Origin of the sequence: Paenibacillus alkaliterrae, from assembly GCF_021532375.1 — a bacterium.
Classification (GTDB): domain Bacteria; phylum Bacillota; class Bacilli; order Paenibacillales; family Paenibacillaceae; genus Pristimantibacillus; species Pristimantibacillus alkaliterrae.
Genome location: NZ_JAKGAP010000039.1, coordinates 1 through 47071 on the forward strand (window position 1 = coordinate 1; position 47071 = coordinate 47071).

The window sequence follows — 47071 nt, forward strand, 5'->3', positions numbered from 1 at the left end:
CGATTCTTCATCTTCCATATAGTCAACGACATTTAATAAAGCGCCCAAGGTCACGCACATGTAATCGGTGCTCAAAAACTCTTCAAAGCCGTATTCCTCTACATCCAGCAGCCACTGTTGAATTCTGTCTTTCGCCGCTTCTCTAACCTCCAGGCCGTTTCGGTCCGACCTTGGAAATCGTTTATCCGGATATTTGTTGCCCGCCATGTATGCGCAAATGTAGAACATGAGCGCGTGATTCTCGCTCCAGAAGCACATGCCGTCCGAACCGTTCTCCGTCATCCAGTACCGGTAGTTCAGAATCGTTTGTTCTGCCTTATCGGCTAAGGCGGCAGGAAGGGAATAAGATTCCATCAGCCGGAGCAGCCCTGCCAGGAAAAAGTCAGAGCAGTCTTCCCTTCTCCCGATCTGATCAAGCGCCCGGTTAATATAAGCCTCATCGTTTATGCCTTTTTCCCCCAAATGCCAGCGCGCCAGCACATAGAACAAGCCAAAGCGCAGCGGCTGAAACGTTGGTTCCGCACCTATGGCGGCAAGCTCATTGAACATAGCCCTTCTAATGTCATCTGTCGATGCTGATTTGCGGTACACGGGCTTTTTGTTATGGAGCAATTCGATTTTGCGGATCAATTTTTTATGATGAATCTCTCCGTAAACGACAGCCACGTCCGCTTCGTTTTTGACATCCGCATAGCTCTTCCCGCTAACGTCGACGCATTCCGTGTCATTGCCCGCGTCATCATAAGTCAGATAGACATTGCAGGGAGCATCATCCGGAAACAATATACGGTTCCCTTTTATCACAATGCCGGAAAGCCAGCGGTCCAGCGCAAGGAACGGCTTCGCGTTTTCAGCGTCAGGGAGTGCCGACGCTATTTTGTCCCTATGCTCCAATAGTTGAATGCCAAATATATTTCTAGTGTCCCGGACGGCCAAGTTCTGCATACGGATCAGCAAATCGTTGCAGCCCTTCTTGAGGGCCAGCTTTATTTCCTTCTTCTTAATCGGCTTGTACACCGGCTCGGTGACAGAACAGATTTTCCGGTCACCCAGCCAGACATCCGCAGCCGTATACGTCCATAGAATCGCCCGGACATCCATGTCTTCTTGGGCGACCAGGCCGGTTGCTGCCAGCAGCTCTACCTTTTGCGGTGTCACCGAGAACTGGCTGACATTCACATAGCCGCTGCCGGGATAGTAATACTCCCATGGGAGACCCAACTCGCTCTGGTCACCGATCCTTATATCATCGGATGGCGCCGGTTTATCCCTCTCAGCAACGATGGATCTTAAATACTGTTCATAGCGTATCTGATTTTTGTCAGTTTTGTCCGCTATAAAATCGGTAAACAGCGGTCCCGATATCAAGTAATGCTTAATAAATCCGCTCATTTCCTCCATGGCTTTCACCTCCGTTATTTTCAATCAGGCATATGGAAACAGGATATATCTCCAGTCCGGCCCATGCTCAGGACGGGACGGCCACGCTCATCGATGCCGACGCTCCACTCCGCCGGCCGCAGCTCACTGCTGCCGCGGCACGGCCTCAGCACTGTAATAAACCAAGCATCTTCCTCCGATGTCAACAGACCCTGAATCACTTTAAGAGGCTGCATCATCATCGGATGGACCGATTCCCAGCTGTCCTCCACGTCCAGCTCCAACGATTCAGGACCAAAAACTAGCATTTCGCACCCCAGCGGCGAAGTACCGCCTGCAAACCGCTGCCTTTCGCGTAAAACTTGGCAGCATGCTCCTCTGCCTGCTTCTCCACCTTCCATTCCAACAGCCTGCTGTGCAGCCGATGCTGGTAGGTATGTTCTCCCGTCCCCGTCAGGCGGTCATAGATAACCCATTCTCCGCTCTCCAGATACCAAGCGGCACGCCTATGCATAATGCCGCGTCCCGCGTACCCGTCATGCTCCGCGCAAATCATCTGTCTTTCGGGCTGCCAAGCAACCAAAGCAACCTGGGCCTCCGGCTTTCCCCACCGCTGCGTCCGCAAATAAGGCGTTTGATCCTGACCGTCTACAAGAATAGTGTTATGCGCAGAAGTGCTTTTGAAATAACGGCGCCAAGGGTTCTCCATATACGTGTAAGTCACCGGATCCACAAACAAAGCTTCGCCGTATGCGCACCATTCAAAGGAAAGCGCATCCGCATGTCCATGAGGCCCGCCAATTGATCGGTGTGCCCATCTCGATCTTGGTATTTTTCCAAATGAAGCTGCTATCCTCGCACCAACGGTTTGCCTCCGCAATCGCTTCCGACGCCTTCTCCGGAAAAAGCCTTTTGAAGCTCTCACCCCACTCGCTTCGTTGCTCGGCACTAAAGAACAAATGATCCATTGAATTCACTCCTCTCAGTTAAGAACAACATCCATATTCACATTCATGAACCGGACGTGTCGGCAGCTTCAAAATAAACAGAGGCTGCCTTACAGGCAGCCTCTCCTTCAACTATACAGCTATTCACCGAGGGAACCCTGAAGGCTCTTGGCGCTGAATGACGGATTTGCCTGAATATTCGTTAGTCCTTCTGCACGAGCCGCTGCGAGCGCCTTTCCGTATCTGGCGTTCAAATCATCAATAGCGGCGTCCAGCTCCTGGTTACCAGTCAATATATATTCGACAAAAACATCGCCGTACTTCTTTCCTTCCAGCTTCGTGTCAGTGATCGACAGAGGAGTTGCCGGATAGATCCCGTCATATTTCGTAGGGAGAAATCCGTCTATTCCTGCCAGCTCAGGCTTGCCTGCCGCCTCGTTGACGTAAGGCAGAACGGATAGTCCAAGCCCCTTCTCCTGGTAGTCCGAACGAAGCTCTGCGTCGTACAAGAATTCCAAAAACTTTACGGCTGCCTCCTGCTTGTCCGATTTGGCGCTGATTCCCACATAACCTCCTGCATTGACCCATGTCACGCCGTTCATTTGTCCGTCCTTCGTAGGTACGAACGTCGATGCCCATTGAATGTCAGTCGGGAATTGCGAGGTGTACACAGCCGGCTCGCTGGAATGGTTCACGTACATCCCGATTTTCCCTTGCGCAAATTGCGCGCGCAGCGGATCGATGTCCAGCGATTCAGCCCCGGGAATCATGCTGCCGTCCGCTTTGATTTGACGGAGCGCCTCCGCAATGTCGCGATACATGCCAAAGTCGAATTCTCCGGTTTGAAAATTATAGCCCTCATGGCTGGTTTCCGAGCCGAGCGAGCCCGATGCAAAAGCCGGACGGGTAAAGCCCGAGCTATTCTTGAAATTGCTTGCAAAACCGTAAACGCCTTCAGCCTTTCCTTGTTCTGTTATTTTCTTGGCGTATTCGACCATCTCATCAAGCGTCTTCGGAGGCTCGGTGTAGCCTGCCTTCCCCATCAAATCCACATTATAGAGCAGCCGCCAAAACTGTCCGTTATTCGGAAGCGTATAGACATGACCGTCCTTTGTATAAATATCTTCAACCAGCAAACCGTCAAACTTCGCCAGGAACTCTTCGCTTAGCAGCGTGTCAAGCTGGGCATAGTAGCCTTTATTCACATAAGTCTGAAAATCGCCGCTCCGGAAAATGTCCGGAGCCTGGTTGCTAGCGAACGCAACCTCCACCGCTTGATTGTAATTATCCGCCATAACCTTCATTTCCACTTCGATATGATCCTGGTTCGTTGCATTAAAGGCATCCACCTGCTGCTGCATATAATCCATATCATGCCGATCCACTGTCCAATAGGCAATTTTCGTTTTAGCTGTCCCGCTTTCGCCCTCCGCCTTGCCTTGCTCCTCATTCGACCCGTTACCCGCCGAGCATGCCGCCAACATTAAAGCTAAGACCAGCAAGCAACACACCGAAAGCGTTTTCTTCGTTATGATTCTATTCTTCATTAGTCATACCTCCCCTTTGTTTGGCAAGCTGTGTACCTCCGGCGTATTCCTTCCGGTTCACCTTGCTGACCTCATTGTAGCACCTAAGGATGCACCGCCAAGAAGGACAAAAACACGATCCTGGGAGGGGAAAATCACTCTGATTCGCCTCCGGGAGCCGCTCCTTCATACTTGCTGCGGAATTCCGACGGCGTAAGCCCTGTATGCTTCTTAAACAGCTCGCTGAAATATGGTCTGTCCCGGTAGCCGAGCTCGAAGGTGATGTCCTGTACCTGCATGCCTTCCAATAACAGCTCCTTCGCCTTCTCCATTCGCGCTGACGTAACGTACTGCATGAACGTCATTCCCGTTTCCTTCTTGAACAAATTAGAGAAATAGCTTGGGCTCAAATGAACGACTTTCGCGCATTCCTGCACCGTGAGGTCGTTGCCCAGCCGTCCGCTCACATAATTCAGTGCCTGGTGTATCAATTGGCCAACATCGTTCTTCTGGCGCTTGTGCAGCCAGTCGCTGCCGGTTAGCCCGAGCTCCTTCACATCCCTTATCAGTTCAGAAGTGGACAGATAGCGCCCCTTCTTCATCGCGCTCAAACGCTCATCCAGCCACATACGCTGCCCCGGTTCGGCTTTCTCGGCAATGACGCGGTACATGGAGAAAGCCAGCCCGTAGAAAAGATTCGCCATAACATCGGGGTCGGGCAGTGCCGGATAGCTAAGGCATTCCTCGGAGATGCTTTCAAGCAGCCGCTCCGTCCCCTCCCTATTGCCCGACCGGAGGCAGTACAGCAGCTCCGTCTCCTTGTCCGGGGAATAATGAGGTGTAATATGGCCCTGCCGCTCTATATCGCTATAGAAAATAATACAGCCGCCTCCGGAATAAAACTGGTAGCTGAGCGCCGTCTTGGCTTGCTCATAAGAAAGCGCGATCCTCGCAATCCCCTCCACCCTGCTGCCCACGCCAATCGAAATATCCCGCTTTGCATACTGATTGACATTGTGCCTACAGGCTTCTGCCAGAGCAAGCACGTCAACTCCTTCATCCGGATTCAGCACAATGACGAACTGTCCCAAATGCTCGCGGAACACAATTCCCTTCGCCTGCTTCTTAATGGTTTCCTCCATTATATTTTGAACGGCAAACCGGCTTAGCTCCACTTCGCGTACGGGTAAATACGAACGCTCATGCATTAACTCGTCAATTTGCACGGACATGGCAACAAATCCGCTGGTTCCCATATCGATCCCGAGAAAACCCCATTTGTCATAAGCCCGCTCAGGCTGCTCGTCATGGCGGATCAGAAGGCGGAAGTACTCCTGGCGCAAATATGGAAGACTCTCCCTCAGCTTCCTCTCAAGCACCATCCGGTTCAGCCGGTCCAGCCTTTGCGACTCAATATGGGCTTTGGCCCGCAGCACCACTTCTACAATTTGCTGCTTCGTGAACGGTTTTAGCAAATAATCGAAAGCGTCCAGCCTCACGGATTCCTGAGCATATGCAAAATCGGAATATCCGCTGAAGAAAATAACCTTGGGCGCATGCTCCCCGCTCTCCTTCAGCTCGCGGACCATATCGATTCCGCTGCTCATCGGCATGCGAATATCGGTGAGCACGATATCGGGATTTTTTTCGCGGATCAGACTGAGACCCTCCTGGCCGTTTGTGGCAGTGCCCGCGATTTCTATTCCGTGCTCCTCCCAAGGGATCATCTTCAGAATACCGTCTATCACCGTTTTCACATCATCTACGATGCACATCTTAATCCCGTTCATTCGTTCATCACCTCTTGTATAGGAATGTTCAGCTTAACGGCCGTTTGCACGCCAGGCTCGCTTTCCAGCTTCATAGAAGCTTTGTTACCGTAATAGAGCGAGAGTCTGGCACGCACATTGGAAAGAGCATAGCTCGTACGCTCCGTCTCCGGCCCGTTCAGCATCATTTGGAGGCGGTTTGCATCCATCCCGATGCCGTTATCAGTCACGGTCAGCGTCAGTAATCCGTCTGCCGAGTCAGCCTTTATCCTGATCTGCCCCCGGTGAGGCAGCTCCTGAAAGCCATGCAAAATCGAATTTTCCACGAGCGGCTGCAGCAGAAGTTTGAGCACCGGTATATTCATCAGCTTCTCATCAACCGCGGTTATTTCATATTGAAACAAATCGGGGTAGCACATCGACTGTAAATTTAAATATTGCGCAACATGCTCGAGCTCCTGCCGGAGCGTTGTAATCTCTCTGCCATTGTTAAGCCCCAGCCGGAACAGCTGCGAAAGCGAGACAATCATCCCGCTGACGGCTTGATGCTCTTCCATTTCGCTTTTCCAATAAATCGTATTTAACGTGTTGTACAGAAAATGGGGATCGATCTGCGCCTGCAGCGCTTTGATCTCCGATTTTCGTTTCTCCTGCTCGGACGCTTTGACCTCTTCTATTAATTCACCGATCTGCTGAAGCATCCGGTTGAACTTGTGGCCGACTTGACTGATCTCGTCTTCAAACGCGCTCTCGAACCGTACGTCAAGATGGTTACGCTCAACCTTTAACATGAGGTTGCGCAGATTGAACAGCGGCTTAAGAAGGAGCTCCGACAGCATACTGGACATGACCAATGCCAGCACGACGCAGACGCCCATAATCGTTAGAATCGTCCAGCGCATATGCTGGACGGGGGCCAGCAGCTTAGACTTGGATTGATAGCCGATGAGCACCCAGTCGGAATTCATGCCGAGCGTCGCATAGTTGACCAAATAGGGGTTGCCGCTTTCCGATACGTATTCAAAGTGGCCCCTGTCGCTGCTGCCGATCTTTTCGTACAGTTGCGTACCACTCCCCGGCATGGCGGGCACAGAGGAGAATACCGCCCGGTTGCTTCGGTCAACGACGAGCTGCCTGAGGCTGCCCTCCTGCAAATGAGCCTGTATCAGCTCTTGCAAGTGATCTTCCCGGATATTAACGATGACATAAACATCCGGCAGCGTCATATCGAATAAAGGCTTAATGATCAAAGATATAACCGGATTTCCCCTGTTGAACAGTTCCTCATCATGCCCCCGCACCCACAGCGTGCTCCACCGATTCTGCGTATCCATAATCAAAGCATTTAACGAAGTTTCAACGAAATCGACCGTGCTTCGTCTGCTCTCTGTTGGATAAAAATCGCCAATGGGCGTATGCACCAATACCGAGTCGATCGACTGATCGGCAAGCATCATTTGAGCAAAAGGTGTTTGCAGCTGCGAGAGCCTCTTATAGTAATCCTGGCCGTTAAGTGCCTGTACATCCCGCATCGTGCTCTGAAACGGCTCTCCCATCATGAGCGTGGAGATCGATACGACGATATTGCGCAAGCGCTCATCGAACACCTGCGCCGTTTTGCTCAACGTATCCTGACTCGTCTTGGTTGCCTGTGTTTCCATTTCACGAGAAAAAAACACGGAAACATAAGTTCCCGTGACTGAAATACAAACGACGGTCAGTAGAACGAATGAGACCCAAAGCCGTTTTTTTAGCGACATCTTTCTCAATAAACGTTTCATGTTGTCCATCGCCTCAATATATGAAATTATCAGCCCTTGACGGAGCCGACCGTTACCTGCATGAAAGAGCGGTTTGCGAAAAGATATACAATAAGAAGAGGTAATATAGAGATACATGCGCCGGCAAGCATCAGTTGATTTTCCACAGCCGCCCCCGCCCCGTATCTCAGGTTAGCCAAGCCTACAGGGAGCGTTTGCAAATCCGGCCTCGACAGCGAGAAAACAAGCGGCAGGATGTATTCGTTCCATGCGTTTCGGAAGGTGAACAGCGCTACGACAGCGAGCGCAGGCCTGAGAAGAGGTAAAATGATCCTCCAGAAGGTGGAATAGAAATTGCAGCCGTCAATGAGCGCAGCTTCATCCAAATCCTTCGGAATGCCTCGGAAAAAGCCGATGACCATGAAGAACGCGGTAGCATGAGCGCTAATGATAATGATTATGACACCCCATAATGATTTCTGCAAACCGATCGACACCATCAGATCGAATTGCGGCCGCAGCACGACGGCTCCGATGGATATGAACAGTGTAAACGACTGGAGAAAAATGAACAGCTTCTTTCCCTTAAAGGCAACGCGGTCAACAGCATAAGCCGCCATAGAAGATACGAGCAATGTGCCGACCGTTGCGAACACGGCTACATAGAGGCTGTTAAACGTAAAGCCGGAAAAATCAGCTTGATTCCATGCTTGCACATAATTCTGGAATTGCCACTTTAAAGGGAGAAGCGTCGCTCCCGTCGTCAACTCCAGATTCGTCTTGAAAGAGCCCAGCAGCGCAATTATGATCGGAAACAGCATCAACGCCGCCGTGACCAACAGCAGAAGCCATACCGGCGTTCTGATCAGCATTTTACGAATAGTCATGTTTCTTCCCCCTTAATAAACGTTGTTCAGCTTTTTCGACAGCCAGAAATAAAGCCAGGTGACCAAACCGACGATGATGGCAGTCGTGAAGCCGACTGCGCTGCCGTACCCGATGTTCTGAACGGATGTACCCGTCGTTGTCAGCGGAAAAAAGAGCTTATACAGGTACAAGTACATGACTTCCGTTTTGCCGAAAGGGCCGCCTTCCGTCAATACCATAATGCTCTCATAGCCTTTAAGAGAGGTCGTGATGGCCAGCATGATGATCATCTGCAGCACAGGCCCCAGCATCGGAATCGTAATATACCACAGGCGCTGGGCTGGGTTCACACCGTCCAGCGAAGCCGCTTCATAGACGTCTTCCGGGATACTCTGGAGCCCGGCAATGAAGAGCAGCATATAGTTGCCTATGGCTCCCCAAACAGCGATTATTACAATAGTCAGCATCGCATAAGCTGCTCCGAGCCAGTCGATGGGTCCGGATACGATATTCAGCTTTAACAGATATTGATTGATAATGCCGTTGTAAGAGTTAAACACAATATAAAATACGATGGACATGACCGATGCGCTGAAGATCGTCGGAAGAAAAAATATCGCCCTGAAGGCATGCCGCCCGCGCAGCTTGCGGTTCAGTATAACAGCCAAAATAAGTGATAATGGCAGCGTAATGATTAGCTTTCCGCCCGCATACACGAAGGTGTTCACAACGGACTGCCAGAACTCGGTATCCCGGGCGACCCTGGCAAAATTGTCGAGCCCGATAAATTTCGGAGTACCGTAGCCCTGATAATCGTAGAACATATATCGAAGGGCCCATATTACCGGATATATGCCGAGAGCCATTGTCAGAAAAAAACTGGGGAAGCTGAACAAAAAAGCTCCGATTCGATTTTTATGCATGCTTTCATCTCCTCCCGTCTTGTAGCTTCATTGTATAGGATGCCGCTAGGCATCCGGGATGGGGCAATCAATGAAGCTGGGGGGACGAAACCACTATTGTCCTCTTATTGCTCTCCCAATTAGGTTTCTTGAAAAACGAAAAAACCGACTTTTAGCCATTCCTACAGTTTCCGCAATCGGTCGTCGGCCTGTTATTAGACCTCTGGATGATGGAATTATGGCGATTCCGTTACCTCCAGAAGATCGTGATGAAGCCCACAAGGAAATGCGTGAATTTATACGTCGCAATAAAGAAAAAGAAAAACTATCAAAATAAACGTTTTGACCGAATATATAAAAAAGCCCGCAGATTAATTGCGGGCTTTTTTATTAACCTCTGCTGTCATCACATAAAAATGTGTATCGAGAACGACATTAACGAACTCCTCTTCTCTCATGAAGTCCTTCCACTCACGAAGCTCTGATATAGGCTCATTGAGGTTCTCAATGCCCAGGTTTACACCTTTAATTTGTTTCATTTGTGTTCTCCAATTCATTCGTATTTCGTGTCAACCTTCGTGAGTCTCACCGCCATGTACGGTTTCCCCGGAAGCTGGACCCGGAAAGAACCCTCATAAGTACCCGGGAGCTTCTCGGTCGTCATGCTCCACGTATCGATCACTTCGGCCTGGTACCGGATTCCCGGCTTGCGGTTGAAATTCCGGAAACGAGGCTGGTTGAAGCCGAAATAATACAGATAGTATTCATCCTTGATTCCCGCGCACGGCACGTCCCAGTCCGAAGGCAGCGGATTGAGCACGCCTCCTGGGCTTTCTTCCGTAATTCTGCGAAGAAAAGCAATCCGCTGCGGACTCGTTCCCCTTAATTTGCCGCCCTTGGACCACCATAAAATGTCTTCCTCATTGAGATAGGTTTCGCCATGACCGACGTATCCCCCCCGAACCGCGCCTTCCCAGAAACGGCGGGTCATCTCTTCCCCGCTGATGTTGCCCCAGCCTTGATCAATATCCCCCTCGTACGCGCACTCGTCGATCACGATGGGCTTTTTCCATTGCTCGCGCCATTCGTTCGTTGCCTCTGAGGTTTTGTAGACGTCAATGCGCTGGATGCTGCAATGCGTGACCCACGGCTTGCTATAATCGAAAAAGCTTAGACAATTATGGTTCGAAATGAGGTGGCCGGCCGGGTCGTTTTCTGTGACGATGTTCGCAAACCGCTCCCAGTCATCCTCGTCCTTGGACCACATGAGATCATACTCATTGGCCAGCGACCACCACACGTTGCGGTATGCGGAAAGCCGTGCCGTGATATAGCGAAGATAACGGTCGTCCGCCGCCGGGGGCATTTCCGAATAACCCCAGCGGTCGTAAGGATGAAACAGGATGAGGTCCGCCTCGATGCCCAGCTTGCCCAAATCGGCGATCCGGTTCTCGAGGTGCCGGAAGAATGCCGGACTCAGCCGGTTGTAATCCCAGCCACCCGCTAAGGATCCTTCGAAGGGATAATAGACCGGTTCGTTCTCGTTGAACAGGTACGATTTCGGAAACACGCACATCCTCATCTTGTTGAACGGGGACGCTTTCAACGTTTCGAGCGTCTGTTCCTCCAGCTCGTCCCCTTGGTGAATCCAGGCGTAACAGGTTGTCCCTACGGGAATGTAAGATGTTCCGTCTGCGTAGGCAAAATGGTAAGTATCCTTCACGCGCAGAGGACCGCGGTTGCCGGGGGAGGGCTCGACGCTCCGGAAGACGCCTTCAATCCCGTCGAGCGACCGCGCATTGCTGAATGTCCTAAACGTCCAGTCCCCCTGGATATCCGGCATGAACCGAATGCGGTAAATCCCGTCGCCATCGTAGAACCCTCCCATGCGAACGGTCTTGTCTCCGGAACAGAACTCGGCATGAAGGGAAACCTCCGTGAAGGGATTGCCGTGGCTCGGACCTCGAAGCTCGATTTCGTAAACGCCCCATTGTTCGGCCTGTGCAGGCGCCTGAACGAAAGCGGAAGCGGATGGGACACCGGCAGCTTCGTAATCGGCGGACGGAATCCATTCCGGTTCCGGCGTTCCGTTTGACCGATCGTACGGTACATCAGCCAATTCGGACAGCGTTTCCGCAATCCAATCCGGCTGTGACAGCTCTTCTTGATTGAAACGGTAGTATTGCTCCAGGGACAGGCTCTTGAAGAGGGAAGCGATATGCGGCGCTGCCGTGTGCAATGCCGGTATCCGGCGCACGATAATTTCACGGGACATTTCGTTTTTGTATATCGTGCCGATGCGGGTCTTTTCGGTAAAGGTCATGTTCATTTATCTCCCTACTGTATTGGTTTTTGCCTTCCTCTGATTAATTGGTCTCTATACTGTTGCTCTGATCTCATTCTAAAGAAATGTCCTGCAGAATACCCACCAATAAAACGACTTTCCGCTTTCGATAATCTGACTTCCGCCCGCATTTCGGAATGTCGTCAAAACACAAACGCAATGTCGTCATATTGAAAGCTTGGAAGAACGTTCTGTTTTATAATGGTAGCAGTTTTGGATATCCGAAAAGGGGTGCCTGCTCATGCGCAAATCAGCTACAGTAACCGTTCACGCGGACCAGATCCGTTTTCCCGTAAGCCCGACCTTATATGGGCTATTTTTCGAAGAAATCAGCCATGCCGGAGACGGCGGAATCTATGCGGAGCTGATCCGAAACCGGTCTTTCGAAGATACGTTGGTTCCGGACAGATGCCATGTCGAAGATTGCATGCTTCATTCTCCGGCCGGCTGGGTTTCGCCTTTTGACCATAGCGACCCCATTCCCGGCTGGATTATGCAGATGACAGAGGGATGCGAAGCTGAAATCAAACTCGACGACGCGTTTCCGCTAAACGAAACGAATCCGCTTTCCCTGAAGGTTGAGGCGGCGTCCGTCCCGCACGGCAGAGTGTCCGTCTGCAATACCGGGTTTTGGGGTATTCCCGTCCGATCCGGGGAGACGTACAACCTTTCGTTCTATGCGAAGAAAACCGACGGATTCCAGGGAGAACTAGAGATCACCCTGGAAGACCGGTCGGGAAACCTTTATGCCTCCAGTTCGGTTACCTTAACCTCCAGTGAATGGCGGAAGTATGAATTGACGCTGGTAAGCGACCGGGATGAGTCCGAGGCGATGCTCGCGTTCTCTTCCCGGTCAGCGGGAACGTTCTGGTTGGAGCTCGTTTCCTTGTTCCCCCGGGCCACGTTCCTTCACAGAAAGAACGGGCTGCGTCCCGATTTGGTCGGCATGCTTCAGCAGCTAAAACCTTCCTTCCTGCGGTTCCCCGGAGGCTGTTTCGTGGAAGGGTTCTCCGTCGAAACCGCATACAGGTGGAAGAAAACGATAGGAGACATTTCCGAAAGGACCTCCCATTGGACGCTGTGGCATTACCGCACGACGAACGGCCTCGGTTATCACGAATATCTTCAAATGGCCGAAGATATGGGACTCTACATGATGTTTGTGGTGAATTGCGGGCTGACATGCCAGGGCAGGCCCGGTGAACTGATCCCGATGGAGGAGCTGGGCGAATGGGTGCAGGATATGCTCGACGCCATCGAATACGCGAACGGGCCGGTCACCGGCTATTGGGGCTCCTTACGTGCCAAGAATGGGCATCCCGAACCTTTCGGACTGAAATACCTGGAAATCGGAAACGAAAATTTCGGACCCGAATATAACCGAAGATACCAGGTTTTCTATGAAGCTGTAAAAGAGAAATATCCGGAAATCGTGACCATTTGGAACACGCATTGGGAAGTAGGAACGGAGACGAAGGATCTGCCGGTTGAGATCGTGGATGAGCACTTCTACGCGGATAACGATTTTTATCAGCAATATCATGACATGTATGACCATTATGACCGAAACGGACCGAAGATTTATGTCGGGGAATATGCGATGATCGCGGGCAACAAGAGCGGTACTCTGCTCGGGGCTCTCAGCGAAGCGGCTTTTATGACCGGCATGGAAAGAAATCAGGATTTGGTCACCATGTCGTCGTATGCCCCGCTATTCGCGAATATTCATCATACCGTCTGGGATCCCAGCCTGATCTATTTCGACGGAACGAAAGTGTACGGTACGCCTTCCTTTCACATTCAGAAAATGTTCGGCGAGCATCGCGGAGAGCTCGTAGTAGACAGCCATGTCACATCCGAAAGCCGTTCGGCCGACCTGTACGGAGGCTTGGGCGCCATGGAGAAGGAGCTTGACAGGATCCGGGACCTCGTTGTAAAGCGCGGCGGCGAAACCCTGCTTCGCCTCGATCACTTAACCGGCAGTCCGCAGCAATGCCGGGAGTTCCATGGCACACTGTGGATCGGCGACCCTTCCTGGCGCCAGTATGACGTTTCCGCCAAAGTGATACTAGGTTCGGAAGGGATACGGCTTCGCTTGTTAGACCGACATCAGCCATGGGACAAGCAGAACTATCTCCTTTGGGAATTGGATCCGGATGGAGAAAGCCGTCTAGTCCGCATCGTCGGCTGGTCCCGCGTCAAATTGGCGCCCAACCGAAAAACCGCCGTTCACCCCTCGGATTGGCAGCACATGCAGGTGACTATCGTCGAGGACGCCGTACAGTGTTTCCTGAACGGCGAGCTCATTCACGAGTACCGGCCGGCGCCGATTCCGTTTCTGACATCCGTTTCGACTTTGGACCGCACAGCAGGCGAACTAATTATCAAGCTGGTCAATCCTTCCCCTTATCTATTGGAGACGGAGATCCATATTCACGGCGCGGGAAACGTTCCGGTGCAAGGCAGACAAACGATACTGACCTCCAGGAATCCGGAGGACGCGAATACGATCGACCGGCCAGAATCGGTGTCGCCCAAGGTTTCGGATTTCAGATGCGATGACGGCGTTTATCCGATTCCGCCTTACGCCGCCGCAATCCTCCGTATCAAAATATAAGACCCCGGAGAAAATAATTTTTTACAAAAAACACCCCGCGATCAGAGGATCGCGGGGTGTTTACCCTTAGCCGTTCAACTTCTGCAAGTGACATGAGAGCATCTTCATATGAATTAACTGCTTTTGAACATCTCCCGGATGCCTGCCGCGATTTCCTTCATGCAGTCCTCCGCCTGCGGATACAGTCCGAGTTTATCCATGAAGCCATGATCCATACCATTGTAACGGATCATTTGCGCTGGGACGCCCGACCGGACCAGCTTGCGGCCGTACGCCTCACCCTCCAGGCGAAGATAGTCGTATTCGGCTTCGACGATCAGAGCTGGCGGCAGGCCGCTTAGATCGGCGGCAAGCAGCGGCGACACATACGGATCGGAAACCTCGGCATTTCCCTGCAAATACAACGTATCCAGCTTAGCCCCGCCCAAAGCTTGCACGATGCCGCGGATCAGCTCGTGATGGTGGTTGATCTCGTATTCGTCAATCCTCCACTTGAAATCGTCGGTCTCCACGCCGGCCATGTTGACCGTCGGATAGATCAGCGCCTGGTACTTGATCATACCGGCAGCCAAGTCGCGGTCCATGATCGCGCAAACGGCTGCCAGATTTCCTCCGGCGCTGTCTCCCGCAACCGAGATCCGCTCCCGGTCAACCTGAATCTCTTCCGCGTTCTCGTAGACCCACTTCACCGCGTCAAAGCAATCGTGAAGTCCCGCCGGGAAAGGATGCTCAGGAGCCAGCCGGTAATCGACGTTAACGACTACCGCGCCCGCCTGTTCGGCGAGATATTTGCATGGGTTCTCCACGGCATGAATCGTGCCGCCGATAAATCCGCCGCCATGAAAGAAAACGACGACCGGTTTCGGACCGCCGATATCCGGGGTATAAATGCGTACTGTGATGTCTCCGCCGCGACCCGGAATCTGCTTCTCGCTCATTCCCACATTCGTCGTCGTGATGTCCAAATTTGGCCAGCCCATCATCGCCCTCACCTGTTCAATCGGGAAGGCGCCGACGTCGCCGTCCTTCGCCTCCAGCTTCGGGAACGAAGCGAACTTCTTCATCTGCTCCAGCGTCACTTCCAGCACCCGGGGATCGAGATCCCCGGCGACATCGGAATCCGGTACTTTTTTTACCTCAATCATAAGCGACATCATCATCCATCCTCCCCGTTTTGAAAGAATCCCTTCCCCGAAACAGCGTTTCGAAGAAGGGAGCCTGCACTTGCTTATCCTTATATCCGGTTATTGCACGTTGTTTTCTATCGCCCACTGATCCAGCTGCTTCTGCTTCTCGGCAATGATCTTGTCGAGGCCGGCAGCCTTCAGCTTGCTGATGAATTCATCCAGCTTGGCGGGATCGATCGTCCCCGACTCCAGACCAGCCTTGTACTGGTTGTTTACGTTGGCTACCGCGGCGACTTCGGTCTTCACAGGGGAAGAATCGAACGAGAAGCCGAGCGCTTTGGAGAAGTTTGCCGACTTGTTGAACGCCTTCGTCTGCTCCCAAAGATCGGGCGCCGTGCCTTCCCATACTTTAGCCAGCGCGTTGTTGCCGACTTGCCATTGGTTGAAGACGTAGTTGCTTGCGACTTCCGGAGCTTTGATCTGTCCATTGCCGGCATCTACGTAATGCTTGCCTTCGATGCCGTTGGCGATCAGGTTGGCGATATCCTTGTCGGTATAGAGCAGGTTCAGCAGCTGTGCTGCGCGATCCGGATCCTGTGTATTTTTCGGGATCGACATCATGAATGCCGTGCCGGAGTCGGAAGTGGAAATCGGATTCGTGAGACGGGCAGCTACCATTTCATAATTGTTAAGCGTTTTCTCCTGGGCTTCGAAGCCCGGTTTCATGTTGGACAGGTAGCTGAAGCCTTTGCCCGCTTTCACCAGGCTGTTATTGCCTTCCTGCGTCGTTGCGGCATCCGGCATGATATAGCCGGCTTGGTACCATTTGCGGGCGAGCTGCAGAGCGTCCTTATACATTTGCTGTTCGTAGAGGTTCACGACTTTCAGATCCTGATTGTCCATCACCAGGATACCTGGCGTATCGCCCAACGAATCAATGTAACCGCGCACGATTTCACTAGCAATCGTCAAAGCTTGGGAACGCTGAACAAGCGGATACATCCCCGGCTCGTTCTCTTTGATCTTCTGGAAGATCGGATCGAGATCCGCAAACGTCTTGACATTATCGAACGTCAGGCTGTGCTTGTCCATCAGGTCTTTTCTGGCCACGATGCCCCAGTCGGTCGCCGTATCGCGTACACTCGGCACGCCGTAGCTCTTGCCGCCGACTTTCGTTGCGTTGAAGATAGCCAGTTCCATCGTGTCTTTAATGGCCGGACCGTGTTCCTCCACAAGCTCGTCGATCGGCAGCAGCTGTCCTTTGGCTACCTGCGAGCTGAAGTTGAAGAAAGAAGAAGTGACAAGCAGGTCTACCGGCTCATTGCCTGCGAGCAGCAGGTTGACTTGCTGTACCCACGCGCCGATGTCGATCGGCATCAACTTAACCGTTGCGTTAATTTTTTCTTTGGTGATTTTGCTGATTTCTTCCTGAACGAGAGCGACTTCATTCATATTCCCGATTCCGATGAACGCTACTGTCAACTCCATTTCTTTCTCGTTGGCAGCGGAATTGGCTGCTGCGCCGTCATTGCCAGCCGGCTCCGAAGTACCGGCATTATTGCCCGAATTGTTCGATGTTGAGCAAGCGGAAACGAGCAGTGTCATGATCAGCAGTACGGAGAGCAGAAGCGTTAAGGCTTTCGACTTTCTTGGCATGTATTTTCCCCCTAGATTATGTTGGCACTGCACGGCAATCTATACCAACCGGGCGCGAAGGTCCGGGACTGGCTTATCCTGGCATTAACCCTTGACCGCTCCGATAGTGAGGCCTTTGACGAAATATTTCTGGAAGAACGGATAAATCAGGATCAGCGGCAGAATCCCGATGACGGCCATGGCCATCCGGACGGAGTTCATCGGCGGGTTGGCCGACATCTGCTGGCCGCCTAGATTGTTCTGCTGGAGGAACTGGATGTTAACCAGCATCCGGTTGAGCAGGTTCTGGATACTGAACAGATTCGGCTCCGTGATATAGATCAATCCGTTGAACCAATCGTTCCAGTAGTTGATCGTCAGCATGAGGCCGATCGTCGCCAGAATCGGCAGCGACAGCGGCAGTACCATACTGTAGAAAATCTTAAACTCCGAAGCTCCGTCGATATAAGCCGACTCGATAATCTGAACCGGAATCGAATTGGCGAAAAAAGTCCGGATCAGCAGGATGAAGAAGCCGTTGGTGAGCAGCCCGGGAATAATCAGGGCCATCAGCGTGTTCTTCATGTGGAAAACTTCGGTATAAATCAGGTATGTCGGCACCAGGCCTCCGTTAAACAGAAGCGTGAAGAACACCAGAAAACTTAGCATGCTGTTAAGCGGCAAGTCCCGCCGGGATAACGGATACGCGAGCAGGGCGCTGATCAGCAGGCCGACGAAGGTGCCGACGATCGTGATCAGGATGGTGATCCCGTAGGAGTTAAACATCGCCGCCTTCTGGATCCAGAGGTACGAATAAGCTTCCAGGCTGAACTCGCTCGGCCAGAACGAATATCCGTTGCTGATGATCGCGCTTTCCTCCGTGATCGAGGACATGATGAGAAGCACGAATGGAAACAGGCACAGGGCGACAAGAATGATGAATATGGCATGGACGACGGGCTGGTACATATCGTTGGTTTTCATAGTCGTTTCCCCTCTTTTCGGCTTAGAACAAGGCGTTTTCCTTGTTGCGTCGGCTGACAATGTAGTTGGACAGCAGGACCAGGATAAATCCGACCAATGATTGGTACAGACCGGCGGCGGAAGACATTCCGATATCGCCGAGCGTCATCAGGCCCCGGTAAACGTAAGTGTCGATAACGTCCGTAACCGGCTGAAGCGGACCGGAGTTGAGCGGCACCTGGTAAAACAAGCCGAAATCGGAGTAGAAAATCCGGCCGATCGCCAGCAGCGTCATAATCGTGATGGTAGGCGCGATGAGCGGTACCGTAATGGCGCGGATCTGCTGCCATTTGGTCGCGCCATCGATCGTGGCCGCTTCGTAATACTCGTGGTCGATGCCGATGATCGCGGCCAGGAAGATGACGCACAGGTAACCGGTATACTTCCAAATGTGAACGATAGTCAGGATGTAAGGCCAGTATTTCGGTTCGAAGTACCAGGAGATCGGCTCCATTCCGAACATCGGAAGCAAATTCAGGTTCAGGTATCCGCTCTCTGTACTCAGCATCGAAAGTACCAGATAGCCGACGATAACCATGGAAATCAGGAACGGTAGAAGAATGACGCTTTGATAGAAACGGGCCGCGAGCTTGGCTCTCACTTCATTGAGCAGAATCGCGACCGCGATTGCCATGACTGTATTGAGGATAATGAACGATCCGTTATACAGGATGGTGTTTCGGGTGATGATGTATGCATCCGCCGTCTTGAACAGATACTCGAAGTTTTTCAACCCTACCCAATCGCTGGCGAGTATTCCCTTGGCATAGTTGATGTCCTTGAAGGCGATGACGACGCCGAACATCGGCAGGTAATTGTTAATAATGAGGTAGGCGATCCCTGGGATCATCATCAAAAACAACGCCCGGTAACGCTTGAGCTTCTTGAAAAACGGAGTCCATCCTGTTTGTGCCATCTGCTGTCCCCTTCTTTCTTGCCTGTCTTTATATTCTCATTCTAAGGGACAGCAGAACGTGCCGCTTACCAATAAAACGACTTCCCGCTTTCGAAATTCCGACCTTATCCGGGACCATAAAGTATAAAAGCCGATTCCGCTTACCGGAATCGGCTTTAGGCCTAATTTTGCTGCGTCCGTTTGCGATAGTCCACCGGGTTCGCTCCGGTTGCTTTCTTGAAGATCGTCGAGAAGTACGACAAATTCGAGTAGCCGGAAGCGACCGCTATGTCGCTGACCGATTGCCCGGTATTGGCGAGCAGCTCCTTCGCGTATTCGATCCTGCTTTGCTGAAGGAAGTCCGAAAGCGACATTCCCGTCTCCTTCTTGAATATTCGCGTCAGGTAGTCAGGATTGAGGAATACATGGCTGGCGATGTGTTCCCGGGATAAGTCCTGCTCGCCGATCTGGTCCGCAATAAAACGTTTGACCTTGTCCACGACAGATAAATTTTCTTCTATGGCGTGGATGTGGTTCATCGTGACTTCGATCACGTACTTTACCCAATCCTGCAGGGACGCCAGCGAGCGAAGCACGGATTCCGGCTTGTCCGTCAGCAGGTTTTGGGCGAACACCTGATTGACCTGCAGGCCTTTGGACTGCAGGACGAAAAATATCATTTGAAGGAAGTCCTGGTAGAAGTCGTGCAGAGCCTGCGCATCGACGGAGCCGTCGAACGAATTCCATGCCTCCAAATATTTTGAAACCTGTTCCGCCAGCTTGTCCTTTGCACCCTGCTTCATCCATTCCGCCCATGCGGCGAGAGGAGCCGGTTCCAGCCGGCACACTTTTTTCTTAGTCTCACCGAGGATGAACGTCCGGTTAATCTGGGTCACGTTATTCTCGTCGAGCTGTTGAAGGGAGCGCAGCATGCTGGCCAATTCGTAAAGCGGCACCCGATCGCCGACGTAACAGCTGATATCACAATACAAATACTGATTGCAATTGCGGATGAACGCATCGCAATGCGCGCGTATTTCCCCCTCGTCCCCCAGCTTTTCGAAAGGAACGACAGTTAGCAAGGAACCGTCAGCTACCGGAATAACCGCCGCACCGGGTGTCTCTTCCATGCTTTCCTCCAGCACGTTTCGAAGGGCATATTCCATGATTCTCTGGTCCCGCTCGGACAGCTCTTTGTGCCAGCGCTGGACGCGGGTGTAAACGGGCAGGAACCGGATGTTTTCGGAATACGCGAGCCCTGCTTTCCGCAAGTGCCCGCAGAGCGCTTCCGGATTTGAAGGGATTTTCCGCTGAATCAGGTCCTGCCAGAAACGCTCCGCTACGACCGGCTGATGCGATTCCCAAAGCTGTCTATAATGATGATGGGTTTCCTCGAAGGAACGCAGCTCCCTTTCTTTGGCCATCTTGCCGAGCGCCCTGCCGATCACCGATTCGAGCTCCGAATAATCGACGGGCTTCAGCAAGTATTCGAAGCTGTCGAGTTGAATGGCTTGCTTCGCGAACTGAAAATCCGAATGGCATGTCAGGAAGATCGTCTCGGTTTCGGGATAATGCTCCTTGACCCAAGCTGCCAATTCCAAACCCGACCCTTGAGGCATTTCGATATCGCAAACCATTACATGCACGGAATGGGCTTGGAAGATTTCCTGTGCCTGCTTCAGACTGTGCGCCGTGTACACGGACCCGACATTCAGGCGCTCCCAATGAACGCCCGCCTGCAGTCCTCTCACCGCGTGAACTTCATCGTCCACAAGCAGCGCATGATACATGATTCATCACCTCACGGTTCTTTCTTATTTATGGGAATGGAAATCCGCACAACGGCTCCCGATTCGTTTTCGTTATAGAAGTCAATATCCGCCCGGTCTTCATACAGCAAGCGAAGCCTGCGCCTTGCGTTCCAAATCCCGATCTGTTCCCCGTTCTCGTTGACCGGTTCCCCTTCGAGCAAAAGCCGCTGAAGCACCTCCTCCGGAAATCCGGGACCCGTGTCCTTAATATGAATGACGAGACGCGAATCTCCCCCGGTCTCCTCTTTGCCGACTTCGACCGATATCCGGATCGGCTCATCCATGTTGACCGCGTATTTGATCGTGTTTTCCACCATAGTCTGAACGATCAAAGGCGGAACCTCCGTATCCAGCAGATGGTCAGGCCGCTCGACATAGTATTGGAAGCTATCGGGAAATCGAAGCTGCTGGATCCTCAAATAGTTTGCCGTGTGGGCGAGTTCGTCCCTGAGCGCCACAAAATAGGAATTGCTGCGAAACATGAACCGGAAGTAGGACACCAGACATTTGGTCATTTCCTGGATCAGGACGTAATCCCTCACCGTCGCCAGATTATAAATGATATTGAGCGAATTCAAAAAAAAGTGCGGATTGATCTGAAGCTGCAAATGGCGGAGCTCCGCTCGTTGATTATTTAATTTTTCCTCATACACGTTTATTTTAAGCTCGTGAATCTCGGTGATCATACGGTTGAACGTTTCGTTTACAATCTCGAACTCGGTCGAGGTCGGCGCCTGCTCCAGCCTGGAATCCCAGTTGCCGTCCCGAAGCTTCCGCATGGCAACGACAATCCGCTTAACCGGATTCAGGAATACGCTTCTCATCATAAAGACGAAGAGAACCAGAAACAGAAGGGCAATCATCGAGATGAAGGAAGAGATCCGCTGCAGATAGGGAAGCTTCTGAAGGATCGTGCTGTCGGGCACAGCCACCACCAGATTAAATTTGCCCTGCGTGGAAGGCTCGCCCATTACAAGATACTGATCCTTGCCCTCCCCTGTGATGGCATAGGAATCTTCGGGGAATTCCAAGTCGATTTCCTTGTCCTGAATCAGGTCCGTGTGGCTGATCGGCTCGTTGTTGTCCGTCGTAATGAGCGCAACGCCGGATTCGCCCAGATCGATCAGATTAAGCGGCACCATCAGCTTATCGCTGCTCATCCACGCCCCCATATACACATTGCCGGACTTCAATAGATGGAACAGGTAGTAATCGCTCTCGCCCTCCCAGAGATGCCAGCGTGCGTAATCGATTGTCCGGGCGTTAAGTTCAATCATTTCCAATATTTCGTTCCGCGCCGCCTCGCGCGATTCATAAGTATCCATGGAGGATTGCATCACCAGGTCGCGGTTGGGCTCGGAATAGACGAAAAAAGCGTCCAGAATCGGGTAGTACCCGAGATCTTCCCGCATCATATTATACAGGCTGATTTTGGCAATGTTATAGCGATCCTCGTCCGCTTCTTTGGGAAATTCGAGATCAAGCACGTTCAAATCGCTCTCCAGCGTATTGGCCAGGTACTTATCCACTTCTTCGAGATTGCGGTCGATCTGGTCCTTGTACAGACTCAACATATTTTTGTTGGATTGCGCCACCTGATTTCGGACTACGTCGACGGAATAAAAATTATTGACGATAAGAATGGTAACCAGTGGGACGAAAATGACGAGAACGGCGGCAAAAAATTTGAAGCGCAGGGAATTGACTACCGGTTTTATTCTGAGCATTGCCGCCGTTCCTCCTTCATATACGCTTGACTTTTCTTTGTATTATATATCTTCTCATTCATTTGCGATATACGCCAAAAGAAGGGCGGCGTTCCCGCCGCCCTTCCGCTGCTTTACCGTCTATTCCCGTATTTCTCCGTGCGGGCATCCGTGATCACGCCGCTCCAATTGAGGCCGTAAGCAAAGTCGTAGGCACGACCGGCCGAATCTACGTAGACCTCCATGTCATGAGGCACATCTTCGAACTGCTCTTCCACCGTTTTCATATGCGCCGGCATTTGGAAAGGAAGCAGCGCCTGCGGTTCGAACGCTCCCGAGAGGATATCCAGAACCGCCTGGTCCTGCACGCCGAAATGGGCGACGATAGCATCGGCTTCCCGTTCGAATTCCGCGATGACCGCGGGATTGGACAGCAGAATGGAGACGATCACCGGTTTCCCGCCCATACGCTTCTTGGTGTCAATCACGGCTTCGAGGTCGCCGGCATTCGAGACGGTGACGGTTTTCCCCTTATAGGAGCGGTTCAACACATCCCGGGAATCCCCGGCCAGGCTGGTTTCACGCGCATGCTCGGCGGTGTATGGCCCGTATTGGAGGCTGATCGGCACATAGCCGCTGCTCCCTGTCTCCGCGTCCGCCTTGCTGTAGCCCTTCGTCGACCGCGGGCTTTCGATGCATAATAGAGCGAAATCCGCTTCCTCCGGCCGATCTGTAACCTCGAAATATTTTCGAACCAAGTCCAGGTTTACAGGATATTCCTCCGAAGCCGGGATTGGCATTCCCATCCAATCCGTGTCCGCGGGGAGGCTCCGCTTCGGAATATATACGGTTTTCTTCTTCGGAAGAGGCAGCACGCCTTCGTTTTTCAATAGAACGATGGACCGGAGCTGGGCTTGGTAGCCCGCTTCCATGAAGGCGGGGCAGCCTACGATGGCGGCCGTTTCGACGACCTGCAGATAAGGATTCTCAAACAAGCCCAGCCGGAACATATTTTTCAGCAGACGGACCGCCGATTGTTCGAAACGCCGGCGCATGAACGGTTCCCCATGCTCCCGGACGCCAATGTTGTATGCCTCGATGACAGGTCCCGCTTCGTTGTTGCCGCCGAATTGATCGACGCCCGCCATCAGCAGCTTATAGTGGCGTTCGGCTACCGTATAGCCTTCTTCCACGCCCCAGCAGCGTCCTCCCGGAAACAGACGGGTTATATCTTCGCCTTCGTCGGCCGTAATGCCCCAGTCGGTGCAAACGACGCCGTCGTAGCCGTATTTCTCTCTGAGCAAATCGTTGATGAGATAAGCATTGTAGGCGTTGCCGACGTCCTCGCCGTTTTTGGAATCCATCCCCACGGAAATCGTGTAGTAAGGCATCACAGCCGATGCCTGCCCGGTTTTGCCGGAAAGACGGAACGCCCCTTCGGTGAAAGGAATGAGATGCTCGTCGAAGTTGCCGCCGGGATAGACCGCATATTTGCCGTAGCCGAAATGCGCGTCCCGCCCCCCTTCGCCCGAGCCGCCGCCCGGCCAATGTTTTACCATCGCGTTGACGCTGCCGTATCCCCAGCCGTCCGAGATTTCCGCTTCCCCTTCCGACGTTTGGAAGCCGTCCACATAGGCCCTGGCCATATCGGCAGCAAGCTGCGGATCTTCGCCGAACGTCATGCCGAAACGGAACCATCTCGGATCGGTCGCGATATCGACTTGGGGCGACAGCGCGGTGGCAAGTCCAAGCGCGCGGTACTCTTTCGACGCGATATCGCCGAATTGGCGGGTGACCTCCGGATCGAACGTGGCAGCAAGTCCCATGCTCTCCGGCCACATGGAAATCGTTCCACCGGCGCCTGCGTTGAATTCTTTGGACGTATCCGAACCGTGCCGGGGATCCGAGCTGTTATTGGCCGGAATGCCGAGGCCGATGCTTTCGGCGTACGCTTGCACGTTATTGTTCCAGACCGCGGCCGTCTCCGGGCTCTGTACCCGGGTCAACAGAATGTGCCGAATGTGATCGTCTTTGATAAAAGCGAGCTGCTGGTCGGACAGGTCCCCCGGCTCCGCCCCGCTTTCCGCGAACGCCTTGCCGCCGCCGTAAGTTGCCGGAAACCAGCCCATATTGCCCGGTATCGCCTGATGGCTGCTGTAAAGCATGAGGCCGGCAATCTGTTCGATCGTCATTTTGGAAGCCAGATCCTTCGCACGGACTTCAGCCGGCAGCCTCCAATCCTCGTATGGATCCAGTTTTCCGTCCTTGTTGAGGTCCTTGAAGGCCAGCCCGTCCTGCTGCAATATACGGACTCCCGACGATTCGGAATAGCCCAGAACAGGACCTCCCGCATTGCGCACATATCGGATCGCCGTGTTTTTCTTTGCTTCTTGCATCGTTATTCCGCCTTTACTCGCGAATTTGGGAAAGCTCCCGGCTGATGGCCTCGTATTGCTCTTGAGAAATGACACTGCCCATGGGGCTATTGGCCGCCGCTCCAAGAGGCAGGCCCGCAAAGTGTTTCAAATTATCGGCAAATCCCGGCGCATGACGATCCAGTATTTGTTTGGCCGTTTCCCATTGAACGACTTCGCTAAGTCGCATCTCGGGAGAATAAGTCCGGTAAGAAGACTCCGTCCTGGGGATTGTGAACACGTAACGGCCTGATCCGGTTTCCACCCGGACCCCTTCCGCCTCCTGCGTGATGGACAAGATTCCTTCGTCCTTCACGCTTGCTTTCACCTCGTCCGCATGCGCTCCGCGCAGCAGGATCGACGCGGCTGCGCCAGCCGGAACGACGGCCTCGACTTCGATTTGTCCGTCAACGAACGTCCATCCGGCTTCCACAGTACCGTACATCGATTCATACGATGCCCGGGCATGGCTCAGCCGCCCGCCCGTGAAGTCGGGCTCGATCCGGACTTTCTTGTAGCCGGGCTGTTCCGCATCCGGCGAAAGACCGGCAATTTTACGATACATCCATTCCCCCACCGCCCCATAGGCGTAATGGTTGAAGGAATTCATGTCGTCGCTCCAGAACGAGCCGTCCGGCTTGATCCCGTCCCAGTGCTCCCAAATCGTGGTCGCGCCCTTGGAAACGGAATAGAGCCAGGAAGGATACGTTTTCTGAAGAAGAAGCTTAACCGCTGTTTCATGGTATCCATTGTCCGACAGCGCGAAGCAAAGATATGGCGTTCCTACGAAACCCGTGGTCAGGTGGTAGTCGTTTTCCAAGATCATGTCATTCAGGTCCCGCGCAATTCTTGCACGGTCCTTGGGTTCGGCTAAATCGAACACGAGAGCCAGCACATGCGCGGTCTGCGTTCGGGCAGCGACCCTCCCGTTCGGCGTGATGAATTCGTCGCGGTACGCCGCAGCGATCCGCTCCGCCAGCATCCCGTAATAAGCGGCGTCCTCCGCAAGGCCAAGCACACCCGCGGCATCCCGTACGATTCTTGTGGAAAGCGCGAAATAGGCCGCCGTTACCATATGGTTCGGAGTGGCGCCCATATAGCTGCCTTCCTTGGCGTCCAAAGCCAGCCAATCTCCGAAATGGAAGCCCGTGTTCCAAATATGCTCGGTGTCGCCTTGGGAGCGGATGAAATCCACCCAACCCTTCATGCTGTCGTATTGCTCGGCGAGAATTCGCTTGTCAGCAAGGCTCATATACAAGGCCCACGGAATCACCGTCGCAGCGTCGCCCCACGCAGCGGACGAATACCCCTGAATGATATTCGGCACGACGAATGGAATCTGGCCGTCCGCCAGCTGGTCCGCTTTCAGATCGCGCAGCCACTTGGTGAAGAACGGACCGCCGTTGTAATTGAACAAAGCCGTCCCGGCGAATACTTGCGCGTCCCCCGTCCAGCCGAGGCGTTCGTCGCGCTGCGGGCAGTCCGTCGGAACGTCGAGAAAGTTGCCCCGCTGGCCCCATACGATGTTCCGCTGCAGTTGATTGACCATTTCATCTGAGCATTCGAACGCTCCCGTCCGTTCCATATCGGAATGAATCACTTCGCCGGTAAAGGCTTCGGGGGACAATCCTCTCTCCTGATCCGGGTAGCCTTCCACCTTGACATACCGGAATCCCTGGAATGTAAAATGAGGCGCGTAGGTTTCGGTGCCTAAGCCTTTGGCGATGTACGTGACCAACTGTTTGGCCGTGCGGATATTGCCCATGTAGAAGTTGCCGTCCTTGTCCAGCACTTCGGCATGGGTCAGCTTGATTACCGTGCCCTCCGGCGCTGTAACGGTAACGCGGATGCGGCCCACCATATTCTGACCCATATCCAGCAGGGTATCGCCAGACGGCGTGACGATCACAGCCTGCGGTTTCAGCGTTTGCGTCACACGGATCGGAACGCTCTCTTGCGCGACCAAATGGGTGAGCGGCAGTTCCAGCCGCTCGGCAATGCCCCACGAAGAGTCGTCGAAACCCGGCTCGCTCCACCCGGTTTGCTCCATACGGGCGTCATACGTTTCTCCGTCATAAATCTCGGAGAACCGAATCGCTCCCGTCGAGGCTCTCCAGGTTGGATCGGATCCGATCACCTCTTCGGTACCGTCTTTATAGCTAATATGCAGCTGTACAAGAACGGAACGGCGGTCTCCGTAATGGTTGGCCTTATTTTCCCAGCCCAGCCGCCCTTTATACCAGCCGCCCGCCACCATAACGCCGATGGCATTGCCGCCTTCCCGAATCTGCGCCGTCACATCGTAGGTCTGGTAGGCTTGGCGGAGCCGATAGCTGGTCCAACCAGGCGCAAGCACGGCGTCTCCGACCTTTTCTCCGTTAAGGTAAAGCTCATACACCCCCGCAGCGGTTGCATAAATGCGCGCCGAAGCGATTTCTGCGCTCTTCAGCGAGAAGGGCTTGCGAAGCAGGAATGCCGGCTCCGCTTGTGGGTCGATTGATTCGGGCGACGGCGAAATCCACTGCGCCTCCCATTCCTGCGCGCCGAAGAAAGCCGTTTCCCACCACGCCGGCTCGCTCCATTCGGACTCGCGTCCGAAATTGTCCCATGCCTTCACCCGGTACAGGTACCGGGTGCGCGAGGAGAGCGCTGGCCCAACGTACGGAACCAGAACGTTTTCGTCCGACTCCCGGCGCCCAGAATCCCACAGCGGCTCATCAAAACTTCCGTTCTCTCCGGCGGTCTGCATACGATAGGCCTTTTGCACGGTCCCCTGACGGTCGGATTCAAGACGCCAGCTGGTGCGCGGGTGAGCTACATCGGTCCCGAGCAGGTGCCGTTGGTATTCCGCGGTTAGATGAGTTGCCTTCAGTTCTGCCATTTCAGTATTCTCCCTTTCTTTCTCCGTGATGAGTCTGATAGCCTAATTTTATTTTACCGAATTCCATCCTCCGTCCGCTTGCGGTATAACGACTTTATGTTTATGGTTTTCCGACCAAAAAGGCCGCCTTCCTAGTCGAAAGTACGGATTTCCGCCTTATCGGTCGGAAATCTGTTTTTCTACCCTTTATATAGCTCACTCAAGACAATAAATTAAGCCGGGTACATTTCGCCCCGGTCTTTTTTGTGCCGCGAGACCGTCAGAATCGTTGCATGACACCCATGCCTAGAATGGAAATATATAAACTGTAAAGTCGACTGTATCCGGATCTTTAATAACTTGTACTTCACGAATAACTTTTCGAAGGATTTCTTGACGTTGTTCGAAGATCAGTTCGATGGATTAAGCCAAAAATAGTAATCCGCCGCTTCCTTTAAAATGTTCGCCGACATTTCCGCACCTTTATATCGTTCTATCGCCGTCGGGAGATCGTACCGCCGTTGATTTAGCTTCGTTTCGGCTTCCTTGAATTGTTTTAACAGACTTTCACCGGCTAGAAGATACGTACCTCTGGGCATGTCTGCAGCAAAAAAAAGAGACCGCCTCAGCGGTCTCTTGTCAATTTTTATACCGTACATATCCATTTCAGACTGCGTAGCTACTTCTTATATTTTACTGACAACTTCCTTATTTTGAAGCAGAGCTACCAGATAGGCCAAAGTCAATCCTTGTCCCCATCCTTGTACTCTCTTCTTGGATATCACCTTGTAATCATCAGCGGAATACATCACAGCCGTACCTGCAGATACATTACGGACCGAACCGTCTTCATCAATGTTAGCCAAGATGCCTTCATAAGCTTTGGCCATATAGTTTTGATGCAGCGGGTGTCCATTGATTACCAGCGAAGCGGCAATGCCGGCGGAGGCTGACGTTTCCTCATAGGAGGTTTCATCGTTCAATACCGTGCGCCACAGCCCCTTCGGTGATTGCAGCCTGACGAGAGCGCTTAATTGATCGCCGAGAGCCCCTCCGATCTGCATCCACATAGGCATAAAGGGATTCAGCATTTTATAAGCTTGTGCCATCGTATAAGCGGCCCATGCATTGGCTCTGCCCCAGTAAATTGCGGACAGATGATCTTCTCTGACATTATCCCAAGCGTGATAGAACAAATTCGTCTTCGTGTCCTGCAGATATTCTTCATGCCAGTAAAATTGATTAAGGGCATCGTCAATGTATTCCTTTTTGTCCAATTTAAATCCGAGCCTCAGCAAGAAATAGGCGGCCATGAACAACGTATCCGCCCATGCCTGCTCCGGAAAGTCATTCTTGGAGGATACCGTATGCTGGAACACACCTTCCCCGAATCGGATGGCATCCTTTCGCAGATATTCGGCTTTTAACAGAGCCAGGTCAAGGTACTTGGAGTCGCCCGTAGCTTCATGCAGGGTCAGCATCGTATGCCCCATGGCACAAGCATTGACCATCATAGGCGGCAACCCGAGCTCCAGATACTCGTCCACCCATTTGACCAGAAAATCGATGTACTCTTGATTCCCCGTTACTTCCCAGGCTTTGCAAATCCCGTAATAAGCTACGCCGCAAGACCAGTTCCAAGTGAAATCCATGTTCATCGTTCTGCGGACTACCCGGTCTATAAGCTCTTTTACTTCGTTTTCGTCGCATTCAAATTTTCGCATATTTATTCCTCCGTATACGCTGCACGATGAAACTTATAATCTTCATCATGGCATGAAATGACAAACACATTTTTCATCACTAAGCCTTGTACATTGTAAGCCTTAAGTCCATAATGATTTTTCTATTACTTGTGTTCTAAGATTAACATGAAAATAGGAATGATTTCCCCGCATTTATGCACAAATATACCTCAAACGCCGCATATATTGATATACTAGGTGTATGAAGTCAATTAGCTGTGAAAGGAGCCCTCCATGACTGTTCAATCACTTCCAGACATGCTGCGCTTTGGCTCGATTAACGAAACGCTGTGGATCGAATTCGACCGGAGAATCGGCCATCATTCGATGAATAACACCCACTACCATAAATCGTATGAAATTTATTATCTGTTTCGCGGGGAAAGGAAATTTTTTATCCGAGACTCCGTCTACCACGTCCATCCTGGTGACATGGTACTCGTCGACTCCAACGCCGTTCACAAAACGTCCGAGCTAAGCGAACCCAATCATGAACGGGTCGTCCTGCATTTTGCTCAATCTTACTTTGCGGAATTGTCACCGGAGGATACGGATCTGCTGCTGACCCCCTTCGCTGATGTCCATCCGCTGATCAGACTGAACCTTAAGGAACGGATGTACGTGGAAGAGCTTCTTGGCTCTCTGCTGAGCGAACTAAGCGAATGCCCCCCAGGCTATCAATTGCACATCCGGAACATGATGATTGAATTGCTTCTATTCACAGCTCGCCGCACGTTGAAACGCAAGGCTCTGCCGGATATTGAGCTTACATCGGTCCAGCGGAAGGTAACGGATATCATCCGCCACATTAATCTGCACTACAGGGAACCTCTTCATCTAGACATCCTTGCCAAGCAATTTTTTATTAGCAAGGGCCACCTGTGCCGCGTCTTCAAAGAAGTCACCGGCTTCGGCTTTGCCCAGTACATCAACATCACACGGGTCAAAGAGGCCGAACACCTCTTGCGAGAAACGGACTGGAGTGTCACTCAGGTGTCAGAGCATTGCGGATTTGAGAACTTTTCCCACTTTGGCAAAGTGTTCAAAAATCTTTCAGGCCTGTCCCCCCGTGCCTATCGGAAGCTTGAGTATTCCAGAAAATGAGATCAGTTAATCGAAAGTTATTTCGAGTCCATTCTTAGTTGAAGCTTCCTTGAGAACGAAAAGAAAAATGGTTGAGCAGGAAATCCCCCCTGTTCAACCCATAAAATACATCCAATTGGACTGCGCTTTTAGAATTTAGTTTAACATCTTACATATTTGCGTTTGAAACCAATTTGCCCTTTATCTACTGCCTTTTGAATATTTTTGGAAGCGAGTAGAAATTTGCTTTTTGTCTTGTCCTGTTTGACTCCTACCGGGCCTACTGCCTTTGCGGTCTCGACCGCCTTATCATGGAAAGGCAAATATGATACACCCACTGCGTAAAGATAATTATTCATCGCATATTTTGTTCGTTCGGGAGAATCGTGAATCGTATTTTTTACAATTTCAAGCATATTGGCAAGTTTGCTTTCGAAAAATTCACCGTCCGGTCGATTACCTAAAAGCCAGCAGTAACAGCTCCAGCCCGCTGACATTCTCAGCTCCTCGCCGCTTGCGATCCATCTATCGGCAACTGCTTGTGCAATATCTGTTTCTGCCAAGGTTACTGCAACCACATAGTCGGACAGCATATAAAAATAAGCAGCATCCATCCAACGCTCAAAATCCGCTTCAGTCATTGCTTTCGGGTCTGCAATTACGCCGGCAAAGTACATGGCGTCGTAATTCCCCGTGGTATAAAGTTGCTCAGCCAATGGTTGATTTTTTTTAATTTTCTTCGCGATGGGCTTCATTACGCCTGTAGCCACACCAAAAAGCGGTTCGTTCGCGCCATTGGATATGTATATTTTCTTGGTTCGTTCCTTGCCGAGAGCTTCAAGCTCCTGCATAACCATTTCGAAATTCATTGTTTAACACTTCCTTATTTTTGAAGGATTTTATCAATTTTATCAAAACCACATACTGGACAGCGATAGTATTCTGCATTTGCCCCTTTAGACATGTCTCGTTGCCCCCAATTGCTTGCCCACAGCAATCCGCGATTTTGCCCCAGGCCGATGCCGAAGACATCCATCATCGATTTGTGAACCGGCGCGGGACGGCCCGTCCATATCGGCCAACACGATTTTCCCCAGTCGAAACGCCTGCATCCCACCTTCATTGCACGTCATCTGATCCGCCTTGCCGGTTCTCGGATCGACGATTCTCGTACAATCCCAATGCTGTATACGCCCGGCACCCCTTGGACGCAATATCATCCGCCTCGGTGCCGAGGATATCAATCAACGTAATTTCGTTGCCTTCCTTGTCCGTGCTAATCGGATCATGTAAAGAAACGTCTTTCCGCGTCTTCTTCAAAGACCACAGATGCATAATCCTGATAAATAAAAATGAACCAACCATTGTGATGGAACTCCAGTCCTGCTCTCTCTTTTTTTATGACGTCGATGTCGGCATTTATTCTGGTAATAAGCAGAAACATAGTTGCCGCAATCAATAAAACATGTCTTCTGCAGGAATATCATGTCCTCCATTTTTAACCCGTGCAGCAACGCGATCAATATTCAATCGGTAATCTCCCAGCCCTACATAAAACATGATCACTTCAAAACCATTATCTTTCGCCTCGCACATTTGACGAATAACATTACCGCCTGCAAGGGTTGTCTCTACTAAAAAACCTCGTTCTGGATCAACATTTGCACTAACACCGAGTCGATCGATAATTAGATTACGAATTGTGCTCTTTCCGCTGCCATTGTTCCCTGCGAATACAAACATTTGGTGGGAGAAGGAGAACGTCAACCTGCCAAGAATTGAGTTGAGTGCAAACTCCCGTAGTTCGAGAGACGCGCAGCACAGATAGATCGGCAGATAAGTCATCGCATTCAAGATGAATACCTAGCTTGACGCATTGCGCACCAAATGCTGGTCACGGATTCGTCAGCTTCGTTAGGTTCATTCCGTAAACCAGGACTTTCAATTAAGCTGAGTATCTTCAGTAACAAATTCCGAAGCTTCCTGCTTGCGCGCTTGAGAACGGACAGCTGGGCCGAAGGAGAAGGCTGCAAAACAGGCCGCTAACGCAACCGAGGCAGCGCCGATCCAACTGATCGCCGTTAACGACGAACTTCCCACGATAATTCCCCCAATGCTTGCGCCTGCTGCAAATCCAAGTTGTACGAAGGTATTGTTCAGACTAAGCATGATACCGGACGCTTCAGGAGCAATCGATATCAGATTGAAGTTCAGGGTTGGCCCGGCTGTCCATGCGGCAATAGCCCAGATCATCAGCAACGGGATAGTCACGATTACCGATCCTGGGATTATAGATATCAGCACAAGAGCAATGGCCTGGACAGCCATACCACAGACGAGCGTACGTGCAGCGCCTATATGATCCGCAAGGAAGCCGCCAAGCTTGGAGCCAATCAAACTCGCGACACCCAGGCCGAAGAGTATAACGCTGATTTGCTGTTCAATCGTCGGCATTAAAGAAGTCAATAATGGGGTGATATAGGTATTGATCACCGAATAGCTGATAAACATTAAAAACGTCACGCCGAGTGCTATAACAATCTTTGGCTTCTTCAACAGGGCAAGCTGCCTGCCGAGAGAAATGAGCGCTTCGCCTTGGGTGGCCGGAATCGCCCTTGCAACTGCAAAGAATGCAATCAGGCTTAAGAGTCCGATCCCCCAGAAGATCACCTTCCAATCATATGCGGCTGTAATCAGGCGGGCTATGGGGATGCCGATGACGAGGGCGGCACTGAATCCCATCGCGAGGTTGGACAATGCACTGGCCTTGCGTCCTTCAGGAGCCAACTTCTCGACAATTGAAAAAGCGCAAACACCGTAGACGCCGAAGCCGATTCCTAGCGCTATACGGGAAGCTATCATGAAGCCGAAGCCCGGAAGGGCTACCGTAGATATGGTGGAAAGTATTATAACAGCAAGAGATAGCAGCAGCAACTTGCGCCGATCCATCTTCGCGGTCGCCATCATGATTATGGGCGTGCCAATGGCGCTGGCGAGTGCGAAAGAGGTCATAAGCTGTCCCGCTGCCGATACCGATACGCCGACCGAAGCAGCAACCTTATCCAGAATGCCCACGAAGACGAATTGCAACGTACCGAGCAAAAAGCTGATAAATACAAACAAGTAAATTTTCAAGGTGTTATTTTTTGTGCGATCCATTATATTCCACCGACTCCTTTTGGTTGATCGAAAATACACATTGATGTAATAGTACACATATGTGTATATTATAGATAAAATAACTATTCCACAATTATCAAATGGAGAGGATACGTGCAGTAAGTAACAAAAAGAATAACATTGAGCATTATTTAATGAAATGGAGTGTCTCGCTTGACAAAAGTAGATCGAAGAATACTTAAATCTCAAGAAGCGATAAAAAAGGCTTTAGTTGAACTCATGGCTGAAAAAGATTTTGATTACATTACGATCCAAGATATTTCGGACAGAGCAAACGTCAGCCGAAGAACGATCTATCTGCATTACACGGATAAATTTGACTTATTGGATAAGCTAATTGAAGACCATATCAATGAACTCCGAGAAATCTGCAACCCGAAACCGGTCGATTCTCTGAAGGGAAATATCAGTTGGTTCGAATACTTTGAAAAGAACTATTCATTCTTTTCGGCGATGCTGGAGAGTAAGGGAGCTCCGTTCTTTCGCAACAGATTCCTTGAATTTGTTATTGAAGATATCCGGAATGGATGGGAGATGACAGAAGCAAGGAAACGCGGAATAAACGAAGATCTTATCCTGCAATTTTTCGCACCGGCTTACGTAGGAATCGTAGAATGGTGGTTTACTAGTGGAATGCCATATCCGCCTCAAGTCATGGAAAAACAAGTGGGGATTTTATTAGACATTAACCTGTCATAGTATTAATAAAAACAAGGAGCAAATCGCCGCTGCGAATGCTCCTGCCCCTCCTCATCAACGGTGCGCATGATTCAAAAGCATGTTTACTTTGAAATAGGGTTAGACATAGATACCCTTTGGCTGACGGCATCCACCTTCTCTCTTTTCTGTGCGGTAGCCAGCACAACACCTCCGACAATAAGCAGAGACCCGATCAATTGTACGGCGGTTACAGGCGTTCCAAGCAGCGCAAAGCCGAGAACCATAGCCACGAAAGGCTGCAGATTCAAAAAAATCGAAGCCTTCCCGGCTCCCACCTGTTTTAATTGCTGATTCCAAATTAACAAGCATATACCATGCATCAGAATCGCTGTTACAAAGAGCATCATCCACGCCCAAAGATGCGGGCTTACTTGATTTAAAGGCTCCTTTATGAGCGCTACCGGGATTACCATTCCCGAGCCGATAACGGTAGAATAAACGGTGCTATAAAAGGGTCAACCCGCTCCGTCAGTTTACGCATCATGATGATGAAGACGGCAAATGTAATCATTGCCAGCAGAATGTAGATGACTCAAATTGAGAACTGCAGCCCGTCAGATTTCCCGACTACAAAAAAAATGCCCACAATCGCAAGCGCCGATCCGATAACCATACGTCTTGTGATGTATTCCTTTAGAAACACCGCAGCGAGAAAAGATACCGTAATCGGAGCAAGGGACAGGATCAGCGACGCTGTTGTAGCATTCACGGTTTTTAGTCCTGTAAAGAAAGCAGACTGGTTAAGCAGCGTACCTACGAAACCAAGCAGAATGAGAAGAAGGTAATCCCGGCGGCTTAGAGCTGTCAGCTTTTTGGCCCCCCATGCATAACCGATCAAAAATATGGAGGTTGCGGATAGCCGAAATGCGGAAAGAAGCAGTGGCGGAAATTCCTGCACAAGCATCGAACCGAATACGAAGTTGCTCCCCAAACAAGTGACGCAAAAAAGCAGTAATAGATATGATCGAATCATAAGCCATCTCGTTTCTTTCGGAGTAGATTTAGCAGTAGTGATCTTTAACTGTTGTGTCTAAAGTCAGATGCACACAACCAGAATTTTTCACCGGGCGCAAGAACATGTAATCGATTTGCCCATGCACTAATTCTTGGTGCAAGTTCCATTGGGTCCCCATTAAGAGCTTCAATGTCAGTGTCATAAGTACCATAGTGATATGGAATTAGATTCGAATGTGAAAGCGTATTGGCGAGGGTGATGGCGTTTTCTGGACCTAGATGGTACTCGTTTCTCGATACGTCGAGTAACAGCAGGTCGACTCCTGTCATCTGCAGATGTTCAGGTAGCAGTCGTGTATCACCCGTGCACCATATTGTACCATCCAAAGTTTTAATAATAAAACCACAGCAATCTTTTGGTCCCCATGGATCTCCGTATTTATCCGGGTTCTCTTGTTGCCACGGATGATCAGCTGGAGTAGTTGTGATTTCAATTTCTCCTATTTGAAAAGTTTCACCTATACCTAAGGTTTTGGTTTGTCCCAACGGAACTCCTAGAGTCTCTAAACTTTTCACAACTGGAAGGGTTCCACCGAACAACGTACCCTTATGCACTAAAGCAGAGGGAGTATCAGTGAAATAACAGGATCTATCATAATAAGGGTTCCGCGCGAATTGATTAGAAACCCAGCACCAGATAGCCAGCAGATAAACGTTTTAGATGACTTGGTGAATGCTTCTAATTGAAGTGGTTGCGTAGCAGGTGCCACAGCATTTGATTTAGATTCAGATAGATTCAATGATTTCATCTCCTCAATGCTTCTAGGGTCAGATGACTAAACGATCGATATTTGCCTTCGCATCACCTTATTTTGGAGGTTCGTCCTAAATATCAGTCCGAGTGGTTATGCATCCTCGTACGCGAGGGAAGTTGACAGGTCACGGTAAGCATTGATCTGCTGCTGAAGGTTGGCGATCTTCTGCTCGGCGAGGCCGATTGCGTCGGCGCCGGCGATAAAGCGGCGCGGTGGTTGCTCCTCGCTCGCAATCGTGATCAGCGCCTGTGCGAGTTTGGCCGGGTCTCCGGACTGCTGGCCGCTCTGGGCATTCCACCACGCCAATTGCTCTGCTCTGCGCTCGGCGTAGTCCTCGATGGACGGTTCAGCGTAGGTCGATGACTCTTTCGTGAGGAGCTCGGTGCGGAAAAACCCCGGTTTGACGATAGTGGTGTTGATGCCGAACGGCGCGCCCTCGTGCTGCAGCGACTCCATCCAGCCCTCGAGGCCGAACTTCGACGTGACGTAGGCGTTACTAAACTCGAACCCGACAAGGCCAGCGCCCGAAGAGATCGAGATTATATGTCCCGAGCGCTGCTTGCGCATCACGCGTAACACGGCACGGGTGACGTTCATCGGGCCGATGAGGTTGGTGGCAAGTTGACGCTCGATCTGCTCCGGGGTCAGCTCCTCGAAGTAGCCGAGATAACAGTTGGCAGCCCGGCACCAGTGATAAACCACACTTTCTTGTCAGACATATTTTTTCCTCCTATGTTGTTACGCTTTGCTTTATAATTAGCGGGTTTATTATTCTATGCCTTTATAAAGTATTCTTTATTTCCTTTCTGAAAACACTTCTTTTGCAACCATAATGGCAGACATCGATTTCGGCCATCCGGCGTAAAAAGCAAGATGGATAATTACTTCTTTGAGCTCTTCTTCCGAAATCCCGTTTGTTTTCGCTTTGTTCAAATGAAATCTCAGTTGTTCTGTATTTCCGCCGGTGATCAGGCTGGCTACGGTAATCAGGCTGCGGTCACGCGGAGACAGTTCCTTGCGTTCCCAAACGTCCCCAAACAAAACGTCGTCGGTAAGTTGCACGAGTTTCGGTGCGAAATCTCCTATTATTTTTTGTGCGCCTGTAAGTTCTTTTTCATTTGACATTTTTTCACCTTCCCTCTCGTATCACATTAACTAAAACCAACTATCCGGTGAGGTACATACGGTTCTTCCAGGAACGCAATTTCTTCCGATGTTAACTTAATCGATAGCGCTCCTGCAGCATCTTCGAGTTGAGACACTTTTGTAGCGCCGATAATAGGAGCGGTTACCGGTTCTTTCTGCAGCAGCCAGGCAAGTGCGATATGAATACGGGGAACGCCATGTTTTTCTGCGATTGCCGCAACCCGCTCCACGACGATTCGATCCGTATCTGCAGTCGCATCGTACTTCGATTTTTGAATCTGATCGGTTTCGGATCGATGCGTTGTTTCCGTCCAATCACGAATCAATCTTCCGGACGCAAGCGGACTATATGGAATCACGCCGATTTTTTCTTCCTTGCAAAGCGGCAGCATCTCCCTCTCCTCTTCACGATAGATGAGGTTTAAATGATTCTGCATGGATACAAACCGGGTCCATCCATTTCTCTCCGCTGCATATAGTGCCTTTTGGAACTGCCATGCATACATGGCCGAAGCGCCAATGTACCTTGCCTTCCCGGCCTTCACTACATCATGCAAGGCTTCCATCGTTTCTTCAATGGGGGTATTGTAATCCCAGCGGTGAATTTGATAAAGATCGACATAATCGGTTCCCAATCTCTTGAGGCTCTTGTCAATTTCACTCATGATTGCCTTTCGAGAAAGTCCGGCGCCATTTGAACCTTCGTGCATACGGCCATGAACCTTTGTCGCGATAACAATTTCATCACGATTGGCATATTCCTTTAAAACTCGTCCTACAATCTCCTCGCTAGTTCCGTTTGCATACACATTCGCCGTATCAAAGAAATTGATACCGAGCTCAAGGGCTTTTTTAATAATAGGACGACTATGCTCTTCATCGAGCACCCATTGATGAAACGACCGCTCTGCTACACCAAAGCTCATACAACCAAGACAAAGCCGGGATACATCCAATCCTGTATTTCCAAGTTTAACAAATTGCATAAGATCGTCCCTCTCTTTCCAATTACTCTTATCGTGACGCAACGTCGGCTTGCTTCGCAGTGAATAGTTCACTGCTGCTCAATAAGCGCTTCACAAATCCAATATAAACCAACATAGACAGCATAACTGAGATAGCGCTGACAGTGAACAGTATTTGATAGCTCGTGTACTGGGAGATCCAACCCAGTATAATCGCCCCTAACCCGATACCGAGGTCGGTAGCCGTCGAAAAAGAAGCATTGGCAACCCCTTTTCGGTCCGGGTGGGCAAGACGGATGATGGCCGATTGCAGCACCGGCTGCGCGGAACCAAAACCAATCCCGTACAGCACCGCCGCAGCAAGTACGCCTAACAGACCCGTCGAGAAGCCGAGAACAATTAGAGCCAACATCGTAATGACAAAAGCCGGTATGATGACAAGCGTCTCTCCGTAACGGTCCGACAGCTTCCCTGCAAATGGGCGACTCAGGACAAGCGTTGCGGCATAGACCAGAAAGAACGTGCCGGAATTAACCTCCAGCGAATCGGCGAACAGCGGGACGAAAGCGGTAATGCCGCCATATGCGATAAACAGAAAGAATACCGAAACTGTAACAGGCAGTACCGATTTCTCGAAAAATTCAACTTTCCTTGCGCCCGATTGCGGCGTGAATGGCATCTTAGCCCCGAATGTCAAGAACAGCGCAACGAATGAAAGACCAACGGCAATTAGAAACAGAGCATGATATGACTGACTCTGTATGATCCAGATGCCAAGCAGCGGACCGATCGCCATCGCCAGTGTCATGGACATGCCGAACCACCCCATGCCTTCTCCGCGGCGGGCGGCTGGAATCATATCCGTAACTGCTGTGAGCATCGACGTTGTGGAGATTGCCCAGCTCATCCCGTGCACGATTCGGAGCGCCAGCAATGCGACGATTCCGCCAATCCAGTCGTACATATACATTACAGCGGCGAAGAGAAGCAGTCCCCAGAGCATAAAAGGACGCCTGCCGAACCTGTCCAGCAGCCCTCCGACGATCGGGCGAAAAATAACGGCCGTCAGCATAAATGCGCCCATCGCCAAACCGACCTGCGTTTCATTGCCGCCCATCTGTTTAATAAACAGCGGCAATGTTGGATACAACATATAGAATGCTGTAAATAAGAAAAGCATCCCTGCGGTCATAAAAATAAACGATTTCGTCCAAAGACGTTCCAAGTCGTATTCCTCCTCCAATTATCGAACCGGGCCGGAAAGGAATTCCCTGCCTGGCATCCAGAAACCTGGATTTCTGCACTCATCGGTTATTGTACACGGAAATCGGGAGACAGATTATCCGAAAAATCAAGCATTGATGTTGAAATAATCAAGCACTTTTTTCCCGTGTATGCTTCTTTCATCGAGGATTATACAACTTAAAGTTAACTCCAAGTCAATAGAAATATGGAATTCACGACATTAATCTGGATGTCCATTTGCTTCGTAGAATTTTCGATGATGCATTGGGCTAAGGAGAAGGGACCGGCGGTATTGTAGTGGACTCATGTTTGTCCATCGTTTGAATTGACGGCTGAAATTTGACAATTCCTCATATCCCAGTTGTGACGCAATCTCTTTAAGTGAAAGGCCAGGTTGCTGAATGAGCTCCTTTGCCTCGTGAAGTTTGAGTTCCGAAAGGTATCTCCTCGGTGATATTCCATAGACTTTACGGAATACCTCGAGTCCATAGCCGGGGCTTATACCTAGTGAACCAATGAGCTCCTCTATGCTGAGTGGGGATGCCAGATTACGGTTGTTGAAAGGATTATGGGGGCTGAAGGCGGTCTTGATGGCCTCCGCGATTGCTTTTGCGTATTGGACGGATTTGGTATAAAAACATTGAGTTAGTTCAATAAACCAGCGGCAGTATAGGACTTTATTTTCCAGTCCAAGACTGCCGCTGGTTTTATATTGGAGTCAGTCTAATACTTATTATTCGGAACCTGACGATTTATCAATTCAAAAATCTCCGTAGGATCAACAAATCCAGTCTAAAACTTTATTTTCCTCGGACACCCATTCTGTTAAAATAATACTCAAAATCCAATCGTTTTTCTTCTTAGGACCTTGCCCGGATGTTTGGTTCCCCTCCAAGAACAGACATCAAGCGCCTGAAGGAAAAGTATGATTACAAGCTAAGCGCATGAACAGCAGCAGAAAGCCGTAATCCTCTGCGATTACGGCTTTCTGCTGCTATTACGCGGAATTCCCTCTGCGATCAGGCTCCGTATTGCTCGTCGCTGACCTTCTCCAGCCACTCGACGGCCTTGCCGTTCAGACGTTCCTGAATGGCGGTATGCGTCATGGCAGTGGTCGGCGCCGCGCCATGCCAATGCTTCTCGCCCGGTGCGAACCAGATCACGTCGCCCGGACGAATCTCCTCGATTGGACCGCCCCAGCGCTGCGCCCGGCCGCAGCCGGCCGTCACGATCAAGGTCTGGCCTAGCGGGTGGGTGTGCCATGCTGTCCGGGCGCCCGGCTCGAACGTCACACTGGCTCCGGCCACGCGTGCAGGCTCGGGAGCCTCGAACAACGGATCCACTCGCACCGTGCCGGTAAAATACTCTTCAGGCCCTTTCCGGGAAGGCTGTGAACCGATTCTTGTAATTTCCATTTTCCTCTGCACCCCCATAGTACATTTTACCAGAAATTAACCTGAACGATGTGATTGCTGCCAAAATTACAATGTAGCCATGTCGATAACGAACCGGTACCGGACATCGCTGCGGAGCACGCGCTCATACGCTTCGTCGACTTCGTCAGCACATCTTATCCGACTCGACCGGCGCACCGACGTTAACAAGCGAGCCGTCAACACGAAGCATCGATAAGTATGTATCCACGTCAAGATTGGCCGACACTGTATTTAGGATTATGTCAAACTTGTCAGCCAATGCAATGCAGTAAATGTCGCGGGATCACTTGTCGCATAGTAATGGTCTGCACCCAACGCCAATGCTTCGCTTTGCTTGCTCATCGACTGGCTCAATACGGTTACTTCAGCTCCCATCGCATGCGCATATTGAACCGCCAGATCGCCGAGGCCTCCCATGCCTACGACTGCAACCTTCTTGCCCGGTCCGGCGTTCCAGTGTTTCAACGGGGAATAGGTGGTAATGCCTGCACACAACAGCGGACTCGCAACATCCAGCTCCAGACTGTCCGGAATACGGACAACGAAGTCTTCCTTTACAACGATTTGTTGACTGTATCCGCCGTAGGTCAGATTGCCGTCGTAGTCATAGGAATTATAAGATAAGACGACGCCCTTCGTACAAAATTGCTCTTCGCATCGGCGGCAGTATTCGCAATCCCCGCAGGAGTCAACAAAGCAGCCGACGCCAACGCGGTCGCCAACGGCAAATTTGGTTACTTCCGCTCCTTTTCACTCTACTCCTTCGCTTTGATAGTTTTACATAAAGGAGTTTACTACCCGGAGTGAACTCCAAGTCAATACTTATTCGGGTTTGTTTACACATAAGCTGCGGCGAACTTCCATTCCCGGCGTACAGTGGATCTCCACAATGGCCCTTGGGGTTTACCCTCCCATGTCACGCTGGGCTATGCCCTTACATTCCTTCGTTCAACCTCTCAAGGGGTGGATGCCGGTTCTTGCTCCTTTACGGGGTCGTTGCCCTTATGGAATGTAGTTCTTCGGCTTCTCCGGTGCTTCGATTGTCAAGTTGTACACCTGTGAATAATACGAGATTGCAGGTTATTGCTTTGATGAATTTAAGCTGCCATTTGTAGCATCTGGGCTTGTCGAACAGGACCTGAAACATCGTTAGCATTATACGTTCGTTGCTTTGTCCCCAACGTATGCAGGACGCGTATTAACTTTCCACATAGTGCAATAATGGATTGTTTCTTCTTAAGCGGATTCTGACTTCGGGTGGTGTAGTGTTTATGAAGCACCTTAAACGCTTCATTCTTGGCCACCATCGGCAGTACAGCACGAAACAGTAATGCTCTTAATCGTGAGCGTCCTCACTTGGTTATCCCCGTCTTTCCTTTACGTTTGCCCGAGCTGTTTTCTTGAGATTCAGGCCTGCAGTCGAATTATCTGTTGGCCGTGATCGTAGTTTTTTAAATCGCCAACCTCGGCCAAAAAACCGGCTACCGTGATGACGCCTACACCGGGGACCGTTAGCATTTCTGGCGCTCCGGGGATACGCTCGAGAATTTGCATCACCTTCTCCATCGTCGCCTCAAGCTGCTTGGTGAACAGATCATACTGTTCAAGAAGCGCTGCTAATTCCATTCGCGCTGCCGCCAATCCTTCGGTCAGTCCAATCGAGGAAGCCGCTGCGGCGCATAGCTTCTCTGTACGCTTTATACCCACGCCTCGCTTTACTTCTGTTTTCCAATGCGCGATAACGCCTCTGGCGCCGGCTGCTTGGATCTCTTCTGGCGTAGGGAATTGTCTCATCGTCATAAGCGATGCTTTGCCTTCCCAATCCTTAAAGACACTTTCATACTCAGGGAAGTAGCGATCGAACCAGTTGCTCATTCGACCCTTCACTTGATTCAGATTGATCGAAGCCTTCTCCCGAAAATACATGTAAATACGTAAATCTGCGTACTCCTTCGTTGGCAGATTAGGCTCCGAATACTTCCCATTTCGGATCAAGTCGACGATGACTTTAGCATCCTTGTAGTCACTCTTTGTCGGCGAGTTGTCCTCAAGCTCTTTACTCTTGCTGACATGATGCGGATTCACTACGACGATCTTGATGCCTTGGTTCCCCAGGAATGCCGCTAATGGAAACCAGTAGTGTCCGGTGGGCTCGATGCCAAATACGATTTCTGTTTTGCCATGAGCCTGCTGCAGCTCCTTCATCCACCATTCAGGACATTTCTGACAGGGCAAATGTGAACCGAGGGACCGTCTATCTTCATTACTCAGATAAATTTGATCTGTTAGATAAAATTATCGAAGAACATATAAACGAGATGAAGAATTTTTGCGAGTCGGCAGCTGAAATGGATTATATAGAGTCTACTGTACACTGTATACCTTGAGTGTAATTATATATTCTTTTCAACGATGTTAGCGAGTGAAGGAGCCCCATATTTTCGAAGCCGGTTCCTTAAGTTTAATATCGAAGAGTTCAGGAAAAATGTGGACATCACAAAAGGAAAAAATTATGGCCGCAGTGAAGATGTAATTGTACAATTTGTTGCAAATGCTTACGTAGGGATAGTGGAATGGTGGTTAAAAAATGGAATGCCCACCTCGTGTTATGGCAGAACAAGTGGGGGATTTGTTGGAGCTGATTTTATAATTGCTTCGAAATTCAAAGGCTAGGTATTTCGTATACCTAGCCTTATTTGCTACAATAGAGGAAGTTCCTTTTTAATTCGTAATAAACTAGGCACCCTATCCAGTCATTACCAATAATGTGACCCCTGCAATAATTACCATTATACTTGCAAACTTCGCCCTATTCATCGGTTTCACTTCTATTCCCAATAAACCGAAATGGTCAGCAATCGGCGATGCAATAATTTGGCCTAACACAACTAATACAAATGCAGTTAGAGCTCCAATTTTGGAAATAGATAAAGTCATAATGGTTACGATCGTCGCACTGAATAAACCTGACACAAGAAACCATTTCCATCCACTCACAAGAGAGCCGACGATTCCGAGTGATGGTTTCTTTATGAAAATATAAATCAGGGCTGGAACGGCTTGAACAATGGAAAAAAAAGAGAGCATTGCCGGAAGACCAATTGCATTTGCCCCAACACTAACTATAACTCCCTGAATCCCAATTGTCATACCGGATAATAGGGACAATATCAAAAAAACGAGATACATGGCAAACACTTCTTTCTTTTAGGAAATTTTGCGAGATTTACGAATAACAGTACTTGACTTAACAAAAGAAGATTCCGTTTCATTATTTGCTGAATTTGACTTAACCAGTAACAATACTCCGCCAATTATTACAAAAATGCTTGCAACTTTCATCATGCTCATCGGTTTCACTTCTATTCCCAATAAACCGAAATGATCGGCAATCGCTGATGCAATAATTTGACCTAAAATAACCAATGCAAATGCAGTTAGAGCACCAATTTTGGAAATAGATAATGTCATAACAGTGACGATTGCAGCAGCCATTAAACCCGCCACAAGAAACCATTTCCACCCTTCTGAAAAAGAGCCGACAATTCCTAACGAAGGTTTCATTATGAAAATATAAATCAGGGCCGGGATCGCTTGAACAATCGAAAAGAAAGCAAGCATTGTCGGAAGACCAACGGCTTTCGCCCCTGAACTATTGATGACCCCATGAATGCCAATCATCAAACCTGCTGCTAAGGCAAAGAACAAAAAAATAAGAAACATGGCAAGTATTCTCCTTTTTAATCAAATATTATTGTATTTTAATCCAATTATTACCACTCCTACTTTTAAAAAACTGCCCAAAATTAGGGCAGTTTTTTATTTTACGTTAGTACCTCATCTGACAGCTTATTCATCCTCGTAAGCAAGAGAGGTCGAAAGTCAGATTCCTTTGTTCCCAACATCCATTAGCCAACTTAGGGATCAGATTAGCTATTTCTCGACCATCTTCTGGTGTATTTAACGTATCGTATTTTCCACTTATTACAAGGGTTTCTGCAGTAATTTTATGCAATTCTAGACGGAAATCAAACCCTTCTAAAGCTTTGTTATTTGCCGCTTGTTGGACAGCTCTTGCATTGGCAGTAATCATTTTTAAAACCACCAGTAATTTGATGATCGGAGCAGTAATCGACTCCTTTTGCAATAGCCACGCCAACGCGATTTGGGCTCGGGGAACGCCGTGTTTTTCAGCCACTTTCGCGACACGTTCAACCACTTTTCGGTCTGACTCGGCTGTTGCGCCATAAAGCCTTTGAGCCACTGGATCGTTGGCGGAGCGAGATGTGGTTTCACTCCATTCGCGCGCCAATCTTCCTTGCGCAAGCGGAGCCCACGGAATCACGCCGATTTTTTCTTCTTTGCAGAGCGGCAGCATCTCGCGTTCCTCCTCTCGGTACAAGAGGTTCAAATGATTTTGCATGGATACAAACCGAGTCCATCCGTTTTGCTCCGCGACATGGAGCGCTTTTAAAAATTGCCACGCATACATGGAAGAAGCGCCGATATATCTGGCTTTGCCCGCCTTAACCACGTCGTGCAAAGCCTCCATCGTTTCTTCAATCGAGGTTTGATAATCCCAACTTTGCTCGTATCAATGGGAAATTTAATATACACAATCGATTTCTCTATATCCAGCTTGCCATCACATAATCAATATTGATTGTTTAATCACCATCTATCTATAATTGTAAACAGAAACAGGATGTTTGCAATCGTTAACTGAACGAGATTTGTTGATTAATCAACAAAATCATTAAAAGTATTAATTATTTAAGAAAATTTGGTGGAATTTACGATGGCAAAAGTGGATCGGAGAATTCTTAAATCACAAGAATCGATGAAAAAGGCTGTCATTGAGCTGATGACTGAAAAAAACTTCGATGACATTACAATTCAGGATATTGCCGACCGGGCAAACATTAACCGCGGAACCATTTATCTTCATTATCAGGACAAATTTGATTTATTGGATAAACTCATAGAAACACACATTAATGGTAAGCGTCAAATCCCACACACATGGAAGTCATCCTTATCTCATGACAATATGAATATAGCGCTCACGCGAGGAATAGATACGGACAACGAAGCAGGGGATGCCTAATAGCCCTCCGATAGACAAGGGAGGGCCGTCAGATTACCTTATTTCGAGAATAAACGGCAGATCAGCGGCAAGGATGTCGACCAGGGGGCCAGCTTGCCTAACACTTCGGGATCTGCCAGCTGCGGCAACTGCTCAAACAGATGCTGCAAGTAGACCTGCGGCTTGAGATCATTTGCCTTCGCCGTTTCCACGACACTGTAGATGATTGCGCTGGCCTCGTGGTGCGAAGGCTAGTGCCATTATTTACAGTCTTGTGGAGACGGCTAAGGCGAATTCGCTCAATCCATACATGTACCTAAAGCATCTGTTTGAAGTCATGCCTCAGTTACCTGATGCGACGGATCCCGAGGCGTTGGCAAAGCTAGCACCTTGGTACCCCTCCTTGCCTTTAACTTGCCGTATTTTTTCAAAATAAGATGCCCAGCCTCTCTTCCTAAACGGATAGAGGTTATTTGGCGTTGGCAGACTTATGTCTCCGTGCGCTGTAATGTCCAATTCAGATGTTTTCATTCTCACACATACTCGGATGTCATTCTAGGTGTGCTGGATTTGACGCTTACATTACAATAACCACAGGTATCAATGGGGACTAAAAAAGATGACCCCTGTACAGTACAGGAATCATCTTTTGTCGGCTGCCTAATTCAACACTCTTTTTTTTAAGTGTCCTTGACAAGGGGTCCAGACCATTTCTCCTTTTGTTTCTATTCCAATAACTTGAATTTTCTAACAACAAAGTTACTGACCTCGAGCGCCGATAAATCTGCATGTTTGATTTGCTGAAGAAATTGATCCGCTACTTCGGCTGATTCCAGTTGAAGCAGAAATCCGTGAGTATCACCTCCGGATTCTACGTCATTAAAAAAGGTGATATTTATGAAACCGGGGACTACCTCGTATTGACTTCTAACTGCGTACGCCATCGTCCGAGTCTCTTCTGTTTTACTTGTAGTAAACTCCAATAATATTCCGTGCATTCAATGCACCTCCCTTTGATATATAGTCGGCAATAAAGTTACGGAAAATATTGCTAGATACAGAACCTACCATATTGTATAGTATACTCAACCACTCATTGGTCGGAGGTACGAT

Annotated in this window: 41 protein-coding genes and 9 pseudogenes; 8 read left to right on the top strand and 42 right to left on the bottom strand. The window is 50.2% G+C overall.

All coding sequences use genetic code 11. The features are described 5' to 3' along the window. The 9 genes from L1N85_RS16265 to L1N85_RS16305 all read right to left on the bottom strand — a co-directional run. On the bottom strand, positions 1 to 1401 hold a 1401-nt coding region (locus L1N85_RS16265), incomplete at its 3' end, for a hypothetical protein (RefSeq protein WP_235240134.1). 20 nt (positions 1402 to 1421) lie between these two features. Next, positions 1422 to 1688 carry a hypothetical protein gene (locus L1N85_RS16270; RefSeq protein WP_235240135.1) on the bottom strand — a complete coding sequence of 89 codons (267 nt, stop codon included), beginning with the start codon at positions 1686 to 1688 and terminating at the stop codon, positions 1422 to 1424. Further along, complete coding sequence (locus L1N85_RS16275; RefSeq protein ID WP_235240169.1) at positions 1682 to 2119, bottom strand: heparinase II/III family protein; 438 nt, start codon at positions 2117 to 2119, stop codon at positions 1682 to 1684. The genes L1N85_RS16270 and L1N85_RS16275 overlap by 7 nt, the downstream gene beginning before the upstream one ends. A gap of 22 nt (positions 2120 to 2141) precedes the next feature. Then, positions 2142 to 2348, bottom strand: a complete 207-nt coding sequence (locus tag L1N85_RS16280; protein ID WP_235240172.1) for a hypothetical protein — start codon at positions 2346 to 2348, stop codon at positions 2142 to 2144. Positions 2349 to 2467: 119 nt separating this feature from the next. After that, the gene (locus L1N85_RS16285) at positions 2468 to 3874 is read right to left on the bottom strand and encodes an ABC transporter substrate-binding protein (RefSeq protein ID WP_235240136.1); all 1407 of its coding nucleotides are present in this window, start codon (positions 3872 to 3874) and stop codon (positions 2468 to 2470) included. A 134-nt stretch (positions 3875 to 4008) separates the two neighbouring features. Then, positions 4009 to 5643 carry a response regulator transcription factor gene (locus tag L1N85_RS16290; protein WP_235240137.1) on the bottom strand — a complete coding sequence of 545 codons (1635 nt, stop codon included), beginning with the start codon at positions 5641 to 5643 and terminating at the stop codon, positions 4009 to 4011. Continuing rightward, positions 5640 to 7403, bottom strand: coding sequence for a sensor histidine kinase (locus tag L1N85_RS16295; RefSeq protein ID WP_235240138.1), 1764 nt, complete (start codon positions 7401 to 7403; stop codon positions 5640 to 5642). Before L1N85_RS16295 ends, L1N85_RS16290 begins: the two co-directional genes overlap by 4 nt. Positions 7404 to 7432: 29 nt before the next feature. Then, entirely contained in the window at positions 7433 to 8269 is an 837-nt protein-coding gene (locus L1N85_RS16300) for a carbohydrate ABC transporter permease (protein ID WP_235240139.1), read from the bottom strand. Positions 8270 to 8281: 12 nt separating this feature from the next. Then, the gene (locus L1N85_RS16305) at positions 8282 to 9172 is read right to left on the bottom strand and encodes a carbohydrate ABC transporter permease (RefSeq protein WP_235240140.1); all 891 of its coding nucleotides are present in this window, start codon (positions 9170 to 9172) and stop codon (positions 8282 to 8284) included. A gap of 70 nt (positions 9173 to 9242) precedes the next feature. On the opposite strand from L1N85_RS16305, the gene L1N85_RS16310 reads away from it, so the two are divergent. Continuing rightward, complete coding sequence (locus tag L1N85_RS16310) at positions 9243 to 9488, top strand: hypothetical protein (protein ID WP_235240141.1); 246 nt, start codon at positions 9243 to 9245, stop codon at positions 9486 to 9488. Positions 9489 to 9522: 34 nt separating this feature from the next. Here the strand turns inward: L1N85_RS16310 and L1N85_RS16315 are convergent, their stop codons facing one another. Both L1N85_RS16315 and L1N85_RS16320 read right to left on the bottom strand, forming a co-directional pair. Next, entirely contained in the window at positions 9523 to 9690 is a 168-nt protein-coding gene (locus L1N85_RS16315; RefSeq protein WP_235240142.1) for a hypothetical protein, read from the bottom strand. Between the two features lie 14 nt (positions 9691 to 9704). Continuing rightward, positions 9705 to 11474 (bottom strand): DUF5605 domain-containing protein, encoded by a 1770-nt coding sequence (locus L1N85_RS16320; RefSeq protein WP_235240143.1) that lies wholly within the window; start codon positions 11472 to 11474, stop codon positions 9705 to 9707. 262 nt (positions 11475 to 11736) lie between these two features. Between L1N85_RS16320 and L1N85_RS16325 the strand changes: the two genes are divergently transcribed. Next, positions 11737 to 14112 carry an alpha-L-arabinofuranosidase C-terminal domain-containing protein gene (locus L1N85_RS16325; protein ID WP_235240144.1) on the top strand — a complete coding sequence of 792 codons (2376 nt, stop codon included), beginning with the start codon at positions 11737 to 11739 and terminating at the stop codon, positions 14110 to 14112. 113 nt (positions 14113 to 14225) lie between these two features. On the opposite strand, the gene L1N85_RS16330 is transcribed toward L1N85_RS16325, so the two are convergent. The 10 genes from L1N85_RS16330 to L1N85_RS16375 all read right to left on the bottom strand — a co-directional run bounded on the left by L1N85_RS16330 (position 14226) and on the right by L1N85_RS16375 (position 29307). Beyond that, complete coding sequence (locus L1N85_RS16330; RefSeq protein WP_235240145.1) at positions 14226 to 15272, bottom strand: alpha/beta hydrolase; 1047 nt, start codon at positions 15270 to 15272, stop codon at positions 14226 to 14228. A gap of 84 nt (positions 15273 to 15356) precedes the next feature. Next, positions 15357 to 16895: an ABC transporter substrate-binding protein gene (locus tag L1N85_RS16335; protein WP_235240146.1), complete on the bottom strand. Its 1539-nt coding sequence runs from the start codon at positions 16893 to 16895 to the stop codon at positions 15357 to 15359. A gap of 84 nt (positions 16896 to 16979) precedes the next feature. Further along, positions 16980 to 17858 carry a carbohydrate ABC transporter permease gene (locus tag L1N85_RS16340; protein ID WP_235240147.1) on the bottom strand — a complete coding sequence of 293 codons (879 nt, stop codon included), beginning with the start codon at positions 17856 to 17858 and terminating at the stop codon, positions 16980 to 16982. A gap of 22 nt (positions 17859 to 17880) precedes the next feature. Next, positions 17881 to 18813 (bottom strand): ABC transporter permease, encoded by a 933-nt coding sequence (locus tag L1N85_RS16345; protein WP_235240148.1) that lies wholly within the window; start codon positions 18811 to 18813, stop codon positions 17881 to 17883. Positions 18814 to 18974: 161 nt separating this feature from the next. Then, the gene (locus L1N85_RS16350) at positions 18975 to 20582 is read right to left on the bottom strand and encodes a response regulator transcription factor (protein WP_235240149.1); all 1608 of its coding nucleotides are present in this window, start codon (positions 20580 to 20582) and stop codon (positions 18975 to 18977) included. Positions 20583 to 20593: 11 nt separating this feature from the next. After that, positions 20594 to 22330 (bottom strand): sensor histidine kinase, encoded by a 1737-nt coding sequence (locus L1N85_RS16355; RefSeq protein WP_235240150.1) that lies wholly within the window; start codon positions 22328 to 22330, stop codon positions 20594 to 20596. Positions 22331 to 22443: 113 nt separating this feature from the next. Further along, positions 22444 to 24705: a glycoside hydrolase family 3 protein gene (locus L1N85_RS16360; protein ID WP_235240151.1), complete on the bottom strand. Its 2262-nt coding sequence runs from the start codon at positions 24703 to 24705 to the stop codon at positions 22444 to 22446. Between the two features lie 13 nt (positions 24706 to 24718). After that, positions 24719 to 27604 carry an alpha-L-rhamnosidase gene (locus L1N85_RS16365; protein ID WP_235240152.1) on the bottom strand — a complete coding sequence of 962 codons (2886 nt, stop codon included), beginning with the start codon at positions 27602 to 27604 and terminating at the stop codon, positions 24719 to 24721. 389 nt (positions 27605 to 27993) lie between these two features. Next, positions 27994 to 28182: a hypothetical protein gene (locus L1N85_RS16370; RefSeq protein ID WP_235240153.1), complete on the bottom strand. Its 189-nt coding sequence runs from the start codon at positions 28180 to 28182 to the stop codon at positions 27994 to 27996. An 87-nt stretch (positions 28183 to 28269) separates the two neighbouring features. Further along, positions 28270 to 29307 (bottom strand): glycoside hydrolase family 88/105 protein, encoded by a 1038-nt coding sequence (locus L1N85_RS16375; RefSeq protein WP_235240154.1) that lies wholly within the window; start codon positions 29305 to 29307, stop codon positions 28270 to 28272. 255 nt (positions 29308 to 29562) lie between these two features. Between L1N85_RS16375 and L1N85_RS16380 the strand changes: the two genes are divergently transcribed. Further along, on the top strand, positions 29563 to 30432 hold the full coding sequence (locus L1N85_RS16380; RefSeq protein WP_235240155.1) for a helix-turn-helix transcriptional regulator: 870 nt from the start codon (positions 29563 to 29565) through the stop codon (positions 30430 to 30432). 140 nt (positions 30433 to 30572) lie between these two features. On the opposite strand, the gene L1N85_RS16385 is transcribed toward L1N85_RS16380, so the two are convergent. The 5 genes and pseudogenes from L1N85_RS16385 to L1N85_RS16405 form a co-directional block, all read right to left on the bottom strand. Next, positions 30573 to 31280 (bottom strand): DNA alkylation repair protein, encoded by a 708-nt coding sequence (locus L1N85_RS16385; protein ID WP_235240156.1) that lies wholly within the window; start codon positions 31278 to 31280, stop codon positions 30573 to 30575. An 87-nt stretch (positions 31281 to 31367) separates the two neighbouring features. Continuing rightward, a complete protein-coding gene (locus L1N85_RS16390) occupies positions 31368 to 31544 on the bottom strand; it encodes a hypothetical protein (RefSeq protein WP_235240157.1) in 177 nt (58 codons plus the stop codon). Between the two features lie 79 nt (positions 31545 to 31623). Continuing rightward, a pseudogene (locus L1N85_RS16395) lies at positions 31624 to 31749 on the bottom strand (RNA polymerase subunit sigma-70); the annotation flags it as partial. 126 nt (positions 31750 to 31875) lie between these two features. Continuing rightward, positions 31876 to 32154: pseudogene (locus L1N85_RS16400) on the bottom strand (hypothetical protein); the annotation flags it as partial. A gap of 198 nt (positions 32155 to 32352) precedes the next feature. After that, positions 32353 to 33780: an MFS transporter gene (locus L1N85_RS16405; RefSeq protein WP_268818323.1), complete on the bottom strand. Its 1428-nt coding sequence runs from the start codon at positions 33778 to 33780 to the stop codon at positions 32353 to 32355. Here L1N85_RS16405 and L1N85_RS16410 point away from each other — a divergent pair. Next, positions 33745 to 34290 carry a TetR/AcrR family transcriptional regulator gene (locus L1N85_RS16410; RefSeq protein ID WP_235240158.1) on the top strand — a complete coding sequence of 182 codons (546 nt, stop codon included), beginning with the start codon at positions 33745 to 33747 and terminating at the stop codon, positions 34288 to 34290. The two genes, L1N85_RS16405 and L1N85_RS16410, sit on opposite strands and share 36 nt — an antisense overlap. Before the next feature lie 83 nt (positions 34291 to 34373). Here the strand turns inward: L1N85_RS16410 and L1N85_RS27955 are convergent, their stop codons facing one another. The 11 genes and pseudogenes from L1N85_RS27955 to L1N85_RS16460 all read right to left on the bottom strand — a co-directional run bounded on the left by L1N85_RS27955 (position 34374) and on the right by L1N85_RS16460 (position 43077). Continuing rightward, on the bottom strand, positions 34374 to 34724 hold the full coding sequence (locus tag L1N85_RS27955) for an EamA family transporter (RefSeq protein ID WP_407946459.1): 351 nt from the start codon (positions 34722 to 34724) through the stop codon (positions 34374 to 34376). A gap of 119 nt (positions 34725 to 34843) precedes the next feature. Then, entirely contained in the window at positions 34844 to 35284 is a 441-nt protein-coding gene (locus L1N85_RS27960; protein ID WP_407946460.1) for a DMT family transporter, read from the bottom strand. Between the two features lie 44 nt (positions 35285 to 35328). Continuing rightward, positions 35329 to 35880 carry an MBL fold metallo-hydrolase gene (locus L1N85_RS16420; protein ID WP_328285226.1) on the bottom strand — a complete coding sequence of 184 codons (552 nt, stop codon included), beginning with the start codon at positions 35878 to 35880 and terminating at the stop codon, positions 35329 to 35331. A gap of 290 nt (positions 35881 to 36170) precedes the next feature. Beyond that, complete coding sequence (locus L1N85_RS16425; protein WP_235240160.1) at positions 36171 to 36782, bottom strand: SDR family NAD(P)-dependent oxidoreductase; 612 nt, start codon at positions 36780 to 36782, stop codon at positions 36171 to 36173. A gap of 93 nt (positions 36783 to 36875) precedes the next feature. Continuing rightward, positions 36876 to 37205, bottom strand: coding sequence for a carboxymuconolactone decarboxylase family protein (locus L1N85_RS16430; RefSeq protein ID WP_235240161.1), 330 nt, complete (start codon positions 37203 to 37205; stop codon positions 36876 to 36878). A gap of 26 nt (positions 37206 to 37231) precedes the next feature. After that, entirely contained in the window at positions 37232 to 38212 is a 981-nt protein-coding gene (locus tag L1N85_RS16435; RefSeq protein WP_235240162.1) for an aldo/keto reductase, read from the bottom strand. A gap of 28 nt (positions 38213 to 38240) precedes the next feature. Continuing rightward, the gene (locus L1N85_RS16440) at positions 38241 to 39416 is read right to left on the bottom strand and encodes an MFS transporter (protein ID WP_235240163.1); all 1176 of its coding nucleotides are present in this window, start codon (positions 39414 to 39416) and stop codon (positions 38241 to 38243) included. Between the two features lie 240 nt (positions 39417 to 39656). Further along, positions 39657 to 40124 carry a helix-turn-helix domain-containing protein gene (locus L1N85_RS16445; protein WP_328285227.1) on the bottom strand — a complete coding sequence of 156 codons (468 nt, stop codon included), beginning with the start codon at positions 40122 to 40124 and terminating at the stop codon, positions 39657 to 39659. 331 nt (positions 40125 to 40455) lie between these two features. Further along, positions 40456 to 40851: a (R)-mandelonitrile lyase gene (locus L1N85_RS16450; protein ID WP_235240164.1), complete on the bottom strand. Its 396-nt coding sequence runs from the start codon at positions 40849 to 40851 to the stop codon at positions 40456 to 40458. Between the two features lie 66 nt (positions 40852 to 40917). Beyond that, a pseudogene (locus L1N85_RS16455) lies at positions 40918 to 41619 on the bottom strand (NAD(P)-dependent alcohol dehydrogenase); the annotation flags it as partial. A gap of 660 nt (positions 41620 to 42279) precedes the next feature. Next, on the bottom strand, positions 42280 to 43077 hold the full coding sequence (locus L1N85_RS16460) for an IS110 family transposase (protein WP_235240165.1): 798 nt from the start codon (positions 43075 to 43077) through the stop codon (positions 42280 to 42282). A 2-nt stretch (positions 43078 to 43079) separates the two neighbouring features. Between L1N85_RS16460 and L1N85_RS16465 the strand changes: the two are divergent. Further along, positions 43080 to 43522, top strand: a pseudogene (locus tag L1N85_RS16465) (TetR/AcrR family transcriptional regulator C-terminal domain-containing protein); the annotation flags it as partial. Between the two features lie 95 nt (positions 43523 to 43617). Here L1N85_RS16465 and L1N85_RS16470 read toward each other — a convergent pair. The 3 genes and pseudogenes from L1N85_RS16470 to L1N85_RS27230 all read right to left on the bottom strand — a co-directional run. Then, a complete protein-coding gene (locus tag L1N85_RS16470) occupies positions 43618 to 44061 on the bottom strand; it encodes a DMT family transporter (protein ID WP_235240166.1) in 444 nt (147 codons plus the stop codon). Positions 44062 to 44079: 18 nt separating this feature from the next. Continuing rightward, positions 44080 to 44595: a DMT family transporter gene (locus L1N85_RS16475; RefSeq protein WP_235240167.1), complete on the bottom strand. Its 516-nt coding sequence runs from the start codon at positions 44593 to 44595 to the stop codon at positions 44080 to 44082. A 316-nt stretch (positions 44596 to 44911) separates the two neighbouring features. Continuing rightward, positions 44912 to 45454: pseudogene (locus tag L1N85_RS27230) on the bottom strand (aldo/keto reductase); the annotation flags it as partial. Between the two features lie 216 nt (positions 45455 to 45670). Between L1N85_RS27230 and L1N85_RS16485 the strand changes: the two are divergent. Then, a pseudogene (locus tag L1N85_RS16485) lies at positions 45671 to 45895 on the top strand (TetR/AcrR family transcriptional regulator); the annotation flags it as partial. Between the two features lie 122 nt (positions 45896 to 46017). Here the strand turns inward: L1N85_RS16485 and L1N85_RS16490 are convergent. Beyond that, positions 46018 to 46194: pseudogene (locus L1N85_RS16490) on the bottom strand (transposase domain-containing protein); the annotation flags it as partial. Positions 46195 to 46196: 2 nt separating this feature from the next. Between L1N85_RS16490 and L1N85_RS16495 the strand changes: the two are divergent. Then, a pseudogene (locus L1N85_RS16495) lies at positions 46197 to 46394 on the top strand (transposase domain-containing protein); the annotation flags it as partial. 144 nt (positions 46395 to 46538) lie between these two features. Further along, positions 46539 to 46622 (top strand): annotated as a pseudogene (locus L1N85_RS16500) (IS3 family transposase); the annotation flags it as partial. 61 nt (positions 46623 to 46683) lie between these two features. Here the strand turns inward: L1N85_RS16500 and L1N85_RS16505 are convergent. Continuing rightward, complete coding sequence (locus L1N85_RS16505) at positions 46684 to 46956, bottom strand: hypothetical protein (protein ID WP_235240168.1); 273 nt, start codon at positions 46954 to 46956, stop codon at positions 46684 to 46686. Between the last annotated feature and the right edge of the window lie 115 nt (positions 46957 to 47071).

Coding starts and splice junctions, on each gene's coding strand:
- L1N85_RS16270 (WP_235240135.1), bottom strand. CDS start 1,688: ATGCTAGTTTTTGGTCCTGAATCGTTGGAGCTGGACGTGGAGGACAGC.
- L1N85_RS16280 (WP_235240172.1), bottom strand. CDS start 2,348: ATGGATCATTTGTTCTTTAGTGCCGAGCAACGAAGCGAGTGGGGTGAG.
- L1N85_RS16285 (WP_235240136.1), bottom strand. CDS start 3,874: ATGAAGAATAGAATCATAACGAAGAAAACGCTTTCGGTGTGTTGCTTG.
- L1N85_RS16290 (WP_235240137.1), bottom strand. CDS start 5,643: ATGAACGGGATTAAGATGTGCATCGTAGATGATGTGAAAACGGTGATA.
- L1N85_RS16295 (WP_235240138.1), bottom strand. CDS start 7,403: ATGAAACGTTTATTGAGAAAGATGTCGCTAAAAAAACGGCTTTGGGTC.
- L1N85_RS16300 (WP_235240139.1), bottom strand. CDS start 8,269: ATGACTATTCGTAAAATGCTGATCAGAACGCCGGTATGGCTTCTGCTG.
- L1N85_RS16305 (WP_235240140.1), bottom strand. CDS start 9,172: ATGCATAAAAATCGAATCGGAGCTTTTTTGTTCAGCTTCCCCAGTTTT.
- L1N85_RS16310 (WP_235240141.1), top strand. CDS start 9,243: ATGAAGCTGGGGGGACGAAACCACTATTGTCCTCTTATTGCTCTCCCA.
- L1N85_RS16315 (WP_235240142.1), bottom strand. CDS start 9,690: ATGAAACAAATTAAAGGTGTAAACCTGGGCATTGAGAACCTCAATGAG.
- L1N85_RS16320 (WP_235240143.1), bottom strand. CDS start 11,474: ATGACCTTTACCGAAAAGACCCGCATCGGCACGATATACAAAAACGAA.
- L1N85_RS16325 (WP_235240144.1), top strand. CDS start 11,737: ATGCGCAAATCAGCTACAGTAACCGTTCACGCGGACCAGATCCGTTTT.
- L1N85_RS16330 (WP_235240145.1), bottom strand. CDS start 15,272: ATGATGATGTCGCTTATGATTGAGGTAAAAAAAGTACCGGATTCCGAT.
- L1N85_RS16335 (WP_235240146.1), bottom strand. CDS start 16,895: ATGCCAAGAAAGTCGAAAGCCTTAACGCTTCTGCTCTCCGTACTGCTG.
- L1N85_RS16340 (WP_235240147.1), bottom strand. CDS start 17,858: ATGAAAACCAACGATATGTACCAGCCCGTCGTCCATGCCATATTCATC.
- L1N85_RS16345 (WP_235240148.1), bottom strand. CDS start 18,813: ATGGCACAAACAGGATGGACTCCGTTTTTCAAGAAGCTCAAGCGTTAC.
- L1N85_RS16350 (WP_235240149.1), bottom strand. CDS start 20,582: ATGTATCATGCGCTGCTTGTGGACGATGAAGTTCACGCGGTGAGAGGA.
- L1N85_RS16355 (WP_235240150.1), bottom strand. CDS start 22,330: ATGCTCAGAATAAAACCGGTAGTCAATTCCCTGCGCTTCAAATTTTTT.
- L1N85_RS16360 (WP_235240151.1), bottom strand. CDS start 24,705: ATGCAAGAAGCAAAGAAAAACACGGCGATCCGATATGTGCGCAATGCG.
- L1N85_RS16365 (WP_235240152.1), bottom strand. CDS start 27,604: ATGGCAGAACTGAAGGCAACTCATCTAACCGCGGAATACCAACGGCAC.
- L1N85_RS16370 (WP_235240153.1), bottom strand. CDS start 28,182: ATGCCCAGAGGTACGTATCTTCTAGCCGGTGAAAGTCTGTTAAAACAA.
- L1N85_RS16375 (WP_235240154.1), bottom strand. CDS start 29,307: ATGCGAAAATTTGAATGCGACGAAAACGAAGTAAAAGAGCTTATAGAC.
- L1N85_RS16380 (WP_235240155.1), top strand. CDS start 29,563: ATGACTGTTCAATCACTTCCAGACATGCTGCGCTTTGGCTCGATTAAC.
- L1N85_RS16385 (WP_235240156.1), bottom strand. CDS start 31,280: ATGAATTTCGAAATGGTTATGCAGGAGCTTGAAGCTCTCGGCAAGGAA.
- L1N85_RS16390 (WP_235240157.1), bottom strand. CDS start 31,544: ATGACGTGCAATGAAGGTGGGATGCAGGCGTTTCGACTGGGGAAAATC.
- L1N85_RS27955 (WP_407946459.1), bottom strand. CDS start 34,724: ATGGTAATCCCGGTAGCGCTCATAAAGGAGCCTTTAAATCAAGTAAGC.
- L1N85_RS27960 (WP_407946460.1), bottom strand. CDS start 35,284: ATGATTCGATCATATCTATTACTGCTTTTTTGCGTCACTTGTTTGGGG.
- L1N85_RS16430 (WP_235240161.1), bottom strand. CDS start 37,205: ATGTCAAATGAAAAAGAACTTACAGGCGCACAAAAAATAATAGGAGAT.
- L1N85_RS16435 (WP_235240162.1), bottom strand. CDS start 38,212: ATGCAATTTGTTAAACTTGGAAATACAGGATTGGATGTATCCCGGCTT.
- L1N85_RS16450 (WP_235240164.1), bottom strand. CDS start 40,851: ATGGAAATTACAAGAATCGGTTCACAGCCTTCCCGGAAAGGGCCTGAA.
- L1N85_RS16460 (WP_235240165.1), bottom strand. CDS start 43,077: ATGAAGGAGCTGCAGCAGGCTCATGGCAAAACAGAAATCGTATTTGGC.
- L1N85_RS16470 (WP_235240166.1), bottom strand. CDS start 44,061: ATGTATCTCGTTTTTTTGATATTGTCCCTATTATCCGGTATGACAATT.
- L1N85_RS16475 (WP_235240167.1), bottom strand. CDS start 44,595: ATGTTTCTTATTTTTTTGTTCTTTGCCTTAGCAGCAGGTTTGATGATT.
- L1N85_RS16505 (WP_235240168.1), bottom strand. CDS start 46,956: ATGCACGGAATATTATTGGAGTTTACTACAAGTAAAACAGAAGAGACT.